We start from the raw sequence: 54234 nt of genomic DNA on the forward strand, positions 1-54234 counted from the left end.
GAAGGCACGTTCCCACGCGTTACTCACCCGTCCGCCGCTGACCCCGAAGGGCCCGCTCGACTTGCATGTGTTAAGCCTGCCGCCAGCGTTCGCTCTGAGCCAGGATCAAACTCTCACGTTGAAGAGATTGATCTAAGCTGATCACAACATCTTGACAGAGGCTCACAATCATCCGGGCATCGCTGCCCGAATAGTGTGAGCTTCAGAAGCGTTAGACAGCTCGTTTCTCTCGTTGATCCAGCTTTCGCCGGACCCGCAAAGACAAGCGCCGTCCACGCTTCTCTTTCTCGTATTCACTTGTCAAAGAACGGCGCCTGTCTACACAGAAGCTAATTGAAAATCAACAAGAAACTACTCCAGCGCTTGCCGGCCGTTGCTTGCTGTCTTCAGTAGAAGTCCGTCCGAGCGGACCGCCCTGGCCGGGCACCGCGTCGGGAGGCGCCGTATAGGACCCCTGAAAACGGCTGTCAATCGCCCCTCTTCCCGGGGCAGGCGACGCCTCAGATCCGGCTGGCTGCAATCTCGCACCGCTGGAACGCGGCGACCCGGAGCCCCATCGCGCCGCAACCGCGCCGGCATCCGGTTCCCAGTCGAGCATCCTGCCCGCCACCCAGGATAAACGGCGGCCCTCGCTGGATTGCGCACCCGAGAGGCAGGGTGAAGACCTACACCTGCGCCGGAGACGCGAGCACATCCGATGTTCCGCTTGGCCAGCTGGAGTTCGTCGAGCCGCTGGAGCCACGATCGACGATCTTCGTCGCGGTGACGGCCGGTCCAGTGAGCACCTCGCTGACCGGAACGACGGGAGACGTTCCGGACCACATCCGCCCGAAGGCTGGGGCGCCTTGACCCTGGACCAGACCGCTACGGTAGCGCAGTGCCGCCGCCGATCGGCGCCACGCTGTGCGCGACTTCGGGAATGGGACGTTGCGATCGTTTCCGGTTCCGCGCGACCGAACTTCGCCCGGTATGGGATGATCAGCGCTCGTAAGTGCTCTGCACGGGCTGCAGGGCTCCGGCGCACTCGCGAGAGGACTCCGTCATGCCGGTCGAAGCATCCGGAGCCGGGACCGAACTCGTCCAAGCCGTCTCGTCCAAGCCGTGGCGGTGCTGGCCGCAGGTTCGTCGTCGTCCCGCTGTTCAAGCGGCTCGGGCTCGGCGCGGACCTCGGCTGTCTCCTTCCGATGCTCGCGATCGGCCCGTTCGGGCTCGGTCCGTTCACGGACGGCCACGCCATCCTCCACGTCGCCGACCTCGGCGTCATCGTGTTCCTCTTGATCATCGGGCTGGAGATGGAGCCGTCCCGGCTCTGAAGCATGCGGCGCGCGATCTTCGGTCTCGGCCGCGCCCAGGTGGGCGCCTGCATCGCCGCCCTCACCCTGGTCGGACTCGCCCGCGGCCTCCCGGTCACCCTGGCCTTCGTGACCGGCTTCGTGCTGACCTCGACCGCGCCCGTCATGCAGCTCCTCGAGGAGCGCTGCGCGCTCGTCGCCGAAGGGTCGGCGCATCGTGGTGATCCTGGCGCTGGGGGATCTCGCCATCGTGCCGCTCCTCGCCGCCGGCGCGCTTCTCACGCCGGGCGAGAGCGCCGCGGGCGCCACGGACCGCGCGGTCTCGATCTGCAGGTCATCGGCGGACTCTCCGCGGGTCGGGACCTGATCCACGGGAACAAGGCCGACCCGCCGCACGGGCCGGCGAGGCCAGAGACCGGGTCTCGGCGCTGCAAGCCCGCCGGTCTCGATACGTCCTGAGGGAGGAACACCGTAGCGCGAGGCGCGCGTTCGAGGCTTCGGGGTCGTCGCGCGGCCCCCGACGGCGGGGGCGCAGGTCGCAGGCGGGGATCCGGCGACGCGGCCGCCGAGGCGGTGGCCCGGAGCGCCATGACGGCGGTTGCAAGCGGGGCCGGACTGGAACAAACTATGAACCGCCGCGCAACGCGGCGCGAGCCCGCGCAGTCAGCGACATGTCATCTCCGAGTTCCGGTCGCACGCTGTTCTTCTTCGAGAAGCCCTCGGCGATGCGCCAGTTGCAGCGCTTCTTCCGCTCGCCGAGCACAGTGTGCGTGGCCGCGGAGGGGCACCTGCTGTCGGCCGAGGAGCCGGGCAGCATCCGGCCCGAGTGGAAGCCCTGGCGATTCGACACCCTCCCGATCGTCCTCGCCACGATCCCGGTCAACTACGGGACGAGCCGGTCCGGCCAGTCGCACGAACCGAAGATCGCCGCGATCCGGCAGGCGCTGACCGGCGTCGAGCGCGTGATCATCGCCACCGATCCCGGTCGCGAGGGCTCGATGATCGCCTGGGAAGTGCTCGAGCATCTCGGCTGGCGCGGCCGAGTCGACCGGCTCAAGCTCGGCGCACTCGACGAGGTCTCGATCCGACGCGCCTTCGCGACCCTCGCCAAGGATCCCGACTCGGGCGAACGCGATTACGCCGCCTATCTCGAGGCGCTCTGCCGGCAGTACGAGGACTACCATCTCGGGCTGAACGGCACGCGGGCGATCTCGCTGCGCCTGCGCCCGCCCGCCTTCCGGGAGCCGTGGCGCTTCGGCGGCGTCCAGACGCCCACCCTCGCGATCCTGGCAGATCTCGAAGAGCGGATCCGATCCTTCGTGCCACAGGACTTCTTCAAGGTCGCGATGCACCTGACGACCCTCGCGGGTGCGGAGATCACCCTGTGGCATGCCCCGAAGGAGCGGATCTTCGACGCGGCGGTGGCCGAGACGATCCGGACCGCCGCGGCGACGTGGTCCGGTCCTCTGGCGGTCGCGCACAAGGATGTCCGGCGCGCACCGCCCCGGCTGTTCTCTAAGGACACCCTGGCGCGGCGCTGCGCCAAGCGGTTCGGCTGGGATCCGCAGCACACGGCCGGCGTCGCCCAAGATCTCTACGATCAGGGTTACCTCAGCTACCCGCGCACGGAATCGGAGTACCTGCCGGAGGGCCAGGCCGGCGATGCCGCCGCGATCATCGCGGCCGTCATGACCGTCCTGAGCGACCTGAGCGCGGTCGTTCCGCACGGCGCCGCGCCGCTGATCCGTCGCGGCCTGAAGGGCCACTACGTGGCGGATCCGGGCGAGCACCACGCCATCGTGCCCCTTCGCAAGGTGCCCGAGCGCGGCCGTCTCGGCGCCGATCAGGTCCGGCTGTGGGACCTCGTGGCGAAGGCTTATCTCGCCGCGCATCTGCCCGACGGTGTCGACGCGCGCACGACCGTCACGGCGGACGTCGCGACGCTGCGCGGCCCGAAGCGGTTCACCGTCTCCGGCAGCGTCGTGCGCGCGCCGGGCTGGCGCGCGCTCTATGGCAGCGAGGCCGAGCTCGAAGCGGATGCCGTGCCCGGCAAGATCAAGCGCGAGGCGGATGCCACCGCCACCCGCCTGCCGCTCGTGACCGACGGCGAGGGCGCCTCCGCCGCGACGGCGGAGATCGCCATCGCGATGACCGAGCCGCCGCGGCGGATCACCCGGGGCGAGTTGCCGGTCGTGATGGGCCGGCTGATCGATCAAGTGGACGATCCGGCCGCCAAGCGTGCCCTGGAGAACCCCGCCAACCCGAACGAGCCGAAGGGTCTCGGTACGGCCGCGACCCGCGACACGATCCTGCCCAAGCTCCTGAAGAGCCGCTACATCACGCTGTCCACCGGCAAGGATCCGGCGATCGAGGTCACCGAGGTCGGCCTCACGTTCATGCGCGCGGTGCGCAGCGTGTTTCCGGCCTACGGGGATCCGGTCGGGCGCGCCATGTTCGAGGCGGAGCTGGCCGAGATCGGCCGGGCGGCCACGCGCGCCGAGGCCGTCGCGCGCGCGAACGCTTTCCGGCAGCGCACCCGCGCGCGCCTCGACGACCTGATCGACGCGATCGCGCAGGCGCCGACGATCAGCCTCGATCCGAGCCTGATCCCGGCCGGTCAGGGCGATCAGCGGCCGCCGACGCCGGCCATGACGGCGTTCGCGGTGAGCCTCTCCGAGCGGAAGGGCGTGACGCTGCCGCGCGGCTGCAAGAGCAGCATCAGCGTCTGCCGCGCGTTCCTCGACGCCCATGCCGGACCGCGCGCCGCACAGGAGGGCGACGCCGCCCAACCCGCCGGACCGCGGATCCCGAGCGCGGCGATGGTCGGCTACGCGCGCAGCCTCGCCCAGCAGCGCGGCATCCCGTGCCCTCCGGACGCGGAGGCCGACTTCGACGCGTGCCGCCGCTTCCTCGACGCGCACGCCGCGCCACCGCGGCAGGCGATGGGCGAGGGGAGTGCCGGGGCGGCTCAGTCCAAACGGCCCGCGGAGCGGGAGAAGCGGCGGGGCCGCTCGGCCCGGACGCCGCGACCGGCAACGGCCCGCCGTCGGGCCTGAACCGTGCCTGCGTGGGTGACCGGGATCACGGCGCGCGCTCGCGAAGCCCCGGCCGTTCGGGCCTCGGAAGCGCCCTAGGCGGCCTCGGCGTCCTGCGCGCGCAGCCAGCGCGCGATTGCCGTGACGACGTGGACCTGCTCGGCGGCGGTCAAGTCCCGACCCGCCGGGATCGCGTGCCACTTGGCCAAGCAGCCGCGGCAGCAGGTTGCCGTCGCGTGCTGCGCCGTGAAGACGGGATGGCCGCGAAACGGCGTCTGCTTGCCGTCGTTCCTGGGATCGGCGGGCGCGAGGCGCCTCCGCACGAAGTCCCGCGCGTGGTCGAGGACCGCCGGGAGCCCTTTTTCCCGCAGGTAAACCCGATCGGCGGTCGCCAGCCGGAACCGCCGCCGGAACGCGGATTGCGGGAGACGGTCGAACACCTCGTCGAGCGCTCGCATGCGCGCAAGTCCCGGGCTACCGATCGCCGGTCGGGCCGGCAGGGCTTCGGCCGCGAGCGGTAGTCCATGCATCCAACAGACGCCATCGCCGTCGGTACCGCGGGCTGGAACCTGCCCAAAGCCTACGCGCCGCGTTTCCCGGAGGCGGGCAGCCATCTGGAGCGGTACGGACAGCGCTTCACCGCGGTCGAGATCAACACCTCCTTCTATCGGCCTCATCGGGTGGCGACCTACGCGAGATGGGCCGCGGCGGTGCCGGACGGGTTCCGCTTCGCCGTCAAGGTGCCGCGATCGGTGACGCACGAGCGGCGCCTCATCGGAGTCGACGATCCCCTCGGGCGCTTCCTCGGTGAGGTCGCGGGCCTCGGGACGAAGCTCGGGCCGCTGCTGCTCCAGCTCCCACCGAGTCTGCCCTTCGACAGCCCGTCCGCGGCGTGCTTCCTGACGGAATTCCGGCGGCGCTTCCCGGGCGACATCGTCTGCGAGCCGCGCCACGCCACGTGGTTCACAGACGATGTCGATCGCCTGCTCGTCGGCCTCGCGATCGCCCGTGTCGCGGCCGACCCCGCGCCGGTCCGGAACGCCGCCATTCCCGGCGGCTGGCCGGACCTCGTCTACTACCGGCTCCACGGCTCGCCGCGGATGTACTACTCGGCCTATGAACCGCGCGTCCTGTCCCGGCTGGCCGAACGCCTCGGACAGGAAAAGGCGCTCGGGCGTCGCGCGTGGTGCGTCTTCGACAACACCGCGGCGTTCGCGGCGACCGGAGATGCCCTCGACATGCTGGCGCGCGTCGAAACCCGGCAGGGATCCGATTCAGGGGCGAACAGACCTTGATCTCACGGTGATGGACGGGGCTCCCGCACGCCGGCACCAGCTTGCGTGTCGGGACGGGCAGCGCCGATAACAGGAGGTGTGGTTCCCCAGTCCCAGGTCAGAGCCTCGGCGAGCTGAGCCGTGGAGATCCGAGCGCTCAAGGTGAAACCGTACGGAGCGCGGTTGCCGAGATGCCGGCTCAAGCCGATCGATCGAAATAAGCGGCCAATAGTCTATGACCGACCGTCACTTCTGGACCGAACGGTCATCAGCGCCGAGCAGCGACGCGGATTCTCGACGATCGAGCCTGACACAGGTCTACTTCGATCCCGACAATCCGAAGGCCAGCGCCGAGACTGCGACGAGGAGCGGCCCCCAGAAATGGACCAGGCCGCCACCGCTCCAGACCGTGAACGTCTCCCGGCATCCCGTCGTGTTCATGGCACATCCCAGAGGGACGAAATACGTGAACCACACGAACGTCGCGACGGCGAGAAGTATTCCGAAGATCAGCGCGGCGCCCCGCATCGACAGCATCCTTGTGCGCGCGCCTCTCGGTCCGCGCTCGGCACCGACCCAGGGCCACGATAGGCTCTCATCCTGTCAGGACTGAGGGCCTCTGTCGCTCCGTCGTCGCGGTGCCGACACGATGCCCGGGAGAACCTCGATGTCGACCGCGCGAGATCCGCCCCATCGCGGATGCCGAGGCATGGACCTGCCCTGCAACCGATCGAGGCCGGGCGAACGGCCCGCGGTGGACCTTGCCCGTCCGCTCCCCGGCGAGAGGCCGCCGGACGTGGTCGCCCGAGGACGGCTCGGCCCGGAGCGTCCGCTTGGACCGGTCGGATCCGCGCTACCGGGGACCGCCACCGCGCCGCCGCGCGATCTCGTGGCCCGCGCTGTCGAGGGCGCCCGACGGCGCGAGACCCTCGTCGGGCACAGACGGCACCCCTCGCAGTTGCCAGGGAGGGCGCAGGTCTCGATCGGCTGGCGGGGGCGCTCGCCGGCGTCGGTCATGGAATCTCCTGCGGGCTTGACCTCGATGCCCAAGCCGGGGACGCCCCGGGGTCGGTCTCCGGCCGGGTCAGGCGCAGAGCCGGAAGGCCGGCTCCAGCAGCCCCCGCGCGCCCACGTCGATCAGGATCGTCCGGCCGTGCTCCGGATCCTCGGCGCGGTCCGCCGCGTCCATGCCCTCGTAGGCGGACGTGACCAGCAGACGGTCGAGGTCGCGGCCCGCGAAGGTCGGACAGGTCGGCTGCCGCATCGGCACCGAGACGGTGCGGACCCGCTCGCCCGCGGGGCTGTAGGCGTCGAGGCAGCCGGCGCCGAAGCGCGCCGTCCAGATCAGCCCCTCGGCATCCACGGCGGCGCCGTCGATCGCGCCCTCGCCGCCGCGGTGGTCGAAATGGATCGCGACCGGTCCCCGCGGCAGCCCCGTCCTCGGATCGAGCGGGACGCGGTGGAGCACGCCGACGTCGGTATCGACGAAGTAGCCGGTGGCGCCGTCCGGCGAGAAGCTGATGCCGTTGGGGATCGTCAGGCCGCCGAAGAGGCGGTGCACCTTCGTGCCGGCCACGTGATAGATCGAGCCGCGCCCCTTGGTGGCGTCGCGGTCCATCGTGCCGATCCACAGCGCCCCGCTCGGATGGACGCGGCCGTCGTTGGAGCGGTTGTCGTGCAGGTCCTCCTCGAGGGGGCAGAGCATCCGGATGTCCCCGTCCCGGATCGACCGGACGTACAGGCCGTCTTCCGCCGAGAGCAGCTGGTGGGCGCCGTCGATCGCCGCGATGTCGCTGACCTGGACGGGCAGGACGTGGACCAGCGCCGTCTGGGCGCTGGCGATCGGCTTCTCGAACAGGCGGGCTTCCAGGATGTCGACCCACCACGCCGTCCCGGTGCGCGGGTCGTAGCTCGGTCCTTCACCGAGGTGGCAGCGCACTTGGCTGAGGATGCGGATGTCGTGTGGAGGACGCAACTGATCGTTCCCGTACGTGCCAGTCGATGATCGCGGCGGACCTGTGGTGAGGCGTCAGCACCTGTCGCAGACGCTGCCGAGGACCGCGTCGAGGTCCTTCTGCCGCCGGGTCCGCTCGCGCGGATCGTGCAGCGGCGCGGCCCCCGCGCCAGGCGGCACCGTCTGCCCCACCGACGAGCGGTACGGCGCGTTGATCGTGGTCTCAGGGCCGCCGCCCGTCCCCGTGAACGAGGCTGCCAGCGCCGCATGGTTGCTGAGGAGCGGCGCGACCAGGCCGATGATCGCTCCCCGCGTGATTGCTGTTCCGACAGTCATGGCGAGCCTCCCGCTTCGATCTCGGATCCGATCTCCCCGCGCGGTGATGCGCGCCTCTCATCGGGGCGAGAACCGACGACCGACACGAGATCCACGATCGATCACGCGGCCATGGGCGAACGGTCGCGCCCCGTGAGCCTCGCCGATCAAGATCAGAGGCGCCGCTTTCATGTAATCGTCGATTTATCCGCAGTCTCGGCAAAATCTTCGACAGGGGAATGCACACATCATTTCGCGCTGCGATGGCAAAGTAGAGTGTGACTTGCAATCGCGGAGTGCCCTCACGCACGCATCGACGCGGATTAATTCGGCGTGCAGGATGCTGATGGATGTCGGGAAAGATCAGCCCTCAGTCGGAGAGCTGCACGCGCGCGATCACGCGTCCCGCGACGCTGACCTCGGCGCCCCGGGCGGGGCAGCGCGTCGATCGTCCGTCCCGCCAGGAAGGCACGCATGGTTCCCGTCACGCCCGGCCCGCCGGCTCCTCGGGCAGGGTCACGAGCCCGGCGCCCACGGCGATCCAGACGAGGTGTGCATCCGTGCGGGCACCGAGCTTGGCGCGAATCCCGGACAGGTTGTTGTGCACGGTCTTCAGGCTCACGCAGAGGGCTTCGGCCGCGGCCTGCGCGGCCGAGCCGGTCGGCGAGGTCATCGCAGGCGCGGGCGATCCGGTCGAACTCGGAGGCGGCGAAACGCGGCAGCGGCGACCGGGTGCGGGCCGCGTCGAGCTCGGCCAGCCCGAGCACGATCTGCCCGGCGGGCGCGACGATGCGCGTGACGGCGAGCCAGTTCAGAAGCAGCGTCGCCGCCGTCAGAGCGAGCGCGAGCCCGCCCGCGAAGCGCACCCGCTGCCAGACGCGGGCCGCCGCGGCGACCGGGTCCGGCCAAGCGGTGACGCTGCCGATCGTGCGCTCGCGAAAGACGATCGCACGGATCGTCGGCGCGGCCGCGGCGTCTCCCGTGACCGCGTCGCGGAACCACGCGGGGGCGGCGTCGAGACCATTCCAGTCGCCGCAGACGCGCCGGGGCAACTCCACGCCGAGCTGGATGTCGGCGCAGATACCCGGGAGGAGGGTGAGGAGGGCCGGTGCGGGTTGCGGCGGCGCGGCGGACATCGCGACCGGACCGGCGCTGCCGAGTCCCGGCTGACGCGCGAGCTGCGCGGCGATCCGATCCGCCGAGGTCGCGGCTTCCCGCTGCAGGCTCGCCTGGGCCGCGAAGCCGGTCCAGGCGACCGCTCCGGCCAGGCACAGGAGGGCGACCACGAGGAGGCGTAGGCCGAGATGCGCGGGCAGGCTCATGGGGACGAAACGGCCGGGCTCGAAGCGACGCGGCGATTTGGCACCGGGAACGTCCCGGCGCGCAAGCCGCGCCGAGGCAGCGCGGGAAGAATGCCCGGTCGCGCGCGGGAGGACGTCCCTGTCCCGCGCCCCACACGCCCCGCAGGATGGCGGCGTCCCCTCTCCTGCGGAGCCCGCCATGCTCTCTCACCTGTCCCGCCGCAGCCTGCTCGCCGCCGGCGCCCTGCTGCCGCTCGGCCTGCACCGCCCCGGCGCGGCCGCGACCGGAACCGAGCCCTACCGGGTCGGCGCCTTCACCGTGACGCCCCTGCGCGACGGGCTGTTCCCTCTCGAGCCGCGCATGATGCCCGCGGCCCAGAGCCCGGTGGGACGGCAACTTCTGAAGAAGGCGGGTCTTCCCGAGGACGGTCCGTCGCCGGAGCCGGTCAACGCCTTCCTGATCCGGCGCGGCGCGCGCCACTGGCTGCTCGACGCGGGCTGCGGCACCGTGTTCGGACCGGACTTCAACCGGGTGACCGCCGCGCTGGCGGCGGAGGGCGTGCGGCCCGACCAGGTCGAGACCATCTGGCTGAGCCATCTCCACGCCGACCACGCGGGCGGTCTCCTGACGCCGGGCCGCCTGGCGCGGTTCGCGAACGCGGAGCTCGTGGTCCAGGAGCGCGAGGTCGCCTACTGGTCGGATGCGGGCGCGCGGGCCGCCGCGCCCGACGCCCTGCGGCCGATGTTCGAGACGGCGCAGGCCGTGCTCACCGCCTACCCCGATCGGATCCGCCGCCTCTCGGGCGCGGCCGAACTCGCCCCCGGCATCCACGCGCTACCGCTCCCCGGCCATACGCCGGGTCACATGGGGGTGCTGATCGCGGACGGCGCGGACCGGTTGCTGATCTGGGGCGACGTCGTCCACGCGCGGCTCCTGCAGATGCCGCACCCGGACTGGACCGTCATCTGGGACACGGATCCGGCGGAGGCGATCGCGACCCGCCGGCGCATCTTCGACCGCGCGGCGGCGGAGGGGCTGAGCGTGACCGGGATGCACCTCGCCGCCCGCGGGCGGATCGAGCGGGACGGGGCGGGCTACGCGCTGGTCTAGAGGATCCGTTTCGCGGCGCCGCGCGGGGCGTGCGGTCGCCGGCCGGGCCGGCGCTCCGTCAGCCGCGGCCCCAGTCCCGCAGGTCCCGGACGAACAGGTCCGGCGCCTCCATGGCGGCGAAATGGCCGCCGCGGGGCATCGTCTGCCAGCGCGAGACCGCGTAGCCGCGCTCCAGCCACGCGCGCGGCGGCGCGGGCGTGCGCGGATCCGGGTAGGCCGCGAAGGCCGTCGGCACGGTGACGCGCCGCCCCGGCGGCATGCGGCGCACGCCCTCCTGCTGCGCGCCGGCGTAGAACCACGTCGCCGTCGCGAAGGAATCGGTCAGGATGTAGAGCAGGGCGTTCGTGAGGAGCTGATCGTTCGTAAAGACCCGCGCGAAGGGCCGCTCCCGCAGGTCGGCCCAGTCGTGGAAGCGCTCGACCAGCCACGCCAGCTGCGCCACCGGCTCGTCCGCCATGGCGTAGCCCAGCGAGAGCGGCCTGGTGCCCTGCAGTTGCGCGTAGGCCCCGAGCGCCTGCTGGCTGGCCGCGGCCGCCTTCTGCCATGCCCGCTCCGCCGCACTCTCCGGCTCGGCATCGGGCTGCACCAGCAGATAGTTCAGGTGGATCGCCTCCAGCGACGCGGCGTGGTCGAGGCCGAGCCAGGCCGCGACCCCGGCGCCCCAGTCGCCGCCCTGCACCCGGTAGCGCGGGTAGCCCAGAGTCTCGCGCATCAGCCGGTCGAACAGCCGCGCCGTGCTGCGCGCGCCGATCGGCGCGGCGGGCTTGCCCGAGAAGCCGAAGCCGGGGAGCGCCGGGATCACGAGGTCGAACGCGTCCTCCGGCCGTCCGCCGTGGCGCGACGGGAAGGCCAGGGGCTCGATCACCGACCAGAACTCGTAGACCGAGCCCGGCCAGCCGTGGATCAGCAGCAGCGGGCGCCGGCCCTCCGCCTCGCCGACGACGTGGACGGCGTGCAGGTCGAGATCCTCGACGCGGGCCAGGATCTGCGGAAAGCGGTTGAGCTCGGCCGCGGCGGCGGCCTCGTCGAAGCCGTCGAGCCAGTGGGCGCACAGGGCGGCCAGGACGTCCGGATCGCAGCCGTAGCGCCAGCCGGCCCCCGCGGGCAGGCGCGGCATACGGTAGGCCCGCACCCGCTCCCGCACCCAGGCCAGCCGGGCCGCGTCCCAGGCGACGGTGAAGTCTCGCATGCATGCCTCCGTCCGGGTCCCCGCCGCGGCCAGTGCCCGAGCGGGCCTTCCCGTGCGCGCGACGCTGATCTCCTTCAACGCGGCCGACCCGTTTCGGCCGCAGCACCGTGCATCAGCCGGGCAGGACGCGTCGCGACGTCAACGCCCGCCTTGCCACGAACCCGGCCGCGCTCATGGCGAGGATCGCGGCCGCGTAGAGGTCGGCGGTCGTCACGTAGCCGATCCGGCGCACGAGATACCCGGCACAGATGACCGGCAGGCTGAACGCCAGGTAGCTCTCGACGTAGTAGCTCGCGAGGAGCTCCGCCCGCTCGCTGGGCTTCGCCAGCGGGACGATCGTCCCGAGGGCACCGAGGAAGCTCGTCCCGAACCCGGCCCCGCCGACAAGGGTCCCGCCGATCAGGACGGCCACGCTCCCGCCGTGCATGCCGGCGAGCACGATGACGAGGCCGGACGTCATGGCGAGCGTCCCGATCGTCAGGTTGGCCGCCGCGTCCTTCCCGCGCCGCTGGACGACCGCGAAGGCGCCCGCGACCATCAGGGCCGCGACCATCACGCCGCTCGTCAACGGCGTCCGGCTGCCCGTCGCGGCGACGACCAGCGAGGGGACGATGGAGAGGTAGAAGCCCCCGAGCATCCAGGTGGCGATGTTGGTCGGCGTGATCGCCGCCAGCGGCCGTCTGGCCTGCGGCGGCACCACGACGCGCGGCCGCAGGGCCCGCAGGGCTCCCGTGCGGCGCTCCCCGGTCTCGGGCGTCAGCCAGAGGAGGGCGGCCTGCGCGGCGAACACCGCGCCCAGGATCGCGTAGACGAGGCGGAGCGGATGCGGGCCGTACTGGACCAGCGCGCTGGTCCCGAGCGCGCCCACCGCCATCCCGATCAGCGGCATGATCGCGTTCACGAGCTGGGCCCGCGCCCGGTCGACGTCGACGAGCGCGGCGCCCAGCGAACTCGCCGCGATGCCGGTCGCCACGCCCTGAACGAAGCGCGCCGCGATGAGCCCCCACGCCCCGTGGGCCGTCGTGAACAGCGCCATCGCCACCAGCTCGAGGAGCAGCGCGCCGAAGATCACCGGCCGTCGGCCCAGATGGTCCGAGATCGACCCGGCGACGAGAAGCGCCTTGAGGAGAGCCAGCGCGTAGACCGCGAACACCGCCGTCGTGAGCACGGGGGAGAGCGCGTAGGTCTCCTGATAGAACCGGTACAGCGGCGTCGGTGCCGCGGAAGCGGCGAGGAAGGTGCCGAGCACCGCCGCGTGGAAGAACAGCGTGCCGCTGCCCGCGACAGCCACAACTTTCAGCTTGCGGTCCCTGGTCATTGGCGAACCTAAAGGCTAATCCGTTGCGTTTGATGCGTAGTCCCTCTGTGCCACAAACGCAACGTATTTGCGTTAGTGGCGCGACGAACGGCAGAGTGCAGGATGACGACGAGGCAAGGGCCGCGTCCGGGCGGTCGCAGCGCGCGGGTGCAGACCTCGGTTCAGGCGGCCGTGCGCGAGCTCCTCGCCCGGACGGAGCGTTTGGAGATCACGGTGCCTCAAGTGGCCGCCGCGGCCGGCGTGACGCCGTCGACGATCTACCGGCGGTGGGGCACGCTCGCCGAGCTCTTCGCCGACGTCGCGGTCGAGCGGTTGCGTCCCGACGGTGAGCCGGCCGATACCGGGAGCGGCCGGACCGATCTCGAGGCGTGGGCGGAGCAGTACGCCGACGAGATGTCGTCCGCCCCGGGGCGGGCGATGATCCGGGACGTTCTGGCGGCTGCGGACGCGAACTGTGCCCAGCGATGCTGCAGCTTCACCCGCGATCAGATCGCGATCATCGCGGAGCGCGCCCGGGCCCGCGGCGAGGCTTTCCCGGAGCCCGAGGCGGTGCTGGACGGGGTGGTCTCGCCGATCCTCTACCGGATCCTGTTCGGGACCGCGCCCGACCGGGAGCGGATCCTCGAGCTGGTCGACCGCACCCTGACGACCTGACCCGAGGTGCCGACAGCGCGCGTGGACCGCGCAGTCGCGCACGGGCTCCGGTCCCGAACGGGTGCGAAGACCGGCGTGTCAGAGGGGCTGCACGGCGGCCGCGCGCCGTCTCCTATCCGCGGGACCATACGGTAGGCTGCGCCCCCGGCGCGCTCGCGTAGCCCGCGGGCGCGACGGCGAGGATCGGACTCCAGGTCGAGGACCACGCGCGCAGCGGCTCCGGATCGCCGCGGAATGCCAGGTCGAGGAAGGCCAGCGTCCCGGTGGCGGTCGCCTCCTTCACCTGCGGGTTCAGGTGCAGGCCGCCGGTGAGGGGACGGTCGGTGAAGATGCTGTGAGAGCCGCCCCGGAAGACCGCCAAGGCCTTCCGGGGCGTCGCGATCGCCTCGTACACGGCGAGGCGATCGCTGAACGGCGAGGTGCGACCGGGGAGCTGGATGACATCCTCGGTCGCCGTGAGGTGCAGGGTCGGGATCTCGACCGCGCCCAGGACGGCCCGCAGGTCGCGCTCGCCGTAGAAGGGCGGCGCCGAGATCACGATGCCGGCCGAGATCCGCGGGTCGCGCGCCTGAAGGGGGCGCCCCTCGCGGACGACGCGCGCCCCCGCCGCGATCAGCGTCGTGTTGGCGCCGTAGGAATGGCCAGCCGCAACGATCCGGCGCGGGTCGATCCGGTCTCCGAAGGCGCCCCCGTCCTGAACGAGGATGCGGTCCAGGGCGAAGCGCAGGTCGCGCGCCCGCGCGATCGCCTCCCGTTCCTGCGCCGCCCGCTCGATCCGGTCGAGCAGGGCGAGGGGGTTGCCGGTCCAGACGGAGGTGTCGCTGCCGACATGCTGCAGATGCAGGCTCGCGACACCCTGCGACGACCAGTGCCGACCGAGATAGCTGTAGCCGGTCCGGGACTGGCCGAGACCGTGCGAGAACACGACGAGCGGGACGCGCCGCCGGAGCGACGTCGTGTTCGGCCAGTACAGGCGGACCGGCACCGGTCGCTGGCGCGCGCCGTCGACCCAGTCGAAGTCGATGACCCGGACATCCTCGACGACAAGCTGGGCAGCGGCCGGGCGCGTCGCGCCCGCGGCCAGGGTTCCCAGCAGCATGGCGCCGACCTGCCGACGGTTGGGCGTCGGCCGTGCCGCTGTCGGACCGGAACACTCGAGCATGGGCCTGGGGCTTTCGCGAGAGGAGGGGAGACAGGAGGGTCCGCGAAGCCGCGCGTCGCCGGTCGCAGCCCGATCACCGCGCGCGCTCGCCACGCGGCGCTCGCCGTCAGAGTTCCGACCGAGTTCCGACCGCCGACGGTCCTGCCGACGGCGACCGCCGCTGCCGACACCGGCAAGTGGGCGGGCGCCCGACCGGATACCCGCACCACGTCCCGAGACCGTGTGTAAAAATCGCACTCGGTGTAAAAATATAATTGCACCGCGTGCAACTTTGCAAGTGCGGAATCGCATGTCACAACGCCGGCATGAGGAGCCCGCGACCGAAGCCCGGCAGCCTGCGCGCGCGAAAACGGCAGGAGACTCTGGAACGGATCGCCGAGACCGGCCTGCGGTTGTTCAGCCGGCACGGCTACGAGGCCACGACCCTGGATGCGATCGCCGAGGCGGCCGGCATCTCGCGTCGAACCTTCTTCTACTACTTCAAGTCAAAGGAGGAGATCCTGCTGGACTGGCAGATGCGCGGCTTCGGCACGGCGCTGCGCAAGGCCATCCTGGCCCAGCCGGACGGCGCGGTCCCGGCCGCGGTCGTCCGGGACGCTCTGCTGACCTTGTCGACGGGCTTCCGAACCCAGGAATTCATCAGCATCGACCGCGTGATGCGGTCCAGCGAGACCCTGAAGGCCCGCAAGCAGGCGGCCTACGGCCTGCACGAGCAGGCTCTGCATGCCGCGCTGATCGAGCGCTGGCCGGATCCGGCCCGCAGCGCCTCGTTGCGCCTCGTCGCCATGGCGTCGCTCGGCGCGATGCGCTTGGCGATCGAGGCCTGGATCCAGGCGGGCGGGGACCGACCCGTGGATACCTTCCTGCGGGCGGCCTTCGCCGGCCTCGCGGCCGAGTTCGGCGCACCGTCCCGGTAGCCCACGATCGATCGCCACGTGCCTGCGGCGGCGCGCGGACGGCGGTCACAGCCCTTCGGTCGGCAGCGCGACGAAGGGATCGCACGCGGGAACGCCCAGCGGCGCGAAGTGCCGCACATTCCGGGTCAGGACCGTCCAGCCATTGCAGCGCGCCGTGGCGGCGATCGCGAGATCCGCGAAGCCGGGCGCGTGTCCTTGCCCGCGCGCCAGATCGGACAACCCGCCGATGTGCCGCGCGACGGCCAGGTCGATCGGGAGAACCTTGGCGGCGTACAGGTGCAGCAAGGTCTCCAGCCACTCCGCCAACCGCTCGGCCTTGCGCGCGGCGCCCTCCCTGCGGCTCTTCGCGATGCCGTCCTCGATCTCGGCGATCGTGACGACGGAGAGGTGGAGACCGGCGCTGTTCCGGTCCATCCAGTCGATCAGTTCGACGGCGGGAACGGCCTTGGTCGGCGCGCCGGCCGAGAGGACGTTGGTGTCGACGAGGTACACGGCGTCACAGCTCGGCGCCTCTGAGCCCGCCGGACGGGGAGGGGAGATCGTCCGCCGCGACGGGTGCAGCCATGAGCAGGCGGCCGAACGACGGGACGCGCGACAGCCGCTGCCAGTCCTCGAAGCTGAGCAGCACCGCCTCCGGCCGGCCGTGGCGCGTGATGATCGAGGGCGCGCCCTGCTTGGCTTGGTCGATCACGGCCGACAGCGTCGCCTTGGCATCCCGAAGCTGGATCTCCTGCATGGTACCCTCCGTGACCACTGTAGTCATAATGGGGGTCATGCCCGGGATCGGCAAGGGACGCGCGGGGACTTGGCGCGGAGCGCTCCGCCCCGGATCCCGGCTGCCGCCCGCAGGTACTTCCGAGGGCGCGACGAGCCGACAGTGTCCGGCACGCCACAGTTGATTTGTATACAGGCCACGCCTCTTGCGGTTGCAGAGGTTTCGGATCAACGTATGTTATTATTCACGGAAGACAGGTGCTCGGGTGGCAGCTTCTAAGCCCCTTGACGGGCAAACAACCTCCGAAACCTTCCAGTCCGCACGCGATGCGCTCGAAGTCGTCGGCCGCTGGGAATGGGACGCGGGCGTCGATCGGGTGCGGGTCGACGCCTTCGTCGCCCTGGTGTGCAACGTCGATCCGGCCGAGGCCGAGGAGGGCGTCCCGCTCGGCCGCTACATGAGCAGCATCCACGCGGACGATCGGGAGCGGATCGACGACCTGATCCGGCGCAGCGCTCGCGAGGGGACACCCTACCTCGCCGAGTATCGGGTGACGTCGGCGGACGGTCGGACGCGCTGGGTCCTGGTGCGCGGGCGCTTCACCGGCGATCATATCGGACGGCCGCTGGGCGGCAGCGGCATCCTCTTGGACATCACTCGGATGCGGATGTTCGAGGACATGGCCGACGAGGCCGTGCCGCGTGCGGGGACGTCGGCCCTCGAGCTGGCAGCCGATCACGCCATCGCGGCGATGTACGCGATCACCGAGTTGCGGGACGCGGAGCTCAAGGTGCAGGCCGACGCGCTGCTGATGACGCTGGGCCGCAGGCTCGCACTCCAGGAGGTCCAGGACCGGCACCGCCACATGAACTGAGCGCGGAGCGCCGTCGGCCAAATCTTCGCCGGGCGGATCATTGTCTGATCTGTCCAACGGACGGAAGACTGGGCCGAGCGATCGCGCTATGCTGGTGCATCGGCAGATCAGCGCGGCACGGATGATCCGGCGTTCCAGAACGACTGTCATCGTCCTCGGTGTCATCGCCGGGGCCGCCATCCTCGCCCTGCTCGTCCATCTCCTCCTCGGCCTGCTCTCGCTCGACATCGCGGTCGCCAAGACCAGCACCGAGGACCGGGAAGCCGCCCAGGCCCTGACGCAGCTCTTCGAGACTCAGCATCCGCGGGTGCGGATCCGGACCATCTTCGAGCCGGATCGCGTCGGGGCATCGGCGGCCCTGGACAAGGGCGAGACCCAGCTCGCCCTCGTGCGCAGCGACGCCGCGCCGAAGGACGGGCAGACCCTGGTCATCCTGCGCCGCGACGCGGTGGTCTTCGTCGCGCCCGGTGGCAGCGCCGTCGACGGCGTGGCCAAGCTGCGGGGCAGCACGGTCGGGCTCCTCGACGGGCGGAAGCTCGATCCGCGCCTGCTCGACCTCATCCTGACCCATTTCGGCATCCCGCCGGGCAGCGTGCACCGCCGGATCCTGACGATCGATCAGCTGACGGAGGCCGCGCGCAGCCGCCAGATCGGTTCGGTGTTCGTGGTGGCCCCGGTCGGCAGCGCGCTGTGGCTGCCGCTGTTCACGGCGCTGCGCAAAGGCTCCGGGACGGTGAAGCTGTTCGAGGTCGACGAGGCGGCGGCGATCGCCAAGGAGCGCCCCGTGCTCGACACGATCGACGTGCCCAAGGGCGCCTTCCTCGGCTCCCTGCCGGCACCGGGCGACGACATCACCACCTTGTCCGTCAGCCACCGGCTCGTGGCCCGCGGCGGCATGCCGGACTGGCTCGCGGGCGAGATCACCCGCGAGGTGCTCACCGGCAAGCCGCGGCTCGTCGCGCTCGACGACGACCTGGCCGGCATCGAGGCCCCCGACACCGACGACAAGGTCCAGGCGCTCCCGATCCATCCGGGCGCCACGGCGTACCTCACCGGAAACCAGCCGAGCCTGAGCGATCAGGCACAGAACGCCGCCTACTGGGTCGGGCTCATGATCAGCGCGCTGGCCTCGCTCGGCGCGGCGGGCATCGGCCTCTATCGGCGCTTCCGGCCGCAGCAGCCGCCCACCCGGGTCATGCGCCTCCTGGAGATCTGGCTGGCCGTCCCGAGTGCCGATCCGGTCGCGCTCGATCAGCTGGAACGGGAGGCCGACGCGCTCGCGGCGGAGACGATCCGGATGGAGGCCCATCGGCGGACGGAGAGCGTGGAGATCCGCCTCGTCGCCCTGCTCGTCACGCACATCCGCGAGGCCGTCCAGCGCCGGCGGCGGCGCGTGGCGCAACAAATGTCCTAGCGCCAGACGGCCTCGGCACCGCCCCCCGGCGGCGGCCGATCCCGGTCCGGCCGCGAACTCACGCGAGCAGGTCGCGATGCGTCCGATGCCCGCGCAGCCACGCCCGCGCGTAGCCGCACAGGGACACGATCCGATCGCCCTCGGCGCGCGCGTGCGCCGCGACGCCTTCCATGAGCCGGCCGGCCGCCCCAGTGCCGCGCAGGACCGGCGGCGCGTAGACGTGGCTGATGACGAGCTGGCCGGGTTCCCGCCGGTAGGTCGCGAACGCGACGTCACCGCCGACCTGCAGCTCGAAGCGGCCTCGCTCGACGTTGTCGCGCAGCGTATCCATCATCGTCGTCCTCGGGCCCTGGCTCGCATCGGGAGCGCCGCGTCGGCCGGCTGTTTCGCGGGATCCGCGGACGCCTCCGTCCGCGTTCAGGAGATCCCGCCTCCCGGGCTCATATAGGATGGCACGTCCCGTCGCGGACGCGGATCAGGAGCGCCGCGGCGGCATCGCCGCCGATCCACGGGACGCGGCCGTCCGTCGGAGTGCGGGAGCGCGCGCTCAGGGAGCGTCGGCCGGCGTGACCTCGATCCGGTCGAACCGGCCGAGGCGGTAGATGAGGAACGACAGGAGCCAAGCCGCCGCGAACAGACCGACGATGCCGAAGCCGAGCACCCCGAAATTGTCGTTGACCGCGGCGATCCACTGCCAGAGCCAGCCCTGGAGATTGAGCTTGTCCGCCAGGAGGTTCAGCGCCTCCAGCGTGCCGACCACCAGCGCGACCGCCACCGAGACCAGGGTGATGGTGAGATTGTAGAACAGCTTCCGCACGGGCTGGACATAGGCCCAGCTGTAGGCGCCGAGCATCAGCACGCCGTCGGTCGCGTCGACCAGCGTCATCCCGGCGGTGAACAGCGCCGGGAAAACCAGGATCGTCCAGAGGTCCGTGCCCTGGCTCGCCTGGGCGGCCGAGAGGCCGAACAGGCTCACCTCCGTGGCGGTGTCGAAGCCGAGGGCGAAGAGCAGGCCCAGCGGGTACATGTGCCAGGAGCGCGTCACGAGGCGGAACAGGGGCCGCAGGATCCGGGCGAGGACGCCCTGGTTGGCGAGCAGCATGTCGAAATCGGCCTCGGCGTAGCGGCCGGTGCGCCGCACCTGTCGGAACGCGCGCCAGACGCCCGCGAGGACGACGAGGTTGACCAGGCCGATAAGGATCAGGAAGGCGGCCGAGACGCCAGTGCCGATCAGGCCGCCCAGTTCCCGGTAGCCTTCCGAGGCCGTGATCAGGCTGGTCGCCGCCAGCGCCACCGCGGCCGCGGCCACCACCACGACGCTGGAATGGCCGAGCGCGAACCAGAAACCGACCGAGACCGGCCGCTGGCCCGCCTGCATCAGCTTGCGGGTGACGTTGTCGATGGCGGCGATGTGGTCGGGATCGACCGCGTGGCGCAGCCCGAAGACGTAGGCCAGCAGCGCCGTCGAGAGGAGGGCCGGCTGCCCCCCGAACAGGCTGTAGGCCCAGGACCAGGCCGCGACGTTCGCCACGATCAGGACGAGGTAGAGCAGACCGATGCGGCGGCGCACCACGCGGGGCGCCGTGCCATCGAACGGGACGCGCGCTTCCATCGAACCCTTACCCACCCGACCACCGTCCTCTCGGCCCCGTCGCCCGGCCCCGCGGCAGGGCCGATGCCGCGCGTCACGCCGCCCGACATAGCGCAGAACCGGCCGAGCTGCGGAGTCCCGCAGACGTGCCCACGCGCGGCGAGACCGCCGGCCGGGACGGCTCACGGCGGCCGCGACAGGAGCAACTCCGGGCCCGGCCGTGGCTGCGGCCCGATCCGGAGCACCAGCTTCCCCCGGACCCGCCGGCTTGACAGCAGCTTCAATTGGGTCTGTTATTTCTGTCATGACAGAAATAACAGACCCAACGCGCTCCCTGCCCGCGGCGGTCGAGCGCTTCGTGCTGCACTGGGGCGACCTGGGCGGCCAGTGGGGCGTCAACCGATCCGTCGCGCAGATCCACGCGCTCCTCTACCTCTCCGATCGCCCCCTCACCGCCGAGGACATCGCCGGCCTGCTCGGCATCGCGCGCTCGAACGTCTCGAACTCCCTGCGCGAGCTGCTCGGCTGGAACCTGATCCGCCGCGTGCCGGTGATGGGCGAGCGGCGCGACCACTTCGTCGCCGAGACCGACCTCTGGGAGATGGTCACGCGCATCGCCGCGGGCCGCAAGGAGCGGGAGATCGATCCCGCCATCGCGGCCCTGCGCACCTGCGTCGCCGAGGCGGATGCGGACCCGGCGCTCGGGGCCGTCGCCAAGCGGCGCCTGCACGCGATGCTCGACTTCACCGAGTCGATGGAGCGCTGGTACGGCCAGATGCTCAACGTGCCCCGCGGGACGCTGGCCAAGCTGATCCGGCTGGGCGCCCGGATCGTGAAGTTCCTGCCGGCCAAGACCGAGTGACGGTCCGAGGACCGCGCTCAGAGTGCCCGAACGATCGAGGAGCCCAGGTGACCGCGATGGGACACGTCCGCCGAGCCGATGCGGGGCCGTCCCGCGAGACCCGCACCGCGGGGTCGTTCGACGAGTCCGGCGACCTCCTCGACCTGCGTTTCCGGGCGCTGATCCCGGAGCGCGAATGGACGAGCCTGTCGCCGGCAGTGCGCCGACGCTTCGGCAAGCGCCTCGCGCAGGGGGCGAGCGCGGTCTATGTCGGCCACGTCGTCGCGATGCGCGTCAGCCCCCTCGGCTGGCTCGTCGCGCAGGCGACGCGCCTCGTCGGTGCCCCGCTCCCCCTGGAACGCGGGACCGGTCGTGCCGGCGTCGTCACCGTCACCGAGGATCCGGACGGGGGCGGCCAGGTCTGGACGCGGCTGTACGCGCGCGCCTCCGGTTTCCCGCAGGTGATCCACTCGGCCAAGCGCTTCGCCGGCCCCACCGGCCTGGAGGAGCACGTCGGCGCCGGCGTCGGCATGACCTTGACCGTCGCGGTCGTGGACGGGGCGCTGGTGTTTCGCAGCCACCGCTACTTCGTCGACTGCCTCGGGCACCGCCTGCACCTGCCGGGCTGGCTCACCCCCGGGGCGCTCACCGTCACGCACGCCGATGCCGCCGCGGGCGCGGCCGTGGGCGCCTTCCGCTTCATCCTCGACATCGTCCACCCCTGGTTCGGCAGGCTGATCCGCCAGGAAGCGATCTTCCAGGACGCTGAGCCGGCAGCGCGGGAGAGTGGGGCATGAGCGCGATCCTGATTTTCGGCGGGTATGGCGGCTTCGGTGCGCGCCTGTCGCGCCGGCTCGCGGCCGCCGGTCACGCGGTGATCGTCGCCGGCCGGCACCTCGCGCGTGCCGAGGCGTTCTGCGCGGCCCATCCGCCGTGCCGCCCCCTCCAGGCCGACCGCAACGGGGCCGTCGCGCCCCTACTGGACCGCATCCGTCCCGACCTCGTGATCGATGCGGCCGGCCCCTTCCAGGGCAGCGGCTACGACCTGCCCCGGGCCTGCATCGCCGCGGCGATCTCTTACCTCGATCTCGCGGATGGCCGCGCGTTCGTGGCCGGCATCGGCGCGCTCGACGCACCCGCGCGCGCGGCCGGCGTCGCGATCCTGGCCGGCGCGTCGAGCGTCCCGGCCCTGTCGGGCGCCGTCGCCCGGCATCTGGCGCACAGGATGGGCGCGGTCAGCGCCGTCGAGATCGCGATCAGCGCCTCGAACCGCGCGACCGCCGGGACATCCGTCGCCGCCGCCATCCTGAGCTACGTGGGCAAGCCGATCCGGCTCTGGCGCGGCCAGCGCTGGTCGGTGGGCGTCGGCTGGCAGGAGGTGCGGCGCGAGCGCTTCGCCCTGTCCGACGGTACGTCCCTCGGCCGCCGCTGGCTGGCGCTGGCAGACGTCCCGGACCTCGAACTCCTGCCCGGTCGGCTCCCGGGCCGGCCGGCGGTCAGCTTCAGGGCCGGGACCGACCGCGCGCTGCAGGTGATCGGACTCTGGTGTGCGAGCTGGCCGGTGCGCTGGCGCTGGATCCCCTCCTTGCAGACACTCGCGGGCTGGCTCCTCCTGGCGCAGCGGCTGACCGCGCGCTGGGGCTCGGACCGGTCCGGCATGTTCGTCCGGATGTTCGGCTCGGCCGGCGGGCGCCGCGTCGAGCGGTGCTGGACGCTCCTCGCGGCCGACGGTCACGGCCCGGAGATCCCCGTGCTGCCGGCTGCGATCCTGGCCGAGCGGATCCTGGCCGGCTCGATCGCCCCCGGCGCGCGCGACGCCGGGACCCTGCTCGATCTGACGGACTTCGAGCCGAGCTTCGCGGGCCTGTCGATCCGTCACGACGTGCGGGAGTCGGTCCAGGCCGACGCGCTCTACGCGAGCGTCATGGGTCCGCGCTTCGCCGCACTCGCCCCGCGCGTCGCGGCCCTGCACGGCGTCCTGCGCGAGGCAGGGGCGCACGGTCGCGCCGTCGTCACCCGCGGCCGTCACCCGATCGCGCGAGGCCTCGCCGCGCTGCTCGGATTTCCGGCCGCGGGCGAACATGCCCTCCACGTCGGCTTCAGCGAGAGGCATGGGGTGGAACGCTGGACGCGGACCTTCTCCGGTCGCCGGTTCACGAGCGCGTTCACCGAAGCGCGCGGCTGCGTGGTCGAACGGTTCGGTCCGTTCCGCTTCCGGTTCGACCTCGCGAGCGACGGTGATGGGCTGCGCATGGTGCTGCGCGGCTGGTCGGTTGCCCGACTGCCGCTTCCGCTGGCCATCGCACCCCGCGCCTCCGCCCGCGAGTGGGAAGAGGCCGAGCTGTTCCGCTTCGACGTATCGATCGGCCTGCCACGCGTCGGGCTGATGGTGCACTACAAGGGCTGGTTAAGGACCGACGGCCGCGCGGGCGAGCGATCCGGCTCCGCGACGTGAGCCGACACGCGCGCTTCGTCCCGAACGTTGGCCGGCCGCCAGTGGTGGGCGCGGGAGGCGCCCTCGACCGCATCCGCACGCAGTCGCGGCAACAGCTGGGTCGTCGTCACCCGACCCGGGCGCGGACGATTCACCGGGGACTGGAGCCGTTCGGGCGGCATCCGGATCACGCCGGTTCGGACGCGGACCACCGTGGCAGGTCGGACCTGACCGCGATCCCGCGCGATCCCGAGATCGCGCGCCGGTCTCATCCAAGCACCATCGCGGCGGATCGGCACGGCGCGCCGATCAAGGGCCGCCGCGACGACGCGGTCGAGCGCGTCCGATCCGATCCCCGACCCATCTGCCAGAACTGCAGATTACGATCGTAACCAAAAGCTCTTCAGAACGACACGAAACCGGTCGATCAACGGAGTTATTCTGCGTCTCGGACAGATATGAGGTCTGAGAATGGACGTCGCAGCACCCTCGATTGCCCCTGCCGCGCGGATCGGAGATCCGGACGCGGCGCTGCTCGCGACAATCGGGACGCTCCGGCATCTCATCGCGGAGCACGGGTCGGCCTTGGCTGTCGGGCCGGACCTGCCGGAGCCGGTCGCGGAGGCGCTCATCGACGCCGGTCTCACGCAACTCTGGCTCCCGCGCGGCCTGGGCGGCCCTGAGACCCACCCCTTGCGCGTTCTGGCCGCCATCGAGGCGCTGGCGGAACTCGATGGTTCGGTGGCCTGGTGCGCGGCGATCTCGTCCGGGGGCGCGTCCCGCTTCGCCGACCTCATCGATCGGGACGTGATGCGCGGGCTCATCCCCGCCGGCAAGAAGTTCGCGGGCAGCGGCAGCGGCCAGCCGACGGGAACGGCGGTTCGCGATGGAACCGGCTGGCGGATCAACGGACGCTGGTCCTGGGCAAGCTTCTGCCGCTTCAGCTCGGTCTCGGCACTGATGTGTCTCAAGGTCGAAGGGGAGCAGCCGAAACGCGACGCGCACGGTCGACCGTCTGTGCGGGGCGTCTTCATCGCCTCGAAGGACGTCGCGGTCGTCGGCAACTGGAACGGCGGTGGGCTGCGGTCCAGCGGGAGTCACGACGTCGTCTGCACTGACCTCTGGGTGCCGGACGCGCAGACGGTCGACGGCGCGCGGATCATGATGCCGCGCGATAGGGAGCCGCTCTACATGCTGCCGATGGCGTCGGCGGCCGCCATCGCCGCCGCCGGTGTTCCGCTGGGACTCGCTCGGGCCTCGATCGACGCGTTGATCGATCTCGCACAGACGAAGACGCCGCATGGCGGCACGGGACCCTTGCGACTTCGCGAGGACGTGCAGGTCGCGATCGCGCGCGCCGAGACGGGTCTCGGCGCCGCCCGCGCCTTCGCCCGCGATACGGTCTCCGGCTTCTGGTCGGAAGCGGAGACCGGCCGCCCGGTCACCCCCGCGTGGCAGGCCAAGGTTCGGCGGGCCTGCTGGTACGCGGGCCATGTCGGGAAACAGGTGGTCACGAGCATGTACGAAGCGGCGGGCAGTTCCGCCGTCCTCGAAGCGTTGCCGTTCGCGCGCCTGCTGCGCGATGTGTACGCGACCTGCCAGCACATGCAGTATCAGGACCGCATGCTCGTGCCGCCTGGCCGCATCCACCTGGGCCTCGAAGCCGACGCCCCCTTCATCTAGGGCCCGTCTTCGCCAGAGCCGATCGGTGGCAGCGGCGAGGAGACCGTCGGCGCCGGGAGGCGCGAAGCGGTCCTGCAGGGCGTCGGCGATCCGTCCGGGTGCTCCGACGAGCAACCCGGAGCCGCCGCCTCTCGGCGCGCGGACGGTTCTGCCTTGATGCCCGCAGGCTCCGCCCTGTCAGCGCGAGCCCGTCTGGTGCGCTTGCAGGCGTCGCAGAGCCTCGAGATCGAACACCGCGTCCGCGCGCCCGTAGCCGCCGTCCACGACCTCATCGACCAGGACCATAGTGTGCGGCCGCGCGGCCTCTCCGAAGTCGGACACCAGCAGATCCGTCGTGCGATGAACGAGGTCGGCCTTCTGCGCACCGGTCATCATGCCCTGCGGGATCTTGAAATTGGCGAACGGCATCGAGCATCTCCGAGTTGAACCGACAGAACACTGACGGCGCCCGCGCGGCGGCGCGAAGCTCACCGTTGCGCCGCGCGGGCGGCGCGGGCGGCGCGGGCGGCCGCGTTCAAGGTCGCGACGGCCGCGTCGAAGCGGTGGTCGGCCTCGGCGTCGCGCTGGAAGGCGACGCGCTGCACCAGGATCTCGCGCGGCGTCGGCTGCTGCCGGAACAGGGCCATCACCTCGTCGATGAACTCGGCCAGCGGCAGATAGCCCGCGCGCGTGGCCTGGCCGGGCGTCAGGTCCGTCTGGACCGCCGGGGGCACCAGCTCGATCACCTCGACCCTGCCTTGCAGGACCTCGCGCAGCGAGACCGTGTAGCTGTGGATCGCGGCTTTCGTCGCCGAGTAGGTCGGCGTCGCCGTCAGGGGCACGAAGGCCAGCCCCGACGACACGTTGATCAGCGCCGCGTCCGGGCGCGCGACCAGATGCGCGACGAGGGCATCCGTCAGGCGGATCGGGCCGAGCAGGTTCGTGGCGATCGTCGCCTCCGCGTCGGCGAGGTCGCGGGGCTGGTCCAGCGCCTCGAAGCGCATGATCCCGGCGTTGTTGATCAGCACGTTCAGGGCCGGGTGCTCGGCGATGACCCGCCGGGCGAACGCCGCGATGTCTCCGGCATCCGCGATGTCGAGGGGCATCGCGTGCAGGCCCGGGCGGCCGGCCGCGACCCGTTCCAGCGCCTCCACCCGACGGCCGGCGACGATGACGGTGTTGCCCAGGTCGTGGAAGCGCCGCGCGAGCGCTTCCACGATCCCGGACCCGCCGCCCGTGATGAGGACCGTGTTGCCCGAAGATTTCATGGTGGCGACCCTCGTTGTTGTCGCCGCAGAGAGTATGGCCCACACTCTCCAGCCCGAAGTAGGCACCGGAAAGATTTGTACTCACCGAAAGGAGAGTGTCCGATGCGCAGGTCTGCTCCCGACCCCGCGATCGAGGCGAAGCGGCGCGGGCCTGTTCCGCAGGACACCGATCCGGCGATCGAGGCTCTGGTGAACGACATCATCGGCCAGGTCGCCGACAGGTGGACCATGCTGATCCTCGAAGCCCTGGAGGCGCACGGCACCCTCCGGTTCACGCAGCTCGGCAGGGCCGTCGGTCGGATCAGCCAGAAGATGCTGACGCAGACCGTCCGCCAGATGGAGCGGGACGGCCTCGTCCGGCGAACGGTCCACCCGGTGATCCCGCCGCGCGTGGACTACACGCTGACGCCGCTGGGCCAGAGCCTGGGGGCCGCGTTCTGCGGTGTGTGGATCTGGGCCGAGACGCACCACGCCGAGATCGAGCGGGCCCGGCGGGCGTTCGCGGGTCGGCCCCCGGGATTTTAACTGTCGATCGGGGGAGCCATGACGCCGGTCTTCAATTCTGTCGCCAAGCTTGGCGTTTCAGTTTAGCCTCAAGACTGATTTCGGCAGCAAGGCGGGCGCATCATGCAGGACACCCCACCGTACGGGGAGCCGCCCGTCCCGATCCGTGTTGACGGTCTCGGCGACGGACCGAGGGCCTCCGGCGCGGCGCGGCGTCGCTCGGTGATCGCCGGCGCCATCGGCAACACGCTCGAATGGTACGACTTCGCCACCTACGGGTATTTCAGCGTCGTCATCGGCCGGAACTTCTTCCCGTCCGACAGCCCCACGACGTCGCTGCTCTCGGCCTTCGCTGTGTTCGCCGCCGCCTTCTTCATGCGTCCGATCGGCGGCGTCGTGTTCGGCCACATCGGTGACCGCTACGGCCGCAAGACGGCCCTGCTGCTGTCGGCGTGCCTCATGGCGGTCTCGACCTTCCTGATGGGCTGCCTGCCCACCTACGCGTCCGCCGGGATCCTCGCGCCCGTCCTGCTCGTGCTGTTGCGCCTCGGCCAGGGCCTCTCGGTCGGCGGCGAGTACACCTCCTCGGCCATCTTCCTCTCCGAGACCGCGGCACCGGCGCGCCGCGGCCTGACCGGCAGCCTCGCCTGCATCGGGGCCGCCGGCGGGATCCTGCTCGGCTCCATCTCGGGGACGCTGGTCACCGGCCTGCTCACCCCCGAGGACGTGCACCTGTGGGGCTGGCGCCTGCCGTTCCTGTTCGGGATCGTCCTCGGCGTCTTCATCTTCGCCCTGCGCCGGCACATCGACGACGACCACGTCGAGACCGTGTTTCGCGAAGATCAGGCATCGGCAGACCGGCGCTCACCGCTGCGTACGGCCGTCGAGATCGACGGGTCCGCGATGCTGCGCGCCTTCGCCATGAATCTCGGCCTCGCGTGCGGCTTCTACGTCGTGTTCGTCTACCTCGTGACCTTCCTGCACACGGTGTCCGGACTGCCGCAACACACGGCGTTCCTCATCAACTCCCTCGCCATGGTGGTCCAAGCGGTGTGCATCCCGATCGCCGGAGCCCTGTCCGACCGGTTCGGGCGCAAGCGTGTTCTGGTCCTGACCGGGGCGGGCCTGACCCTCCTGTCGTGGCCGCTGTTCATGCTGCTGACCAGCGGCGACACGCTCCTGATCGTCCTGAGCCAAGTCGCGTTCGCGATCCTGATCGCCGGAAACGCCGCCGTGGTGCCGACGGCGTTCGTCGAGATGTTTCAGCACCGCTCGCGCTGCACAGCCCTGGCGATCAGCTTCAACGCCTCGATGGCGCTGGTCGGTGGCACCGCCCCGATGGCCGCGACGTGGATCGTCCACCATCTGGCGTGGCCCACGGGGCCGGGTCTCTACGTGGCCGTGCTGTCGGCCATCTCGCTCGCCGCGGTCCTGACGATGCGCGATCGAACCGGGGAATCGCTCGCGTGAGACCCCGCTCGCGCGACCGCGCGGATTGCCCGGCCTCGGATGGCGTCGATCCGGGCGGCACGGTCAATAGGTCACCCTCACTAGTGGAAGCCGAGGATCGCCCTGATAGAATCGACCGATCGGCACAGTAGAGAGCCTGTGCAGCGACGATCGGGCGAACACTGCGGACATCTTCTCTCGCCCGTCGTCATCACCGATCCGTCGATCGACGGGTCGCGGCGCATTCGAGGGACCTCCAGGCATGGGATTCAACGTGACCCGCTTGCTCCGGCACACTGTTTCATCCCGCCTCATCGTCGCCGCGTTCTCAGCTCTGATGATCCCGCCGGCAGCGCAGGCCGCCGGCAGCCTGGAGGCAGCTCTCCGCGCGGTGCCGGACTCCGCCCTCGCGACGTCTGATCCGATGCCGATCGTCTTCATGGACGTGCAGGCTTTGTCCAAGGCGGCCGGCGGGGCGTTGAGCGACGCCGGCCTGCGGCGCATGGCCTTCCATCAGAACATCCGCCCGCTGAACGCCCTCAGCTACGGCGGGGCGCAGTCCTGGACCGAGACGGCCGGAATCCCGTTCGAGGACATTTCCTACTTCGCCGCCTTCGGCCAGCCTCCGGCGCGCGTGAGCGACTGGGGTCTGGCGACGAAGGCGGCCGCCGACAACCTGATCGGCAAACTCCGGGACCGGAACTTCCGGCCGGTCTCGACCGCGCCGCGCATCCTCGCCAACGGTGAGCCGCGCGCCGTGAATCTGAAGGGCCGGCAGCCGACCAGCCCCTGGTCCGGCCCCATGGGCGAGACCAGCGCGGTCCTGGCGATCGATCGGGTCGTCGCCCAGGCGTCCGCGGCCGAGGATCTGGAGAAGCGCGTCGGCGTCGGACGGAGCGCGGCGGATCACGCGGCGGTGGCCACGTCGCTGGCGGGTCTCGCCGCCGCGGATGACCGCGATCCGGGCGCGATCCTCCAAGCGGCCGTCGTCACGCCGCTGATGGGCGTGACCCTCGACGATCCGGCCTCCGTCCTATCGGCGACCGACAGGGCCGCGATGAGGAAGGCGATCGACGATCAGCGCGAACGCGGTCGTGACGGCATCCCGGCCTACGAGGGCGGGATCGTGGCCGACTACCAGGGCAGAGCCGGCCCGGCGCTCCTCGTGTCCCTGGCCTATCCCGATTGCCCGACGGCCGGCAGGGCCGTCACGGCGCTGAAGGCGCGCTGGCAGGCCGGCATGCCGTCCGCGGCCTCCGCCGACGGCCGCACGGTCGAGAGCCCGCAGCGCGGCTGTGCCGCCGTCCTTCGCGTCAACCAGGCACCCGGCGCGGGCACGCCGTTCGCAGCGTTCCTCGAGAGCTACATGCGGCGCGGCTTCAATGTCCTGCAGATCGGAATGCCGCGATGACCGGATCGTGGCGACCCGAACCGGATCGAGGCCGGACCCGCCGTGGTCGAGCCGCGGCGCGCGGCCGGTCGTCACGGTCGGGGGGTCGAGGAAAGGGGATCTTAGAGCGGCCGATGTACAGCGGACGGGGACCCACGGCACGAGGAGGGGGCTTTGGACGCGGCTTACATCTCGGCGATGTTCGGCCTGGGTGGAGCGACGATCGGCGCCGCGACATCGTTCATGACCACGTGGATGGCGCATCGGAGCCAGTTTCAGGACAAGCTTCGGGAGAATGAGCGCGCGCAGCGCGTGGACTTGTTCAACGAATTCATCACCGAATCCGTCAGGCTCTACGCCGACGCGCTGAGCCACGAACGCGACGATGTCGGCGACCTCGTCCTGCTCTACGCGTTGCTGGCGAAGATGCAGCTCACCGCCTCGCAGGCGACCGTCGACGCGGCCGGATCCGTCATCGACCGAGTGATCGACACCTATCTCGGCCCCAATCAGAGTCTCCACGAGATCCGAGATCTCGCCCGCGAGGGCAAGCTCGATTTCCTCACCGAGTTCGGAACCGCGTGCCGCGCGGATCTGAGAGCCTCCCTCGACCAGGTCCGGTAGCCGCGAACGCGGCCCGTTCCTAGGCGGCCAGTTCAGGCGCGCGGAAGCCGCGGGCGACGAGGCGGCTCCAGACCCAGGCGGCCGCGGCCCGCGCGCGCGGCGCGCGCCCGGTCGCCAGGACCGCCCATCGCGCGCGCATGGCCCGGCTGAACAGGGACGCCGAGCGGTCCTCGATCTCGTTGCGGTCGAGCAGATCGAAGCGCAGCGCCAGGGCGTCGAGCCGGGGACCGCGCGGGCTGCCCGCGCTCGGCAGGCGCATCCGGGCCGAGAACTCGCCCCAGGTCTTGCACTGATAGTGGTTGAGCTGGATGCCGCCGTAGGCGATCCGGTCCGCCATTCCGGTCGTGCCGGCCGCGACATCGGTGAAGTCCGAGAGCGTGCGTCGTCCGGCCGCCAGAACCACCTCGTGCACCTGCACGCCCCGGACGTGCTCGGACCGCGCGAGCGTCTTGTAATGGGCCTGATAGGCCCAGTCGGACGGAGCGCAGCGCTGGAAAGCCTCCGTCACGAACCCGTATCCCGGCGCGGTCACGCCGGATGAGCCGAATGAGCGCCAGTTGACGTGGACGGCCGAGACATCGTCCGGCACCCGGGCGAGATACCGGGGTAGCGCGCCGTCCTGCCAGGGCACGAGGAACTCGTCGATATCGAGGAACGCCACCCACGGCGTGGCCACCAGGGCCATGCCGGCCGTGTAGGCCGCGATCTGCGGTGACACGCCGTCGAGAGCTGCGACCGCGTGGAGGGAAATGGCCGGATCGGCGGCCGCCGCGCGGGCCACGATCGCGGGCGTGTCATCGGTGCTGCCGTGATCGAAGACGAGGATCCGGCTGAAACCGACGGCGCGATGGAAGGCCAGCCATTCCGCGATGTAGAGCGCCTCGTCGCGGGCGATCGCGATGAGTGTGCAGTCGAATCGCTCGGCTACGATACGCCTATTCGCCATGGCTTTCATACTCGATAACCCGAACGGACTCGGGATATAAAATCATTTTCTCAAAGAATGATGGCAAAAAACCGGATCACGGAGTTCATATTTGTTACGAAATGTATCGAATACAGATCATACGGGATTTATTGGAAGGCTGTCAATATATCAGCTAGGTGATTGGCGCTCACCAATGTTGATCGGACGCGGTGGGCCTGCCTACTGTCAGGTCTGACAGGGCTCTGAACGGGCCGGTGTGTTCGGTCGGGAGTAGTAGTCTACAGAGCCCGGGAGGCCGGACACATCCCCGCATCGACCATTCGCGCGACGACGATCCGCCCTTCACGGCGGGCCGGCGGCCGGCGGTGCTGCATCCAGAGATGAAGATTTTCGATCCGGCAATCCTGCCCGGCCACGATAAGCATAATTGTATATATTTACGGAAATTAAATTCACGATTTACATATTTGCGCGCATATTGACGCCATACGCTCAGATATTAGACAATATATAACGCGAATATCGCCGATATCTACTGGCTCAAGGCCGGGCCGACCATGCCATGAGGTGAGTGCTCCATGTCCTCCGGTATCACCCTGTCGGCCGCGACGCGCCGGAGAACCTGCTCTCGCTTCAGGACAACGCCCAGCTGATGGCGCCCACCCAGAACCGGCTCGCGCCCGGCAAGACCGTCAACTCCGCCCAGCAGGGCGTCCTCCAGCTCCTGCGCCGAATCTCGACCCCGAGATCGACCCGGAGACCGGGTCGGCGGATCTAGGCCTCGGCCGCCCGCGGCGCGGCCGGGTCGCCGGGCGCCCCGAGCGCGGCGGCGAACTTGCCGAAGAACTCGTCGGCGAGCTTGCGGGCGGTCGCCTGCATGAGTCGGCCACCCAGCGTCGCGATCTTGCCGCCGACCTCCGCCTTGGCGGTGTAGGTCAGGAGCGTCTCGCCGCCCTCGGCCGCGAGGCTGACCGCGGCGCGGCCCCTGGCGAAGCCCGCCATGCCGCCGTTGCCCTGACCGACGAGGCTGTAGCCCTCGGGGGGGCGCATATCCTCCAGGCGGACCGTGCCCGCGAAGGTCGCCGAGACCGGCCCGATCTTGAGGGCGACCTTGGCGGTCATCTCCTCCGGGGAGACCTGCACCAGCTCCTTGCAGCCGGGGATGCAGCGGGCGAGCACCTCCGGATCGTTCAGCGCCGCCCAGACGGCCTCCCGCGCGACCGGGATCCGATACGCGCCAGCGATGTCCATCCTGGTCTCCTCCTGACTCTGCGCCGCCCACCGGCCGGTGCGGGCACTCAGACCGCGCAGTAGCGCGCCTGGATCTCGGGATCGTCCCGCAGCGCGGCCGCGGGGGCGTGGTAGACGACGGCGCCGCCGTCGACGATGTAGACGCGGTCGGACACGTCGAGGGCGAGCTCGACGTTCTGCTCCACGAGCAGGATCGTGGTTCCGGCCCGCTTCATCGCGACGAACTGCGCGAACATCTCCTCGACCAGGATCGGCATGATCCCCTCCGAGGGCTCGTCGAGGAGCACCATCACGGGCTCGGCCATGAGCGCCCGGGCGATGGCGAGCATCTGCTGCTCGCCGCCCGACATCGTGACGGCCTCCTGCTTCAGGCGCTGCTTCAGCCGCGGGAAGGTCTCGGCGATCACCTCGATGCGCCGCGCCTCGTCGCGGCGCGTCGCGCGCGCGCCCCGTCCTGCCCCCTTGGCGGCCAGGATGCCGAGGCGCAGGTTCTCCTCCACGGTCAGCCCCGGCACGATGCGCCGCTCCTCCGGCACGTAGGCGAGGCCCCGGTGGAAGCGCTCGTGGGGCGGCCGGTGGAGGATGTCGGCGCCCGCGAAGGTCACGCGCCCCTCGCGCTTCGCCACGAGGCCCATGATCGCCTTCAGCGTGGTGGTCTTGCCGGCGCCGTTGCGGCCGACCAGCGTGACGATCTCGCCCGGGCGCGCCACCAGCGACAGGCCCTGCAGGATGTGGGAGTGGCCGTACCACGCCCGCAGGTCCTCGACCGCCAGGAGAGGCTGCGTGACGGCGGTGCTCATGCGGTCCCGCCCGTGATCTTGCCCGCCGTGTTGCCCAGGTAGACGCGGCGCACCTCGGGATGCGCCCGGATGTCGTCGGGGCTGCCCTCGGCCAGGAGCTGGCCCTGGTGGAGGACGACGAGGCGCCGGCACAGGCCCATGACGAGCTTCATCTTGTGCTCGACGAGGATCAGCGTCCGGGTCTCGGCGAGGCGCTGCACGAGGTCCATCATCTCGCGCGTCTCCTCGGGGCTCATCCCGGCGGTCGGCTCGTCGAGGAGGAGGAGGCTCGGCTCGGCGGCGAGGGCCACCGCGATCTCCAGGGCGCGCTGCTCGCCGTGGGCGAGTTCGCGGGCGAGGCGATCCATCCGGGCGCCGAGCCCGACCTCGCCGAGGAGTTCCCCGGCCCGCTCCGCCAGTTCGGGATAGGCCGCGCGATCCCGGAAGAGCGCGAAGCGGACCCGCCGGGCCTGGGCGGCCACCCGCACGTTCTCGCGCACCGTGAGGTTCGGGAAGACGTTGGTGATCTGGAACGACTTGGCGATGCCCATCCGGGCGAAGGCGTGCGGGGCCGCGCCGGTGATGTCGCGCCCGCGGAACAGGACCCGTCCCTCGCTCGGCGGGAAGGCGCCCGAGATCAGGTTGAAGAAGGTCGACTTGCCCGCCCCGTTCGGCCCGATGATCGCGGTGATGCCGCCCTCCGGGAACGCGACGGTGACGTCGGACAGGGCGCGGAAATGCCCGAACCGCTTGCCGAGTCCCTCGGTGGCGAGGATCGGCGGCGCCGCACTGGACGCCGCACTGGACGCCGCAGCGGACGCCATGGCCGGCGCGGCGACGACCGGGGCGGCGCTCACCATCCGGCCCTCCTCAGGCGGGCCAGCACCTCGCCCCAGATGCCGAGCGGCAGGAACAGCACGAAGGCGATGAAGACGGCGCCGACGATGAGCTGCCAGTGGCTCGTCACGGTGGCGAGCCCATCCTGCAGGAGCGCGAAGGTGGCCGCCCCCACGAAGGGTCCGAAGAAGGTCCCCATACCGCCGAGCAGCGCCATCATCACGGCCTGGCCGGAGGTCGAATAGTGCATCGTCTCGATCGGCACGATCGAGAGGTGGATCGCCTGGAGCCCGCCCGCGAGGCCGCACAGGGCCCCGGAGATCACGAAGGCCGCGAGCTTCATGCGGCGCACGTCGTAGCCGCAGGCCTGCGCCCGGCCCTCGTTCTCGCGGATCGCCTCGAGGGCGGCCCCGAAGGGCGACGACAGCAGGCGCGAGAACAGCCAGACCGCGACGCCGACGACGGCCAGCGCGGCGTAGTACTTCACCACCGGGTCGAGGAGATTGAGGCTGAAGCCCGGCAGGGCGAGCGCCGGTACGTTGATGCCGCGCAGGCCGTTCTCGCCGCCGGTGAAGGCCTCCGCCTGGTAGAACGCGTAGTAGACGCACATCGACAGCGCGAGCGTCGTCATCGCGAAGTAGATGCCGCGGGTGCGGATCGCCAGGACGCCCATGACGGCCGCGATCAGGGTGGCGAGCAGCGTGCCGGCGACGAGCGCCAGGGCCGGATGCAGCCCGTAATGGACGATGGCGATGCCGCAGCCGTAGGCCCCGCCGCCCAGGAAGGCGGCGTGGCCGAAGGACAGGAGCCCGGTATAGCCGAACAGCAGGTTGAACCCGAGGGCGTAGAGCCCGAGCACCAGGATGTTCACCGCGAGGGCCTGGTAGGGGGCGATCCAGGGGAACACGAGCAGGACGGCGAGCGTCAGGGCGACGCGGTGCCGGCCGCACCACGCCAGCCGGCGCCCGGCCCGGCCGGGGCCCGGCCGGGCCGCCGGAAGGGCGCCTCCCTCCGTGACGGCGGGGGCAGGGGCGCGGGGGCTCATCCGAGGGCTCCGGCCCGGCCGAGGAGGCCCCGGGGCCGCACGAGCAGCACCAGGGCCATGAGGGCGAAGATCGCCATCTTGGTCATGTCGGGGGCGACGAGCGACGTCATCGCCACCACGATCCCGACGATCAGCCCGGCGAGCACGGCCCCGGCCAGCGAGCCCATGCCGCCGACCACCGTGACCACGAAGGCCTCGGCCAGAACCGGAACCCCCATCTCGGGCGTGACGCCCTGCAGGGGCGCGGCGAGGATGCCGGCGAGCCCGGCGAGCGCGCAGCCCAAGGCGAAGACCGCGAGCCAGACCTTGGTGATCTCGATCCCGAGCACCTGCACGATCTGCGGGTCGCGGGCGCCGGCCCGGATCACGAGGCCGAAGGGCGTGCGCTCGATGAACAGCCACAGGGCACCGACCACCACCAGCGCGAAGCCGATCAGGAACAGCCGGTAGAGGGGGAAGTAGCCGATGCCGATATCGACCGCGCCGCGCAGCTCGGGCGGCGCGCCGAAGGGCAGCCCGGTCAGCCCGAAGGCGATGCGCACGCTCTCGACCATCACGTAGGACAGGCCGAAGGTGAGGAGCAGCGGATCGTCGATGCCGCGCCCATAGAGGGGGCGCACGAGCACGCGCTCCACGGCGAGCCCGAGGAGCCCCATCGCCAGCGGCGCCGCGACGAGGCTGAGCCAGAAGCTGCCGGTGTAGCCGTACAGGAAGACGCCGACATAGGCGCCGACCATGAAGAACGCGCCGTGGGCGAAATTGACGACGTTCATCAGCCCGAAGATCAGCGACAGGCCGATGCCGACGAGCACGTAGATCGCCCCCAGCGCGACGCCGGTCACGAGCTGGAGGGCGAGGAGATCGAGGGGGAAGCCGCCGATCGTGAGGTCGCTCAAGGCCGCGTCCTCCCGCGGGTTCGCAGGGCGCGCCTCACGCCTTGTGGCCCAGCTCGTCGCAGCCGCGCAGGAAGCGCTCGTCGGGCCCCTCCGTACCCAGGATCGTGAAGACGTCGTCCGCAGTCTTCATGTCCTTCGACTTCGCCTCGACGATCAGGACCGACTGCACCGACTGGTGGTCGCATTTCCGGAAGCTCTGCGGACCCTTGTAGAAGTCGGCCTTCAGGGCCTCCATGGCGGCCACGACCTTGTCGGTCTCGACCGACCCGGCGGCCTTCACGCCCTCCAGCACCGAGCGGACGCCGGCATAGCCCAGCGCCCCGTAATCCGACGGCACGGCGCCGTTGTAGGCCGCGCGGAACCGGTCGTTGAACGCCTTCGCGGAGGGCACGCTGTCCTCCAGGCGCCAGTAGTAGGAGGTGCCGCCGATCACGCCGTCGAAGGCGTCGCCGCCGGCCTTGCGGGCGGTGAAGAGCAGGACCGGCGCGACGAGCTTGGTGGTGCGCTTCAGGCCGAACTCGGTCGCCTGCTGGATCGAGACGACCTGGTCCCGGCCGAAATTGCACAGGCAGAGCACGTCGGGCTTGAGCGCGGCGATCCGGGGCAGGAAGGCCGAGTAGTCGGAGGCGCCGATCGGGTGGCGGATGTCGGCCACGACCTCGATGCCCGAGGCCTCGCCGGCACGCTTGAAGCCGCGCACCATCTCGTGGCCGTAGGCGTAGTCGGCGCTGAGGAAGGCGACGCGCTTGCCCGATTTCGGGAAGACGTAGCGGCCGACCGCGCCCGCGGTCATGTGCGGGTTCAGGGCCTCGTGGAAGGTGGTGCGGCCGAAATCCTTGGCCTCGTTGATCGCGTCGGACTGGCTGATCGAGTTGTAGATCACGCCGCGCTCGCGGGCGACGTTGTTGATCGACAGCGTGACCGCCGCCGAGAGGCCGCCGACCAGGAAGTTGACCTTGTCCTTCTCGATCAGCTCGAGGGTCCGAGTCGCGGCCTCGCCGGGGTTGAGCTTGTCGTCGCGCACGAGGAGTTCGGCGTTGCGGCCCTGGAAGCCGCCGGCCGCGTTGAACGCCTGGACGGCGAGCTGGGCGGCGCGGACCTGATCGTTCGCCTCGGCCCCGAAAGCGCCGGTGAGCGGGACGGGGAAGCCGATGCGGATCGGGCCATCTTGCGCGACAGCGGAGCGCAGGAGCGCCGGGGCGGCGAGTGCCAGCGCGGATGCGGCGGAGCTGCCCCGGAGCAGCCGGCGCCTGTCGAAGCCCGTTCCCATTCCCGTCCCTCCGTTGGCGTGTCCTCGTCGGGACCGGTCTCTTGAGCGGACCGTGCCCCGTGGTGGTCGATGTGTCCTGACCCGACAGGGTCATCCGTCCTCGCGAGCGCAGCGGAGCGATCCAGGGATCCGCCACGTTCGGCAGCGTCCCGCTGCCCTGGGTTGCTTCGCTGCGCTCGCAAGGACGGGGAAGCCCGCAGCCGGTTTCAAATCAGTCCCAGCGCCTCCAGCACCACCTCGGGCGTCACCGGCTGACGGGAGACACGCGCCTCGAACGGCCGGAGCGCGTCGTTGATGGCGTTGACGACCGCCGCCGGCGCGCCGGCGGTGCCGGCCTCGCCCGCGCCCTTGGCGCCGATCTCGGACGACGCGGTGGCCGAGACCACGTGGGCGACCGCGATGTCGGGCATCTCGCCGGCCATCGGCACGAGGTAGTCGGCCATCGAGCCGTTCAGCAGCTGGCCGGCGCCGTCGTAGAGGCAGTGCTCGAACAGGGCGCCGCCGATCCCCTGGACGATCCCGCCGCGGATCTGCTCGTCGACGAGGAGCGGGTTGAGCACCGTCCCGCAATCCTCCACGCACCAGTGCTTGAGCAGCCGCACGAAGCCGGTCTCGGTGTCGACCTCGACGTAGGAGGCCTGCACGCCGTTGGTGAAGGCGAAGGGGTAGTCCTTCGGCACGTAGTGCCGGGTCGCCACGAATTCCGGCTGCACCCCCGGCGGCAGCGTGTCGGGGCGGAAGTAGACGATGCGGCCGAGTTCCGAGAGCGGCATGCGCTCGGTCCCGGTGCCTGCATCCACCACGGCGCCGTCGCGCACGTCGAGGTTTCCGGGGTCGGCCTGCAGGATCGCGCCCGCCACCGCCAGGACGTTGCCGCGCAGTGCCTTGCCGGCCTGCCACGCGGCCTCGCCGCCGATGCCGGCCCCGCGCGACGCCCAGGTGCCGCCGCCGTAGGGCGTCGCCTGCGTGTCGCCCGAGATCACCCGGACCCTGTCCATCGGCACGCCCGTGGCGGTGGCCACGATCTGCGCGATGATGCCCTCGGTGCCCTGGCCCTGCTCGGTGACGCTGACCGACGCGACGACGCCCCCCTGGGGATCGAGCCGGATCGTGCAGCCGTCCTGGGAGGAGATGCGCGCGCCGCCGACCCCGTAGAAGGCCGCCGACGGGTTGGTGATCTCGATGAAGGCCGCGAGGCCGATGCCCCGGTAGATCCCCCGCTTCCGGAGGTCCGCCTGCTCGGCGCGCAGGCCGTCATAGTCCATCATCGCCCTGAGCTTGGCGAGCGCCGCCTGGTGGGACAGCTTCTCCAGCTTGATCCCCGAGACGCCCGCGCAGGGATAGGCGTCGTCGGGGATGACGTTCCGCTCGCGCACGGCCAGGGGATCGAGGCCGAGCCGGGCGGCGCCCAGGTCGACGAGCCCCTCGGCGACCATCGTGGCGATCGGGTGGCCCACCGCCCGGTACTGGCAGGTGGGCGCCTTGTTCTGGAGCACGACGCGGGCGCGGGCCCTGTAGTGCTGATGGCGATAAGGGCCGCCGGTCAGGTTGACGACCTGGTTGGCCTCGACCGCGCTGGTGCGCGGGTAGACCGAGTAGGGCCCGATGCCCGTGAGGTCGTCCATGTCGAGGGCGAGGATGTCGCCCGCGGCCGAGAAGGCCATCCGGGCCGTGACCCGGTGGTCCCGGGCGTGGATGTCGCTCTGGAAGCTCTCCAGCCGGTCGGCGACGAACTTGACCGGGCGCTTGAGCATCAGCGCCAGCGCGCAGGTCGCCATCTCGTCGGGGTAGATGTGGACCTTGATCCCGAAGGAGCCGCCGACATCCTTGCAGATCACCCGCACCGCCCCCTCGGGGAGGGCGAGGTGCTTGCACAGGATATCCTGCATCATGTGCGGCGCCTGGAAGGAGTGGTGGACGGTCAGCATCCCGTCCGCCGCCGCCCAGTCGGCCAGGATCGCCCGCGGCTCCAGGCACACCCCCGTGTGCCGGCCGAACTGGAAGGTCTCCTCGACCACCAGGGCCGCGTCGCGGAAGGCCCCCTCGACGTCGCCGACGTCGAGGACGCGCTCGAAGGCGAGGTTGTCGCCGAGCTCGGCGTGGATCGCGGGCGTCGCCGGATCGAGCGCCGTCTCCATGTCGACCACGGCGGGGAGGGGATCGAACTCGACCATGATGGCGGCCAGCGCGTCCTCGGCCTCGGCCCGGCTGCGGGCGACGACCGCGCAGAATGGCTCGCCGACCCAGGTCACCCGGTCGAGGGCCAGGGCGTGCTGGGGTGCCGAGCGCAGCCCCTTGAAGTGCCCGAGCACGCCGACCCAGGGCGTGCAGACCTCCGCGAGTTCGGGGCCCGTCACCACGGCGATGACGCCGGGCATCGCCCTGGCGTCCGCGGTGTCCAGCGCGACGATGCGGGCGTGGGCGTGGGGGCTGCGCAGGAAGGCGACATGGCCCAGGCGGGCGACGGCCACGTCGTCCACGTAGACGCCCCCGCCCTCGAGGAGGCGCCGCGCGTTCGGCCGCGGGACCGAGCGGCCGATATAGCTGTTCGGCCGGTCGAGGAAAGTGAGGCCGCCCGGATCCGCGCTCATTCGGCGGCCTCCCGGCCGGGATCCCGGCGACCTTGCCGGCGCGCCTCGGCGGTCGACGCGATGGCGTCGACGATGGCGTGGTAGCCGGTGCAGCGGCAGTAATTGCCCGCGATCGCCGCGCGGATGGCGTCGCGCGAGGTTGGCGCCTCCGCGTCGTCCAGGAACTCGGCGGCCGTCACCAGCATGCCGGGGGTACAGTAGCCGCACTGCAGGGCGTTGCGGGCGTGGAAGGCGTCCTGCAGGTCGCGGATGCGCCCGCTCTCGGTCAGGCCCTCCACGGTCTCGACCGTGGCGCCGTCGGCCTGGACGCCGAGCATCAGGCAGGACCGCACCGCCCGGCCGTCGACCAGGATCGTGCAGGCGCCGCACACGCCGTGCTCGCAGCCGAGATGCACGCCGGTGAGGCCGAACGACTGGCGCAGCAGGTCGCCGAGATGCATCCGGGCCGGGACATGCGCCCGCACGGCCTCGCCGTTCAGCGTGAAGGCGACCGCGTGCGCGCGGTCCGGGCTCTCAGACGCCATCGGGGCCGCCCTCCTGCGCGGTGCCGGCGCGCATCCGGGCCGCCACGCGGCCGAGGATCACGCGGGCGAGGTGGAGCCGCGTCGCGGCCCGGGTAGTCGGATCGTCCGGCGGGTCGAGCTCCCCGGCGAGCGCCGCCTGGGCGCCCGCGAGGTCGCCGGCCTCCAGGGCGGCCGCGGCGGCGCGGGCGAGCACCGGCCGGTCGGCCACGCCGAACAAGGCGAGGCGCAGATCCGACAGGCCGCCCGCGGCCAGCCGGCCGGTCGCCGCGAGGCCGACGAGGGCGTAGTCGCCGTGGCGGCGCGACAATTCCTCGAACCCCCAGACCGCGTCGGCCCCCGGCACCGGGAACTCGATCGCCGTGACGATCTCGCCGGGCTCCAGGGCCGTCGTGTAGAGGCCCTGGAAGAAATCGTCCGCCGGGACGCGCCGCTCCGCCCCGGGACCGCGCACCACGATCGTGGCGCCGGCGGCCAAGCAGCAGGCGGGCCATTCGGTGGCCGGGTCGGCCAGCGCCACCGAGCCGCCGATCGTGCCGCGGTTGCGGATCGCCGGATGGGCGATGTGCGGCAGGGCGGCGGCGAGCAGCGGCAGGCGTTCGCGCACGAGCGCGGCGGTCCCGACGTCGCGGTGGCGCGTCATCGCGCCGATCCGCACGATGCCGCCGGCCTCGCCGTCGGCCTCCGAGACGCCGGTGAGTTCGGGGACGGCGTTGAGGTCGACCAGCAGGCCGGGCGTCGAGAGCCGCATGTTGAGGGCCGTGACGAGGCTCTGGCCGCCCGCCAGCGGAACGGCGTCCTCTCCGTGCTCGGCGAGCAGGGCGAGCGCCGCCTCGAGCGAGGCCGGACGCGCGTAGGCGAAGTCGGGCGCCTTCAACCCTGGTTCTCCTCCCGGCGGGCTTGCCCATGACCGCCCCGATGGGACAGGCTGGACGCCTCTATTTATCGTTCGCTCAATAGAAGGCGAAACCGAGATGGCGTCAAGCAGGCCGGCGGACAGTCGCGGTCGCGTGCCGACCGGCCGGCGGCTGACGCCGGAGGCCCGCGAGCGCCAGATCGTCGAGGGCGCGGTCGCCTACTTCGCCGAGGTCGGCCTCGACGGGCACACCCGGGAACTCGCCCGCCGGCTCGGCATCACGCAGCCGCTGCTGTTCCGCTACTTCCCGACCAAGGCGGCGCTGATCGAGCGCATCTACGAGGAGGTCTACCTCAAGCGCTGGGATCCCGGCTGGGAGGCGACGGTGCGCGACCCCGCGCTCCCCGTCCTCGAGCGCTTCCGGCGCTTCGAGATCGACTATCAGAGCCGGATCGACGACGCCGCATGGCTGCGGATCTTCGTCTCGGCGGGTCTCAAGGGGTTCGATCTGCCGAGCCGCTACCTCGGCATGGTCCGTGCGCGCATCTTCGCGCCGCTGCTGGCGGGGATGCGCGCCGAGTCGAACCTGCCGGACCCGGTGGTGCAGCCGCTCGCCGAGGACGAGTTCGAGCTCCTCTTCGGCATCCACGGCGCCCTGGTCTATGTCGGCCTGCGCTCGCGGGTCTACGGCATCGACGGCACGGCGGACCGCGACGCGGTCCGGGCCGCGATGCTCGACGCCGCCCTGCCGGGGCTGCTCGCGACCCACCGCCGGGTGGTGACGGCGGCGCGGTCGTCCGGCGCCCTCTAGGGCCGTCCCGGGATCCCGGATCACGGGAGGCGGCGGTCCGGACCGCCCGCGTCACCGGGACGTCCGCCGCGGCGATGACTTTCGCGGGAACTGGATTAGCCTCCCGGGCCGGAGGAACGCCATGACCCAGGGAACGGAACCGGCGGCGCTGCCGCTCGACTTGGCACAGGAATACGCGGCGGCGCGGGACAACGGCTGCGTCGGCACCCGCCTGCTCTCGGAGGACGCGCGCTGCCGGGTCTGGACCATCGTCCTGGCGCCCGGCGCCCGGATCGGCTTCCACACGCACGTACTCGACTATTTCTGGACGGCGGTGACGGCGGGGCGTGCCCGCTCGCATTACGGCGACGGGCGGGTCGCGGAGGTGGATTACCGCGCGGGCGACATCCAGCACCTGTCGTTCGGGCCCGGCGAGTCGATGACCCACGACCTCGCCAATATCGGCGCCACCGAGCTGATCTTCACCACCGTCGAGTTCCTCGACAGCGCGAACCCGCCCCTCGCTCTCCCGGCCGCCGTGCGGGCGGCGACCCGCCGCGCGGCTTAGGCGAGGCGGACCTCCGGCGGGACCGCCGTCCCGGCCATGATCGCCGCGGGGCTGCGGAACCGCTCCGCGGCCGACCGCTCGGCCGCGCCGCGCCGCTGCGCCTGCAGGTACGCGCCGAGCTCCCGTCCCCGCGCCACGACCGCCGCGCCGTAGGCGCGCCGGCGCGCGTCGAAGGCCGTCAGCGCCGCATCGACGTCCCCGCCGGCCTCCTCCAGGGCATCCGCGAGGGCGGCGGCGTCCTCCATGGCCTTGGTGACGCCCATCCCGACATGCGGCCGGGCCACGAAGGCGGCGTCGCCGATCAGCGCGACGCCGCGGGCCGGGATCATGGTCGGCGTCTCGATGTCCAGGATCGCCTGCAGGAACGGCTGCTCGGCGCGCAGCATGACCTCGGCGAACGGCGGCGCGAGGACCCGCGCCGCGTCGGCGCGCATCGCCGCCAGCACCGCGGGCTTGATCCGGCCCGGCGGTATGGAGAGGGCGTGGCGGACGCCGCCGGCATCGGTCAGCAGCGCGGCGAGCGCGGTCTCCTCGGTCGGCCTGTACCAGACCGCGTTGAAGGAGCGGCCGGTCGCGGCCCCGTCCGCGCGCCCGGGCACGGGATAGCCGAGGATCTGCTCGCCCGGAGGCAGGCAGAACGCGAAATGGCCGCCGATCGCCTCCCGGGTCCCCGGCGCGAGGGCCCCCGCGTCGACGACCGCGCGCCACGCTACGTAGCCGGCGTAGCGCGGCGCGACGGCGCTCAGGAACCGGTCGCGCACCGTCGAGAACTGCCCGTCGGCGCCGACGAGGAGATCCGCGGAGATCCGGCGGCCGTCCTCGAAGGAGGCGACGACGCGCCCGCCGTCGGATTCGACCGCGGCGAGCGCCGCGCCGTAGCGGACGCTGTCGGCGGGCACGGCGTCCAGGAGCAGGCCGTAGAGCCGTCCCCAGCCCGCCAGCACCTGCGGCAGGCTCCGCTCCGCGATCACGGTCCCGTCCCGGTCGAGGACCCGGCGGCCCTCGACGGTGACGCCGAGATCGCCCGCCCCGGCCGGAGCACCGCAGCGCGCCAGCACCGCCCGGAGGCCCGGATGCGTGACGATGCCCGCCCCGCGGCCCGTGAGCGCGGCCGCCGACCGCTCGAACACCGTGACGGCGTGGCCGCTCCGCGCGAGCAGGCACGCCGTGGTCAGTCCGGCGATCGAGCCGCCGATGACGGCCACGTCCAGTCGCTTCATGCAGCCCTCGAACCGGGACGGCGGTCCCCGTCCGCGCCCAGCATGGACGCGCCCGACCGGCCGGCCAAGATCGAAATCGCCGCGGGGCGCCGCGCTAGGCCGGCCGCACCAGCCGGTCGAGCCGCATCCGGGTGATCGCGCCGATCTCCTCCAGGGCCGTCGCTTCCTCGTCCGCGACCGCGCGGGCGAGGCGTTCCTCGAACAGCGCGCGGATCTCGCGCAGGTCCCGGCCGCGCACGGCGACGATGAACGGGAAGCCGAACCGGTGCCGGTAGGCGGCGTTCAGCCGGTCGAAGGCCGCGGCGTCCGCCTCCGTCAGCCGGTCGAGGCCGGCGCTGCCCTGCTCCTGCGCGGAATCGGCGGTCATCGCCCGGGCCCGGGCCTCCGGACCGGCGAGTTCGGGATGGCCGTTGAGGAAGGCCAGGCGCACCTCCGGCGGCGCCCCCCGCACGGCCGCCATCATCGCCCCGTGGAGATCGGCGAGGCCGGCGAAGGGCGCCGCGCCGTGGGCGGCCCGCGCGACCCAGGGCGCGTGCTCGAAGACGCCGCCGAGATACGCGACGAAGGCGTCGCGCTCGAGGGCATTGAGGCGGTCGAGGTCGATCATGCCGCTCAGCTTCCGCGATAGGTGGTGAAGCTCGACGGGGCGCACAGCATCGGCACGTGGTAATGCTGCTTGGCGTCGAAGACGGCGAACCGCACGACCGGGTTGTCGATGAAGATGTCGGCCTCCGCGGTGCCGGCCCGGCCCTGGAAATACGCGTCGACGAAGAATTCCAGCTGGTACTGGCCGGACTCGGCCTTGTCGGCCGGGAGGATCGGCGCGTCGGTCCGGCCGTCGGCGTTGGTGACGACGCTCTTCACGAGCCGCCACTGGCCGGTCTCCAGGACGGAGAAGTCGATCCGGACCCCCGCGACGGGGCGGCCGCGATCGGTGTCGAGGACGTGTGTGGTGATGCCCGCCATGCCGGGTCTCCTTGTCGCGTCGGGGATCGGACGGGTCAGCTGCCGCGGTAGTAGGAATAGCCCCAGGGCGTGAACAGCACCGGCAGGTGGTAGCGCTGGCTCGCGTCGCGGATCCGGAAGCGGATCGGCACGAGGCCGAGGAAGTTCGGGGTCGGGAGCTTCACGCCCAGGTTCGCGAAATACGCCTCGAGGTGCAGCACCAGCTCGTAGCGGCCCGCCTTGAAGGCCTCGTCGACCAGGAGCGGCTCGGCGGTCCGGCCGTTCGGCGCGGTGGTGACCGTCCGGATCGGCCGGTAGCCGGTGCCGTCGTGCATCGCGAGGTCGCAGACCATCCCGGCGCCGGGCGTGCCATGGAAATTGTCGATGGCGTGCAGGGTCAGCCGCGGCGAGAGGCCGGCCTGCGACACCGGCGCGGTGTTCAGCGTGCCGGGCTTGGTCGGGGCACCGGCCGGAGCCGGCGCCGGAGCGGGCGTGCCCTGGGCCAGCGCCTGGCCCGCGGAAGCCGCGGCCGCGGCGCCGAGCCCCGTCGCGACGAGGCCGCGCCGCGTCAGAGCGTGTCGATCGGGTCCGTGTTCCAAGAAAGCCTCCCTCTCGTGCTGCGGTTCACGCCGGCTCGTGCGCCGCGCGGGCCCGGGCGCGCCGCCCCATCTCCGGCGTCGCCGGCGGGACGAAGGCCAGGATCAGGACGAGCGCCGCGGCCTCGACGGCGGCGACCAGCCACAGGCCGGTCGCGACCGAGCCGGTCTGCTCGCGCAGGTAGCCCATCGCGGCCGGCGCTCCGAAGCCCGCGAGGTTGGCCACCGAGTTGATGAGGGCGATGCCGGCCGCCGCCGCCGACCCGGCGAGGAAGCGGCCGGGGATCTGCCAGAAGACCGGGATCGCGCTCATCGTGCCGACGATCGCCACGCCGAGCATGACCAGCGCCAGGACCGGGGCGCCCGCGATGAACACGCCGGTGAGCGCGATGGCCAGCGCCCCGACGAAGGCCGGGACCCCGCAATGCAGCCGCGCCTCGCCGGTCCGGTCCGAGTGGCGGCCGTTGAGGATCATCCCGGCGCCGCCGCAGAGATAGGCGGCCGACATGATCCAGCCGACCGTCAGCGGGTCGGTGAAGCCGGCATCGCGCACCACGCTCGGGCCGAAGAAGGTCAGGGCCGAGTTCGCCGTGACGATGCAGAAGAAGATCGCGATGCATTGCCAGACGCGCGCGTCCTTCAGCGAGGCGAGGATCCGGTGCTCGCGGTGGCCGAGGGCCGCGGCGTCGCGCGCGAGGTCGGCCTCGACCAGCGCCTTCTGCTCCGCCGTCAGCCAGCCGGCCTTGGCGGGCCGGTCCGTGAGGTAGAACAGGGTGACGATCCCGGCCAGGATCGACGGGATGCCCTCGAGCAGGAACACCCACTGCCAGCCGGACCAGCCGTTGACGCCGTGCAGCCCCGACATGATCGCGCCCGCGAGCGGCCCCCCGATGACGCCGGCCAGCGCCGAGGCCGACATAAACAGCCCGAACACCTTCGCCCGGCGCTCGCTCGGATACCAGTAGGTCAGGTACAGGATGACACCCGGATAGAACCCGGCCTCGAAGACGCCGAGCAGGAAGCGCAGGACGTAGAAGAACGCCGGCGTGGTGACGAACATCATCGCCACGCAGCAGAGCCCCCACAACAGGGTGATCCGCGCGATCGTCTTGCGGGCGCCGATATGCTCCAGCAGCAGGTTGCTCGGCACCTCGCAGAGGAAGTAGCCGATGAAGAAGATCCCCGCGCCGATGCCGTAGACCGTCTCGCTGAAGCGGAGCTCGGCCAGCATCTGCAGCTTGGCGAAGCCGATATTGACCCGGTCGATCCAGGACAGGATCCAGAGGACCATCAGGAACGGCAGCAGCCGCCACGTGATCCGGCGGTAGGCGTCGTCCAGGCGCGCGGGCGCCGCGAGGGCCGGCACGTCGGTCGCGTGGTGCGCCTGGATCGTCATGGCTGGCCCCACAGGGTTGCCCCATCCGGAACGGGGGGTTGAAACTCCGAGCGATGCAGGACGGCTGCCAGTCTCGCGCCGGCGGCCGCCCGCCCCGTCTCAGCCGATGGCTTCGCGCGGCGCGAGCAGCGTCGCGAGGGCGTGGCCGAGACCGACATTGTCCGCGGCGACGGCGGGCGGGCGCCGGTAGGGCGCCGCCGCGGCGGCGACGACCGCCTTCACCCCCGACGTGACCGAGCACAGGACCGGGACCGGCACGTGCGGCTGCAGGCGGGCCGCGAGGCCGACCAGGGCGGCGCCGCCGAGGATCACCGCCTCGGCGCGATCCTCCTCGGCGCAGGCCCGGCAGGCGGCCGCGAGGTCGGACAGCGCCGCCTCCGGGTCCTTGGCGATCTCGCCGCCGGTGCGCGCGATCGCCCGGATGCTCACGAGGCCGTCGCCGACGCCGAGGCTCGCGACGCACTCGCGGAGCATCGGCTTCCACAGGGCCCCGCCGGTCACGATGGCGTAGCGCGCGGCGACCCGCTGGGCCTCACGACACGACGCTTCGAGCATCCCCACCACCGGGACCGGCGAGACCTCGCGCAGGGCCAGCAGCCCGGGATCGCCGAAGCAGGCGAGGAAGACCGCGTCGCAGTCCCGGCCGTGCTCCGCGAAGGCGTCGAGGGCGGCGTGGCCGGCGATGGCCAGGGCCGCCCGGCTGGCGATGTAGGCGGCGCCGAACCGCGCGGTGGCCGGCACGAAGGTCGCGGCCGCGCCCGCCATCGTCCCGACCTGCCCGGCCAGGAGGTCGGTCACAGACGTGCTGGTGTTCGGATTGAGCAGCAGGATCCGCATGGCGCCCTCGGGTGGCGGGAGCCGGCCGGATGGCCGGGCAGAGGCCCGCACGCAGCCGGCCGGGGATGGGGAGGTCGGGGGAGGCCCGGCGGCGCGGGTCAGACCGCGCCGCCGGGCCGTTCGTGTCTCCGATCCGGACCGGGGCGGTCCCCGGTCCGGACGGGCTCAGGCAGGACGGGCCGCGCCCGCGAGGCGGCGCATGAGGGCGGTGTAGATCGCGAAGCCCAGGGCGCAGCCGATGAACCACGTGAAGTTCGCGACACCTTCCAGCCCCGGCAGGAGCACGCACAACACCGGGATCATGGCCGAGGGGATGATGGCCGCCACGGCGGCGCGGTTGTAGCCGTCCTGGTACCAGTAGGTCCCGGCGGGGCTCATCGTGTAGAGGTCGTCGATGACGACGTGTTCCTTCTTCACGAGGTAGAAATCGGCGATCAGGATCCCGAACAGCGGGCCGATGAAGGCGCCGAGCACGTCGAGCGTGTAGTGGATCACGGCCGGGTTGTTGTAGAGGTTCCACGGCGTGATGAAGATCGAGCCGACGGCCGCGATCATCCCACCCATCCGCCAGGAGATCCGCCGCGGGGACACGTTCGAGAAGTCGAAGGCCGGCGAGACGAAATTCGCCACGATGTTGATCCCAATGGTCGCCGTCATGAAGGTCAGGGCGCCGAGCACCACCGCGAAGGTGCTGTCGATCCGGCTCACCGTCTCGACGGGGTCGGTGATCAGGTGGCCGAAGACCGGCACGGTGGCGGAGGCGGTGATGACGGTGAGCAGCGAGAAGCCCAGGAAGTTCACCGGCAGGCCCCAGAAGTTGCCCCGCTTCACCGCTGCGAAGCTCGAACCGTAGCGCGAGAAGTCGCCGAAGTTCAGCATCGGGCCGGAGAAGTAGGAGACCACGAGGGCGACGGCGTTGATCATCACCGGCAGCGCGTCCCAGCCGGTATACTTCACCTCGCCGAGCGACAGGCCGATGTTGGCGAGGCCGGCCTTGTAGACGAGGTAGCCGGCGAGCGCGATCATCACGACGTAGACGGCCGGGCCGGCCCAGTCGATGAACACGCGGATCGCCTCCATGCCGCGCCAGAAGACCAGTGCCTGCAGCACCCAGAGGGTCATGAAGGCGGCCCAGCCGAGGGCCGAGAGGCCCGCGAAGCCGTACTGCTTAAGGTCGGCGTAGACGGCCAACTCGGGGAAGAAGCGCAGGGCCACCACGGTCAGGGCCGCCGAGGCGAGGTAGGTCTGGATGCCGTACCACGCCACCGCGATCAGCCCGCGGATGATCGCCGGGATGTTGGCGCCCTTCACCCCGAAGGCGGCGCGGCAGATCACCGGGTAAGGTGTCCCGGTCACTTGGCTCGGCTTGGCGACGAGGTTGCAGAAGACCTGCACGATCCCGATGCCGACGAGCAGGGCGACCAGCACCTGCCAGCTCACGAGGCCCAGCGAGAACAGGGAGCCGGCGGTCACGTATCCGCCGACGCTGTGGACGTCAGACATCCAGAAGGCGAAGATGTTGTAGGTGCCCCAGGTCTGCTTGCGCAGCGGGGCGAGATCCTCGTTCACGAGATCCGGATCGTAGCTCGGCTTGATGACGACGGCTTCCCGTTCGTCCGACACGGCCGTGCTGATGCCCGCGCCCTCGACCTGTGCGTACATGGCGTTTCTCCCTGACTGGCGCAGCCCTGTTGCCGGGCCTTTTCCGTGACGCTGACGACCCGCTGGGATCGCCATGCAAAACCTATGACTCTCCGTCTCCTGATCCTGTGAAGCGTTGGTCGAAAACAGACCTCGGCCAGATTGTGAACTTCGTATCTGGGCTGGACGGCGTCTCTATTTCCCGATGACCCCCTCGAGTCTGCTCCGGGCAGTGCCCGCCTCGGCCGGGGCACCCGCGGACTCCGCGAGGAGCCGGGCCAGCCCGGACGGGTCGTCCGCCTCCGCGGGAAGGCCGCGCGCGTAGACCTGATCCGCCATCGCCGCGCCCGCCGCGTGCGACGCGTCGGATAGCCCGGCGCAGACCGGGCCGAAGACCGCGCCGAACAGGGCGCGGCCCATGCGGGTCGGCCGGTAGCCGCCGCGCGGCGGATGGGCCGCGATCCAGTGGCGGGCGATGTCCAGCCGCGTGGTCACCCAGGCGTCGGGGTGATCGCCCACGTAGTCGAGGAACCGCTCCAGCGCGGCCATCCGCCCCGGACGCCCGACCAGGCGGCAGTGGAGCCCCACCGACATGATGCCGCCCCGTCCCGCCTCGCCCTCGCGGTACAGGACGTCGAACGTGTCCTTGAGGTAGCCGAAGAACTGGTCGCCGCTGTTGAAGCCCTGGGCGGTCGCGAACCGCATGTCGTTGGCGTCGAGGGTGTAGGGGACGACGAGCTGCTGACGGCCGCCGATCCGCAGCCAGTAGGGCAGGTCGTCGGCGTAGGAATCGGCCAGGTACAGGAATCCGCCCTCGGCGGCGCCGATGGCGAGCGTGCTCGCGGAGGTCCGCCCCTGGTACAGGCCGAGGGGCCGGCTGCCGGTCAGCGCCGCCTGGAGCGCGACGGCCGCGTCGATGTCGGCGCGCTCGGCCTCAGGGCTGTGGTCGCGGTAGTCGATCCAGCGCAGGCCGTGGCTGGCGATCTCCCAGCCGGACTCCACCATGGCGGCGACGGCCTCGGGGTTGCGCTGCATCGCGGAGGCGACGCCGAAGACCGTGACCGGGAGGTTGCGGCGCGTGAACGCGCGCCAGAGGCGCCAGAAGCCGGCGCGGGCGCCGTACTCGTAGATCGACTCCATGTTGGTGTGGCGCTGACCCGGCCAGGGCAGGGCGCCGACGATCTCGGAGAGGAAGGCCTCGGACGCCGCGTCACCGTGGAGGATGCAGTTCTCGCCGCCCTCCTCGTAGTTGATGACGCACTGGACGGCGACGCGCTTGCCCCCCGGCCAAGCCGGGTCCGGCCGGTGCCGGCCGTACCCGACCATGTCGCGGGGATAGTCCTGGTCGAGGTCGAACATGGCGTGATCCCTCGTTCCAACGCGAGATAGACGCACCGCCGACCGTTGGTCCAATATCTTGTTCGGCTTGATTGATAGGTTGCGCGTTTAGATGTCGCGACAATTGATGCGGCTGCCGAAACGACGTCGTGCGGACTGCCTTCGGCCCGCCGCCGGACCGTCCTCGATCAGGACGCGCCCGCCACCCGGCGGGCGGCGCGGTCCCCAGCGCGGCGGCGGGGCGTCAGGCCCGGATCTCGGCGATGATGCAGCCGGGGTCGACGACCGCGTCGATGGCCGCGACGATCGTCAGCTGGCCGTCGGCCGGTGCGGCGATGTCGTGCAAAGCCGCGCCGATCCGCACTGCGGCGACGGCCTCGCCGGCCCGCACGCGCGCTCCGTCCGCCTTGAGCCACCGCTCCAGAATGCCCTCGGGCAGCGTACCGGTCGACCAGAGCTCCTCGGCTACACGCACGTCGGCCATCGTCGCCTCCCGTGTTGCGGCGTCCGTGACAGAGCGCTGCCGCGAGGAGGGGCCATCCCGCGGACGCTCGCCTTGATCTGGATCACCGCGCGGGACCGGACCGGCTTGCGCTCCATCAATGAAGCCTGCGCCGCCTGGAGCAGAGTCGACGGGATCAGCCACCCGGTCCAGCGCCATGCTCCTCGCCATGATGGCCAGCGTCATCCTCGTCGGATCCACGATCCTGGTACTCTACGAGACGCTGCGGCTGACCTCCGAGCACCTGTCCGAACTCCCGGTCCCGCCGCGGATCCGCATCCTGGCCGTGGTCCTCATGAGCTTCGTCGGGCACACCGTCGCGGTCTGGATCTACGCCGCAGCCTACTGGCTGCTGGTGCTCCGGCTGGGCGTAGGCGCCTTCGCGGGCGTGCCGGTCGAGACCTTCGAGGACTGCCTGTACTTCTCCGTGGTGGCCTACACCTCCCTCGGGTTCGGCGACCATTTCCCGACCTCGCATACCCGGCTGCTAGCGGGTATCGAGGCGCTCAACGGCCTGCTCCTGATCGGCTGGTCGGCCTCGTTCACCTATCTCGCCATGGAGCGGTACTGGCCGCTGCACGGGACCGCATGCGCGCCTCGGGGCGCGCGCGCGGCCGGCCTCGACGCGGAACCGGGCCGGATCCCGTGCGACGGAGGTTCTGCCGCTCCGCCACTCGGCCAGCCCGACCGCGGACGGCCCGCCTCATCGACGTGCGGTTCGCGGCCGCGCACCGCCGCGTCGACGGGCCGGCCGCCCGCGAGGGAATGCCGCGAGTCCTAGTGCGGGCAGGCCCCGGCGACCGGGCCGGCGACGAGCATGCCCATGAGGGCATCGAACGCCAGCGGCTTCTCGACCAGCGGTATTCCCGCGGCGCTGGCGCGCGTGCGGATGCCGGGATCCGGATGGCCCGTGATCAGGATCACGGGCACGCCGGCATCGAGGTCCCGCAACCGGCCGCACACCTCGAGCCCGTCCATCCCCGGCATGACATGATCCAGCAGGACGAAGGTCGGGTTCGGCCCGGGGAACGCGGCCAGCAACTCGCGCCCACTGGCGAAGGTCTCCACCCTGTGGCCCTCGCTCTCCAGCAGGAAGCGGGTCGAGTGCAGGATGGCCGGGTCATCATCCACGACGTAGATGAGGTTCGACGGGGCTGGGAGCATTGCGTTCGCCGGTGCCGGGGCGTCAGGGCTTGCGGCGCCGAGCTTGGACAGTGTCGCCGCCGCCGGCCTTGACCTGCCTCAAGGCCGGGTCAGGTCAGGCCGGCCAGGACCGACCAGCGCACCAGGTCCTGCAGGCTTTCCGCCCGCGTCTTGGACATGAGCTTGGCCCGGTAGATCTCCACGGTCCGGGGGCTGATCGCGAGGGCGCGTCCGATCTCCTTGCTGGTACTGCCGGCGACCAGATGGTCCAGCACCTGCCGCTCACGCGCGCTCAGCGTCTCGACGCGCCGGAGGAAATCCTGGAGGTCCGGGTTCTCCGCGGCAGCCGACGCGCCGCGCTGCAGGGCCGTGCGGAGCGCCTGGAACAGGGTCTCGTCATCGAACGGCTTCTCGATGAAGTCGCAGGCGCCGAGCTTCATGGCCTGGACCGCGAGCGGCACGTCGCCGTGTCCGGTCATCATGACGACGGGAAGCCGGTACCCGGCCCCCCGCAGGCGGCGGAGCAGCTCCAGCCCGTCGATGCCCGGCATGCGGATGTCGGTCAGGACGCAGCCCGTGGCCGGCTTGACCAGCCGATCGAGCAGGTCCGATCCGGCCTCGTAGAGCCGCACCGCGAAGCCTTCCGTCCCGAGCAGGAAGGCGACGGAGTCCCGCATGGCCGGATCATCGTCCACGACGTGCACGAGGTCAGGTGCCATCGAGCCAGTCCTCGTCACGCGTCGCCTGGAGCGTCAGCCGGAAGGTCGCTCCGCCCGCGCCGTTGCGCTCGACGGTCAAGCGGCCGCCATGCGCCTCGACGATGGTCCGGCAGATCGAGAGCCCGACCCCCATGCCGCTTATCTTGGTGGTCACGAACGGCTGGAACACTCTGTCGGCGATGCTGTCCGCGATGCCCGGGCCCGTGTCGGATACGGCGATCTCGATGGCGTCCGGGCCGATCGGCCGCGCCTGCACGGTGAGGACGCGGCGCTCGCTGTGCTGCATGGCCTCGCGGGCGTTCCGCATCAGGTTCACCAGGACCTGCTGCACCTGCACCCGGTCGGCCAGGACCGAACCGACCCGCGCGTCCAGGGCGACGCGCGCCACGATGCCCTGCTCACGTGCGCCGACCAGAGCCAGCGCGCTCGCCTCCTCGATCAGCCGCGCGACGGGTTCGGCGCGCTTCTCCGCCTCGCCCCGGGCGACGAACTCGCGCAGGCGCCGGATGATCTGCCCGGCTCGCAACGCCTGCTCGGCGGCTTTGTCGAACACCTCCAGTGCCCGGGCGATGTTCTCCGGGTCGGGACGCGCCAGGAGGCGCTTGCAGCCCTTGGCGTAGTTGCTGATGGCTCCGAGCGGCTGGTTCAGCTCGTGCGCGAGCGTCGATGCCATCTGGCCCATCTCGTTGAGTCGCGACATGTGGACCAGCTCGGACTGGAGTTCGTGGAGCCGGGCCTCGGTATGCTGGCGCTCGGTCAGGTCGTTGATGAAACCGGTGAAGTAGGCCTTCCCGCCCGAGCGCGTCTCGCCGATGGCGAGCTCCATCGGGAACGTCGATCCGTCCTGCCGGCGGCCCGTCACGACCCTGTGGGTGCCGATGATGTGCCGCTCGCGCGTGCGCCGATAGCGCTCGAGGTAGCCGTCGTGCTCGCCCCGCACGGGCTCGGGCATCAGGATGCGGACGTTCTGTCCGACAGCCTCGGCGGCCGGGTAGCCGAACAGGCGCTCGGCCGCGGCGCTGAACGAGTGGATCAGGCCTGCCTCGTCGATGACGATCATGGCCTCGGGCACTGTATCGAGGATCGAGTGCAGATGCGCCTCGCGGGCGCGGAGCTCCGCTTCGGCCCGCTTCTGCGCGTCGATGCTCAGGACGACACCGCGATGCCACGCCGGCTGTCCGTCTCCGGCGAGGCTCACCCGACCGCGGGAGCGCAACCAGCCGACAGTCCCCTCGGGCCGGACGACGCGGTAATCGACCTCGTAGCACCCGCCCTCG

Annotated in this window: 55 protein-coding genes, 1 rRNA gene and 2 pseudogenes (1 of these 58 only partly in view); 21 read left to right on the top strand and 37 right to left on the bottom strand. The window is 71.3% G+C overall.

Going from position 1 to position 54234, the window contains the following annotated elements:
- Positions 1-121: ribosomal RNA gene (locus ACLBXO_RS24830) — 16S ribosomal RNA — on the bottom strand; the annotation flags it as partial.
- 536 nt (positions 122-657) lie between these two features.
- Between ACLBXO_RS24830 and ACLBXO_RS24835 the strand changes: the two genes are divergently transcribed.
- The 3 genes and pseudogenes from ACLBXO_RS24835 to ACLBXO_RS24845 all read left to right on the top strand — a co-directional run bounded on the left by ACLBXO_RS24835 (position 658) and on the right by ACLBXO_RS24845 (position 4348).
- Complete coding sequence (locus ACLBXO_RS24835; RefSeq protein WP_447687038.1) at positions 658-849, top strand: hypothetical protein; 192 nt, start codon at positions 658-660, stop codon at positions 847-849.
- Between the two features lie 207 nt (positions 850-1056).
- Positions 1057-1620, top strand: a pseudogene (locus ACLBXO_RS24840) (cation:proton antiporter domain-containing protein); the annotation flags it as partial.
- Between the two features lie 343 nt (positions 1621-1963).
- On the top strand, positions 1964-4348 hold the full coding sequence (locus ACLBXO_RS24845) for a type IA DNA topoisomerase (RefSeq protein WP_447687039.1): 2385 nt from the start codon (positions 1964-1966) through the stop codon (positions 4346-4348).
- 74 nt (positions 4349-4422) lie between these two features.
- Here the strand turns inward: ACLBXO_RS24845 and ACLBXO_RS24850 are convergent, their stop codons facing one another.
- Positions 4423-4785: a DUF4186 domain-containing protein gene (locus tag ACLBXO_RS24850; RefSeq protein WP_447687040.1), complete on the bottom strand. Its 363-nt coding sequence runs from the start codon at positions 4783-4785 to the stop codon at positions 4423-4425.
- A gap of 66 nt (positions 4786-4851) precedes the next feature.
- Here ACLBXO_RS24850 and ACLBXO_RS24855 point away from each other — a divergent pair, with 66 nt between their 5' ends.
- Positions 4852-5622 (top strand): DUF72 domain-containing protein, encoded by a 771-nt coding sequence (locus ACLBXO_RS24855; RefSeq protein ID WP_447687041.1) that lies wholly within the window; start codon positions 4852-4854, stop codon positions 5620-5622.
- Positions 5623-5919: 297 nt separating this feature from the next.
- Here ACLBXO_RS24855 and ACLBXO_RS24860 read toward each other — a convergent pair whose 3' ends face one another.
- The 4 genes and pseudogenes from ACLBXO_RS24860 to ACLBXO_RS24875 form a co-directional block, all read right to left on the bottom strand.
- Complete coding sequence (locus ACLBXO_RS24860) at positions 5920-6129, bottom strand: hypothetical protein (RefSeq protein WP_447687042.1); 210 nt, start codon at positions 6127-6129, stop codon at positions 5920-5922.
- A 556-nt stretch (positions 6130-6685) separates the two neighbouring features.
- Positions 6686-7576 carry an SMP-30/gluconolactonase/LRE family protein gene (locus tag ACLBXO_RS24865; RefSeq protein WP_447687043.1) on the bottom strand — a complete coding sequence of 297 codons (891 nt, stop codon included), beginning with the start codon at positions 7574-7576 and terminating at the stop codon, positions 6686-6688.
- A gap of 54 nt (positions 7577-7630) precedes the next feature.
- Positions 7631-7891, bottom strand: a complete 261-nt coding sequence (locus tag ACLBXO_RS24870; RefSeq protein WP_447687044.1) for a hypothetical protein — start codon at positions 7889-7891, stop codon at positions 7631-7633.
- A gap of 463 nt (positions 7892-8354) precedes the next feature.
- Positions 8355-8528 (bottom strand): annotated as a pseudogene (locus tag ACLBXO_RS24875) (DNA-binding response regulator); the annotation flags it as partial.
- A gap of 842 nt (positions 8529-9370) precedes the next feature.
- Here ACLBXO_RS24875 and ACLBXO_RS24880 point away from each other — a divergent pair.
- The gene (locus ACLBXO_RS24880) at positions 9371-10282 is read left to right on the top strand and encodes an MBL fold metallo-hydrolase (protein WP_447687045.1); all 912 of its coding nucleotides are present in this window, start codon (positions 9371-9373) and stop codon (positions 10280-10282) included.
- Positions 10283-10340: 58 nt separating this feature from the next.
- Here ACLBXO_RS24880 and ACLBXO_RS24885 read toward each other — a convergent pair whose 3' ends face one another.
- Positions 10341-11471: an epoxide hydrolase family protein gene (locus ACLBXO_RS24885; protein ID WP_447687046.1), complete on the bottom strand. Its 1131-nt coding sequence runs from the start codon at positions 11469-11471 to the stop codon at positions 10341-10343.
- 112 nt (positions 11472-11583) lie between these two features.
- Positions 11584-12789 carry an MFS transporter gene (locus tag ACLBXO_RS24890; RefSeq protein WP_447687047.1) on the bottom strand — a complete coding sequence of 402 codons (1206 nt, stop codon included), beginning with the start codon at positions 12787-12789 and terminating at the stop codon, positions 11584-11586.
- A 102-nt stretch (positions 12790-12891) separates the two neighbouring features.
- On the opposite strand from ACLBXO_RS24890, the gene ACLBXO_RS24895 reads away from it, so the two are divergent.
- On the top strand, positions 12892-13443 hold the full coding sequence (locus tag ACLBXO_RS24895; RefSeq protein WP_447687048.1) for a TetR/AcrR family transcriptional regulator C-terminal ligand-binding domain-containing protein: 552 nt from the start codon (positions 12892-12894) through the stop codon (positions 13441-13443).
- A gap of 112 nt (positions 13444-13555) precedes the next feature.
- Here ACLBXO_RS24895 and ACLBXO_RS24900 read toward each other — a convergent pair whose 3' ends face one another.
- Positions 13556-14542 (bottom strand): alpha/beta hydrolase family protein, encoded by a 987-nt coding sequence (locus ACLBXO_RS24900; RefSeq protein WP_447687049.1) that lies wholly within the window; start codon positions 14540-14542, stop codon positions 13556-13558.
- A 368-nt stretch (positions 14543-14910) separates the two neighbouring features.
- On the opposite strand from ACLBXO_RS24900, the gene ACLBXO_RS24905 reads away from it, so the two are divergent.
- Positions 14911-15522, top strand: coding sequence for a TetR/AcrR family transcriptional regulator (locus ACLBXO_RS24905; RefSeq protein ID WP_447687050.1), 612 nt, complete (start codon positions 14911-14913; stop codon positions 15520-15522).
- A 45-nt stretch (positions 15523-15567) separates the two neighbouring features.
- On the opposite strand, the gene ACLBXO_RS24910 is transcribed toward ACLBXO_RS24905, so the two are convergent.
- Positions 15568-16014: a PIN domain-containing protein gene (locus ACLBXO_RS24910; RefSeq protein WP_447687051.1), complete on the bottom strand. Its 447-nt coding sequence runs from the start codon at positions 16012-16014 to the stop codon at positions 15568-15570.
- Positions 16015-16018: 4 nt separating this feature from the next.
- Positions 16019-16258 (bottom strand): type II toxin-antitoxin system Phd/YefM family antitoxin, encoded by a 240-nt coding sequence (locus ACLBXO_RS24915; protein WP_331316825.1) that lies wholly within the window; start codon positions 16256-16258, stop codon positions 16019-16021.
- Positions 16259-16502: 244 nt separating this feature from the next.
- Between ACLBXO_RS24915 and ACLBXO_RS24920 the strand changes: the two genes are divergently transcribed.
- The gene (locus ACLBXO_RS24920; RefSeq protein WP_447687052.1) at positions 16503-17111 is read left to right on the top strand and encodes a PAS domain-containing protein; all 609 of its coding nucleotides are present in this window, start codon (positions 16503-16505) and stop codon (positions 17109-17111) included.
- 88 nt (positions 17112-17199) lie between these two features.
- Positions 17200-18525: a TAXI family TRAP transporter solute-binding subunit gene (locus ACLBXO_RS24925; RefSeq protein WP_447687053.1), complete on the top strand. Its 1326-nt coding sequence runs from the start codon at positions 17200-17202 to the stop codon at positions 18523-18525.
- Between the two features lie 58 nt (positions 18526-18583).
- Here the strand turns inward: ACLBXO_RS24925 and ACLBXO_RS24930 are convergent, their stop codons facing one another.
- Together ACLBXO_RS24930 and ACLBXO_RS24935 are read right to left on the bottom strand one after the other, a co-directional pair.
- Positions 18584-18859 (bottom strand): GNAT family N-acetyltransferase, encoded by a 276-nt coding sequence (locus ACLBXO_RS24930; protein ID WP_447687054.1) that lies wholly within the window; start codon positions 18857-18859, stop codon positions 18584-18586.
- Positions 18860-19072: 213 nt separating this feature from the next.
- Positions 19073-20137, bottom strand: a complete 1065-nt coding sequence (locus ACLBXO_RS24935; RefSeq protein WP_447687055.1) for a HoxN/HupN/NixA family nickel/cobalt transporter — start codon at positions 20135-20137, stop codon at positions 19073-19075.
- Positions 20138-20420: 283 nt separating this feature from the next.
- Between ACLBXO_RS24935 and ACLBXO_RS24940 the strand changes: the two genes are divergently transcribed.
- The 4 genes from ACLBXO_RS24940 to ACLBXO_RS24955 all read left to right on the top strand — a co-directional run bounded on the left by ACLBXO_RS24940 (position 20421) and on the right by ACLBXO_RS24955 (position 25074).
- Complete coding sequence (locus ACLBXO_RS24940) at positions 20421-20978, top strand: GbsR/MarR family transcriptional regulator (protein ID WP_447687056.1); 558 nt, start codon at positions 20421-20423, stop codon at positions 20976-20978.
- A gap of 56 nt (positions 20979-21034) precedes the next feature.
- Positions 21035-21754: a DUF4166 domain-containing protein gene (locus ACLBXO_RS24945; RefSeq protein WP_447687090.1), complete on the top strand. Its 720-nt coding sequence runs from the start codon at positions 21035-21037 to the stop codon at positions 21752-21754.
- Entirely contained in the window at positions 21751-23412 is a 1662-nt protein-coding gene (locus tag ACLBXO_RS24950; RefSeq protein ID WP_447687057.1) for a DUF4166 domain-containing protein, read from the top strand. The genes ACLBXO_RS24945 and ACLBXO_RS24950 overlap by 4 nt, the downstream gene beginning before the upstream one ends.
- A 450-nt stretch (positions 23413-23862) precedes the next feature.
- Positions 23863-25074, top strand: coding sequence for an acyl-CoA dehydrogenase family protein (locus ACLBXO_RS24955; protein ID WP_447687058.1), 1212 nt, complete (start codon positions 23863-23865; stop codon positions 25072-25074).
- Between the two features lie 177 nt (positions 25075-25251).
- Here ACLBXO_RS24955 and ACLBXO_RS24960 read toward each other — a convergent pair whose 3' ends face one another.
- Positions 25252-25482 (bottom strand): tautomerase family protein, encoded by a 231-nt coding sequence (locus tag ACLBXO_RS24960; RefSeq protein WP_447687059.1) that lies wholly within the window; start codon positions 25480-25482, stop codon positions 25252-25254.
- 59 nt (positions 25483-25541) lie between these two features.
- Positions 25542-26321 carry an SDR family oxidoreductase gene (locus ACLBXO_RS24965; RefSeq protein ID WP_447687060.1) on the bottom strand — a complete coding sequence of 260 codons (780 nt, stop codon included), beginning with the start codon at positions 26319-26321 and terminating at the stop codon, positions 25542-25544.
- 102 nt (positions 26322-26423) lie between these two features.
- Between ACLBXO_RS24965 and ACLBXO_RS24970 the strand changes: the two genes are divergently transcribed.
- From ACLBXO_RS24970 to ACLBXO_RS24985, 4 genes are all read left to right on the top strand, one after another.
- Positions 26424-26846: a winged helix-turn-helix transcriptional regulator gene (locus tag ACLBXO_RS24970; RefSeq protein ID WP_447687061.1), complete on the top strand. Its 423-nt coding sequence runs from the start codon at positions 26424-26426 to the stop codon at positions 26844-26846.
- A gap of 102 nt (positions 26847-26948) precedes the next feature.
- Positions 26949-28295, top strand: coding sequence for an MFS transporter (locus ACLBXO_RS24975; protein ID WP_447687062.1), 1347 nt, complete (start codon positions 26949-26951; stop codon positions 28293-28295).
- Between the two features lie 253 nt (positions 28296-28548).
- Positions 28549-29685 (top strand): hypothetical protein, encoded by a 1137-nt coding sequence (locus ACLBXO_RS24980; RefSeq protein ID WP_447687063.1) that lies wholly within the window; start codon positions 28549-28551, stop codon positions 29683-29685.
- Between the two features lie 153 nt (positions 29686-29838).
- Positions 29839-30288 carry a hypothetical protein gene (locus ACLBXO_RS24985; protein ID WP_331316811.1) on the top strand — a complete coding sequence of 150 codons (450 nt, stop codon included), beginning with the start codon at positions 29839-29841 and terminating at the stop codon, positions 30286-30288.
- 19 nt (positions 30289-30307) lie between these two features.
- Here the strand turns inward: ACLBXO_RS24985 and ACLBXO_RS24990 are convergent, their stop codons facing one another.
- Entirely contained in the window at positions 30308-31234 is a 927-nt protein-coding gene (locus tag ACLBXO_RS24990; protein WP_447687064.1) for a glycosyltransferase family 2 protein, read from the bottom strand.
- Between the two features lie 553 nt (positions 31235-31787).
- On the opposite strand from ACLBXO_RS24990, the gene ACLBXO_RS24995 reads away from it, so the two are divergent.
- Positions 31788-31994 (top strand): hypothetical protein, encoded by a 207-nt coding sequence (locus ACLBXO_RS24995; RefSeq protein WP_447687065.1) that lies wholly within the window; start codon positions 31788-31790, stop codon positions 31992-31994.
- On the opposite strand, the gene ACLBXO_RS25000 is transcribed toward ACLBXO_RS24995, so the two are convergent.
- The 9 genes from ACLBXO_RS25000 to ACLBXO_RS25040 all read right to left on the bottom strand — a co-directional run bounded on the left by ACLBXO_RS25000 (position 31991) and on the right by ACLBXO_RS25040 (position 41283).
- Positions 31991-32467, bottom strand: a complete 477-nt coding sequence (locus tag ACLBXO_RS25000) for an SRPBCC family protein (RefSeq protein WP_447687066.1) — start codon at positions 32465-32467, stop codon at positions 31991-31993. The genes ACLBXO_RS24995 and ACLBXO_RS25000 overlap by 4 nt on opposite strands.
- 47 nt (positions 32468-32514) lie before the next feature.
- On the bottom strand, positions 32515-33267 hold the full coding sequence (locus tag ACLBXO_RS25005) for an ABC transporter ATP-binding protein (protein ID WP_447687067.1): 753 nt from the start codon (positions 33265-33267) through the stop codon (positions 32515-32517).
- The gene (locus ACLBXO_RS25010) at positions 33264-34070 is read right to left on the bottom strand and encodes an ABC transporter ATP-binding protein (protein WP_447687091.1); all 807 of its coding nucleotides are present in this window, start codon (positions 34068-34070) and stop codon (positions 33264-33266) included. Before ACLBXO_RS25010 ends, ACLBXO_RS25005 begins: the two co-directional genes overlap by 4 nt.
- A gap of 29 nt (positions 34071-34099) precedes the next feature.
- Positions 34100-35128, bottom strand: coding sequence for a branched-chain amino acid ABC transporter permease (locus ACLBXO_RS25015; protein ID WP_447687068.1), 1029 nt, complete (start codon positions 35126-35128; stop codon positions 34100-34102).
- Positions 35125-36024 carry a branched-chain amino acid ABC transporter permease gene (locus ACLBXO_RS25020; RefSeq protein ID WP_331312754.1) on the bottom strand — a complete coding sequence of 300 codons (900 nt, stop codon included), beginning with the start codon at positions 36022-36024 and terminating at the stop codon, positions 35125-35127. The genes ACLBXO_RS25015 and ACLBXO_RS25020 overlap by 4 nt, the downstream gene beginning before the upstream one ends.
- A gap of 34 nt (positions 36025-36058) precedes the next feature.
- Positions 36059-37294, bottom strand: coding sequence for an ABC transporter substrate-binding protein (locus ACLBXO_RS25025; RefSeq protein WP_447687069.1), 1236 nt, complete (start codon positions 37292-37294; stop codon positions 36059-36061).
- Positions 37295-37500: 206 nt separating this feature from the next.
- Complete coding sequence (locus ACLBXO_RS25030) at positions 37501-39885, bottom strand: xanthine dehydrogenase family protein molybdopterin-binding subunit (protein WP_447687070.1); 2385 nt, start codon at positions 39883-39885, stop codon at positions 37501-37503.
- The gene (locus ACLBXO_RS25035; protein WP_447687071.1) at positions 39882-40409 is read right to left on the bottom strand and encodes a (2Fe-2S)-binding protein; all 528 of its coding nucleotides are present in this window, start codon (positions 40407-40409) and stop codon (positions 39882-39884) included. The genes ACLBXO_RS25030 and ACLBXO_RS25035 overlap by 4 nt, the downstream gene beginning before the upstream one ends.
- Positions 40399-41283, bottom strand: a complete 885-nt coding sequence (locus tag ACLBXO_RS25040) for an FAD binding domain-containing protein (protein ID WP_447687072.1) — start codon at positions 41281-41283, stop codon at positions 40399-40401. The genes ACLBXO_RS25035 and ACLBXO_RS25040 overlap by 11 nt, the downstream gene beginning before the upstream one ends.
- Before the next feature lie 133 nt (positions 41284-41416).
- On the opposite strand from ACLBXO_RS25040, the gene ACLBXO_RS25045 reads away from it, so the two are divergent.
- Entirely contained in the window at positions 41417-42073 is a 657-nt protein-coding gene (locus ACLBXO_RS25045) for a helix-turn-helix domain-containing protein (protein WP_447687073.1), read from the top strand.
- A 121-nt stretch (positions 42074-42194) separates the two neighbouring features.
- A complete protein-coding gene (locus ACLBXO_RS25050; protein WP_447687074.1) occupies positions 42195-42620 on the top strand; it encodes a hypothetical protein in 426 nt (141 codons plus the stop codon).
- Here ACLBXO_RS25050 and ACLBXO_RS25055 read toward each other — a convergent pair.
- The 9 genes from ACLBXO_RS25055 to ACLBXO_RS25095 all read right to left on the bottom strand — a co-directional run bounded on the left by ACLBXO_RS25055 (position 42617) and on the right by ACLBXO_RS25095 (position 51077).
- On the bottom strand, positions 42617-43840 hold the full coding sequence (locus tag ACLBXO_RS25055) for an FAD binding domain-containing protein (RefSeq protein ID WP_447687075.1): 1224 nt from the start codon (positions 43838-43840) through the stop codon (positions 42617-42619). The two genes, ACLBXO_RS25050 and ACLBXO_RS25055, sit on opposite strands and share 4 nt — an antisense overlap.
- A gap of 94 nt (positions 43841-43934) precedes the next feature.
- Positions 43935-44447 carry a 2-oxo-4-hydroxy-4-carboxy-5-ureidoimidazoline decarboxylase gene (gene uraD, locus ACLBXO_RS25060; RefSeq protein ID WP_447687076.1) on the bottom strand — a complete coding sequence of 171 codons (513 nt, stop codon included), beginning with the start codon at positions 44445-44447 and terminating at the stop codon, positions 43935-43937.
- Between the two features lie 5 nt (positions 44448-44452).
- Positions 44453-44806 (bottom strand): hydroxyisourate hydrolase, encoded by a 354-nt coding sequence (uraH, locus tag ACLBXO_RS25065; RefSeq protein ID WP_447687077.1) that lies wholly within the window; start codon positions 44804-44806, stop codon positions 44453-44455.
- Positions 44807-44841: 35 nt separating this feature from the next.
- Positions 44842-45384, bottom strand: a complete 543-nt coding sequence (gene uraH / locus ACLBXO_RS25070; RefSeq protein WP_447687078.1) for a hydroxyisourate hydrolase — start codon at positions 45382-45384, stop codon at positions 44842-44844.
- 25 nt (positions 45385-45409) lie between these two features.
- Positions 45410-46777 carry an MFS transporter gene (locus ACLBXO_RS25075; protein WP_447687079.1) on the bottom strand — a complete coding sequence of 456 codons (1368 nt, stop codon included), beginning with the start codon at positions 46775-46777 and terminating at the stop codon, positions 45410-45412.
- A gap of 99 nt (positions 46778-46876) precedes the next feature.
- On the bottom strand, positions 46877-47614 hold the full coding sequence (locus tag ACLBXO_RS25080) for an aspartate/glutamate racemase family protein (RefSeq protein ID WP_447687080.1): 738 nt from the start codon (positions 47612-47614) through the stop codon (positions 46877-46879).
- Positions 47615-47779: 165 nt separating this feature from the next.
- A complete protein-coding gene (locus ACLBXO_RS25085) occupies positions 47780-49276 on the bottom strand; it encodes an NCS1 family nucleobase:cation symporter-1 (protein ID WP_447687081.1) in 1497 nt (498 codons plus the stop codon).
- 174 nt (positions 49277-49450) lie between these two features.
- Positions 49451-50614 (bottom strand): allantoinase PuuE, encoded by a 1164-nt coding sequence (gene puuE / locus ACLBXO_RS25090; protein ID WP_447687082.1) that lies wholly within the window; start codon positions 50612-50614, stop codon positions 49451-49453.
- A 223-nt stretch (positions 50615-50837) separates the two neighbouring features.
- Positions 50838-51077 (bottom strand): biotin/lipoyl-containing protein, encoded by a 240-nt coding sequence (locus ACLBXO_RS25095; protein WP_331312269.1) that lies wholly within the window; start codon positions 51075-51077, stop codon positions 50838-50840.
- A 175-nt stretch (positions 51078-51252) separates the two neighbouring features.
- Here ACLBXO_RS25095 and ACLBXO_RS25100 point away from each other — a divergent pair, with 175 nt between their 5' ends.
- On the top strand, positions 51253-51876 hold the full coding sequence (locus ACLBXO_RS25100) for a potassium channel family protein (protein ID WP_447687083.1): 624 nt from the start codon (positions 51253-51255) through the stop codon (positions 51874-51876).
- Here the strand turns inward: ACLBXO_RS25100 and ACLBXO_RS25105 are convergent.
- The 3 genes from ACLBXO_RS25105 to ACLBXO_RS25115 all read right to left on the bottom strand — a co-directional run.
- Positions 51873-52259, bottom strand: coding sequence for a response regulator transcription factor (locus tag ACLBXO_RS25105; RefSeq protein ID WP_331312271.1), 387 nt, complete (start codon positions 52257-52259; stop codon positions 51873-51875). The genes ACLBXO_RS25100 and ACLBXO_RS25105 overlap by 4 nt on opposite strands.
- 89 nt (positions 52260-52348) lie before the next feature.
- Positions 52349-52957: a response regulator FixJ gene (fixJ, locus tag ACLBXO_RS25110; protein ID WP_331312273.1), complete on the bottom strand. Its 609-nt coding sequence runs from the start codon at positions 52955-52957 to the stop codon at positions 52349-52351.
- On the bottom strand, positions 52947-54234 hold the 3' portion of the coding sequence (locus tag ACLBXO_RS25115; protein ID WP_447687084.1) for a PAS domain S-box protein. Its footprint extends 263 nt past the window's final position; only the last 1288 of its 1551 coding nucleotides appear in the window; its start codon lies beyond the right edge, outside the window — the gene reads right to left on this strand; the stop codon is at positions 52947-52949. The genes fixJ and ACLBXO_RS25115 overlap by 11 nt, the downstream gene beginning before the upstream one ends.

It is taken from the genome of Methylobacterium sp. C33D (genome assembly GCF_053345825.1).

Bases quoted from the DNA above. Each gene is read 5' to 3' on its own strand.
- ACLBXO_RS25055 (WP_447687075.1), bottom strand. From the start codon at position 43,840: ATGAAGCGACTGGACGTGGCCGTCATCGGCGGCTCGATCGCCGGACTG.
- ACLBXO_RS25000 (WP_447687066.1), bottom strand. From the start codon at position 32,467: ATGGACATCGCTGGCGCGTATCGGATCCCGGTCGCGCGGGAGGCCGTC.
- ACLBXO_RS24850 (WP_447687040.1), bottom strand. From the start codon at position 4,785: ATGCGAGCGCTCGACGAGGTGTTCGACCGTCTCCCGCAATCCGCGTTC.
- ACLBXO_RS24900 (WP_447687049.1), bottom strand. From the start codon at position 14,542: ATGCTGCTGGGAACCCTGGCCGCGGGCGCGACGCGCCCGGCCGCTGCC.
- ACLBXO_RS24970 (WP_447687061.1), top strand. From the start codon at position 26,424: ATGCGCAGGTCTGCTCCCGACCCCGCGATCGAGGCGAAGCGGCGCGGG.
- ACLBXO_RS25010 (WP_447687091.1), bottom strand. From the start codon at position 34,070: ATGGCGTCCGCTGCGGCGTCCAGTGCGGCGTCCAGTGCGGCGCCGCCG.
- ACLBXO_RS25025 (WP_447687069.1), bottom strand. From the start codon at position 37,294: ATGGGAACGGGCTTCGACAGGCGCCGGCTGCTCCGGGGCAGCTCCGCC.
- ACLBXO_RS24860 (WP_447687042.1), bottom strand. From the start codon at position 6,129: ATGCGGGGCGCCGCGCTGATCTTCGGAATACTTCTCGCCGTCGCGACG.
- ACLBXO_RS24855 (WP_447687041.1), top strand. From the start codon at position 4,852: ATGCATCCAACAGACGCCATCGCCGTCGGTACCGCGGGCTGGAACCTG.
- ACLBXO_RS24845 (WP_447687039.1), top strand. From the start codon at position 1,964: ATGTCATCTCCGAGTTCCGGTCGCACGCTGTTCTTCTTCGAGAAGCCC.
- ACLBXO_RS24905 (WP_447687050.1), top strand. From the start codon at position 14,911: ATGAGGAGCCCGCGACCGAAGCCCGGCAGCCTGCGCGCGCGAAAACGG.
- ACLBXO_RS24935 (WP_447687055.1), bottom strand. From the start codon at position 20,137: ATGGAAGCGCGCGTCCCGTTCGATGGCACGGCGCCCCGCGTGGTGCGC.
- ACLBXO_RS24960 (WP_447687059.1), bottom strand. From the start codon at position 25,482: ATGCCGTTCGCCAATTTCAAGATCCCGCAGGGCATGATGACCGGTGCG.
- ACLBXO_RS25015 (WP_447687068.1), bottom strand. From the start codon at position 35,128: ATGAGCCCCCGCGCCCCTGCCCCCGCCGTCACGGAGGGAGGCGCCCTT.
- ACLBXO_RS24870 (WP_447687044.1), bottom strand. From the start codon at position 7,891: ATGACTGTCGGAACAGCAATCACGCGGGGAGCGATCATCGGCCTGGTC.
- ACLBXO_RS25100 (WP_447687083.1), top strand. From the start codon at position 51,253: ATGCTCCTCGCCATGATGGCCAGCGTCATCCTCGTCGGATCCACGATC.
- ACLBXO_RS25095 (WP_331312269.1), bottom strand. From the start codon at position 51,077: ATGGCCGACGTGCGTGTAGCCGAGGAGCTCTGGTCGACCGGTACGCTG.
- ACLBXO_RS24885 (WP_447687046.1), bottom strand. From the start codon at position 11,471: ATGCGAGACTTCACCGTCGCCTGGGACGCGGCCCGGCTGGCCTGGGTG.
- ACLBXO_RS24955 (WP_447687058.1), top strand. From the start codon at position 23,863: ATGGACGTCGCAGCACCCTCGATTGCCCCTGCCGCGCGGATCGGAGAT.
- ACLBXO_RS25035 (WP_447687071.1), bottom strand. From the start codon at position 40,409: ATGGCGTCTGAGAGCCCGGACCGCGCGCACGCGGTCGCCTTCACGCTG.
- ACLBXO_RS24925 (WP_447687053.1), top strand. From the start codon at position 17,200: ATGCTGGTGCATCGGCAGATCAGCGCGGCACGGATGATCCGGCGTTCC.
- ACLBXO_RS24950 (WP_447687057.1), top strand. From the start codon at position 21,751: ATGAGCGCGATCCTGATTTTCGGCGGGTATGGCGGCTTCGGTGCGCGC.
- ACLBXO_RS24940 (WP_447687056.1), top strand. From the start codon at position 20,421: ATGACAGAAATAACAGACCCAACGCGCTCCCTGCCCGCGGCGGTCGAG.
- ACLBXO_RS25050 (WP_447687074.1), top strand. From the start codon at position 42,195: ATGACCCAGGGAACGGAACCGGCGGCGCTGCCGCTCGACTTGGCACAG.
- ACLBXO_RS25085 (WP_447687081.1), bottom strand. From the start codon at position 49,276: ATGTACGCACAGGTCGAGGGCGCGGGCATCAGCACGGCCGTGTCGGAC.
- ACLBXO_RS25075 (WP_447687079.1), bottom strand. From the start codon at position 46,777: ATGACGATCCAGGCGCACCACGCGACCGACGTGCCGGCCCTCGCGGCG.
- uraH (WP_447687077.1), bottom strand. From the start codon at position 44,806: ATGGCGGGCATCACCACACACGTCCTCGACACCGATCGCGGCCGCCCC.
- ACLBXO_RS24915 (WP_331316825.1), bottom strand. From the start codon at position 16,258: ATGCAGGAGATCCAGCTTCGGGATGCCAAGGCGACGCTGTCGGCCGTG.
- ACLBXO_RS24880 (WP_447687045.1), top strand. From the start codon at position 9,371: ATGCTCTCTCACCTGTCCCGCCGCAGCCTGCTCGCCGCCGGCGCCCTG.
- ACLBXO_RS24965 (WP_447687060.1), bottom strand. From the start codon at position 26,321: ATGAAATCTTCGGGCAACACGGTCCTCATCACGGGCGGCGGGTCCGGG.
- ACLBXO_RS24890 (WP_447687047.1), bottom strand. From the start codon at position 12,789: ATGACCAGGGACCGCAAGCTGAAAGTTGTGGCTGTCGCGGGCAGCGGC.
- ACLBXO_RS25080 (WP_447687080.1), bottom strand. From the start codon at position 47,614: ATGCGGATCCTGCTGCTCAATCCGAACACCAGCACGTCTGTGACCGAC.
- fixJ (WP_331312273.1), bottom strand. From the start codon at position 52,957: ATGGCACCTGACCTCGTGCACGTCGTGGACGATGATCCGGCCATGCGG.
- uraD (WP_447687076.1), bottom strand. From the start codon at position 44,447: ATGATCGACCTCGACCGCCTCAATGCCCTCGAGCGCGACGCCTTCGTC.
- ACLBXO_RS24990 (WP_447687064.1), bottom strand. From the start codon at position 31,234: ATGGCGAATAGGCGTATCGTAGCCGAGCGATTCGACTGCACACTCATC.
- ACLBXO_RS24945 (WP_447687090.1), top strand. From the start codon at position 21,035: ATGGGACACGTCCGCCGAGCCGATGCGGGGCCGTCCCGCGAGACCCGC.
- ACLBXO_RS24895 (WP_447687048.1), top strand. From the start codon at position 12,892: ATGACGACGAGGCAAGGGCCGCGTCCGGGCGGTCGCAGCGCGCGGGTG.
- ACLBXO_RS24975 (WP_447687062.1), top strand. From the start codon at position 26,949: ATGCAGGACACCCCACCGTACGGGGAGCCGCCCGTCCCGATCCGTGTT.
- puuE (WP_447687082.1), bottom strand. From the start codon at position 50,614: ATGTTCGACCTCGACCAGGACTATCCCCGCGACATGGTCGGGTACGGC.
- ACLBXO_RS25105 (WP_331312271.1), bottom strand. From the start codon at position 52,259: ATGCTCCCAGCCCCGTCGAACCTCATCTACGTCGTGGATGATGACCCG.
- ACLBXO_RS24930 (WP_447687054.1), bottom strand. From the start codon at position 18,859: ATGATGGATACGCTGCGCGACAACGTCGAGCGAGGCCGCTTCGAGCTG.
- ACLBXO_RS25030 (WP_447687070.1), bottom strand. From the start codon at position 39,885: ATGAGCGCGGATCCGGGCGGCCTCACTTTCCTCGACCGGCCGAACAGC.
- ACLBXO_RS25005 (WP_447687067.1), bottom strand. From the start codon at position 33,267: ATGAGCACCGCCGTCACGCAGCCTCTCCTGGCGGTCGAGGACCTGCGG.